61 protein-coding genes and 1 other RNA gene (1 of these 62 running past the window's edge) are annotated in these 54937 nt (G+C 63.1%); 27 read left to right on the top strand and 35 right to left on the bottom strand.

Features of this window, described 5'->3' with window-relative positions:
• Positions 1–40: 40 nt before the first annotated feature.
• The 4 genes from ompA to ssrA all read left to right on the top strand — a co-directional run bounded on the left by ompA (position 41) and on the right by ssrA (position 2791).
• Entirely contained in the window at positions 41–751 is a 711-nt protein-coding gene (gene ompA, locus O0881_RS24725) for an outer membrane protein OmpA (protein ID WP_034782001.1), read from the top strand.
• Positions 752–878: 127 nt separating this feature from the next.
• Positions 879–1574, top strand: a complete 696-nt coding sequence (gene ubiG, locus O0881_RS24720; protein WP_077400739.1) for a bifunctional 2-polyprenyl-6-hydroxyphenol methylase/3-demethylubiquinol 3-O-methyltransferase UbiG — start codon at positions 879–881, stop codon at positions 1572–1574.
• Positions 1575–1642: 68 nt separating this feature from the next.
• Positions 1643–2347: an HAD-IA family hydrolase gene (locus O0881_RS24715; protein WP_289913448.1), complete on the top strand. Its 705-nt coding sequence runs from the start codon at positions 1643–1645 to the stop codon at positions 2345–2347.
• Positions 2348–2430: 83 nt separating this feature from the next.
• Positions 2431–2791: a transfer-messenger RNA gene (gene ssrA / locus O0881_RS24710) on the top strand.
• A 381-nt stretch (positions 2792–3172) separates the two neighbouring features.
• On the opposite strand, the gene O0881_RS24705 is transcribed toward ssrA, so the two are convergent.
• Positions 3173–3982 carry an AbiJ-NTD4 domain-containing protein gene (locus O0881_RS24705; protein ID WP_289913447.1) on the bottom strand — a complete coding sequence of 270 codons (810 nt, stop codon included), beginning with the start codon at positions 3980–3982 and terminating at the stop codon, positions 3173–3175.
• A gap of 525 nt (positions 3983–4507) precedes the next feature.
• Between O0881_RS24705 and O0881_RS24700 the strand changes: the two genes are divergently transcribed.
• Positions 4508–4927, top strand: coding sequence for a hypothetical protein (locus O0881_RS24700; RefSeq protein ID WP_289913446.1), 420 nt, complete (start codon positions 4508–4510; stop codon positions 4925–4927).
• Positions 4928–4940: 13 nt separating this feature from the next.
• Here O0881_RS24700 and O0881_RS24695 read toward each other — a convergent pair whose 3' ends face one another.
• The 5 genes from O0881_RS24695 to O0881_RS24675 form a co-directional block, all read right to left on the bottom strand.
• On the bottom strand, positions 4941–5327 hold the full coding sequence (locus tag O0881_RS24695; protein WP_289913445.1) for a hypothetical protein: 387 nt from the start codon (positions 5325–5327) through the stop codon (positions 4941–4943).
• Positions 5321–5689: a hypothetical protein gene (locus O0881_RS24690; protein WP_289913444.1), complete on the bottom strand. Its 369-nt coding sequence runs from the start codon at positions 5687–5689 to the stop codon at positions 5321–5323. Before O0881_RS24690 ends, O0881_RS24695 begins: the two co-directional genes overlap by 7 nt.
• Positions 5690–6068: 379 nt before the next feature.
• On the bottom strand, positions 6069–6521 hold the full coding sequence (locus O0881_RS24685; protein ID WP_289913443.1) for a GTP pyrophosphokinase: 453 nt from the start codon (positions 6519–6521) through the stop codon (positions 6069–6071).
• Positions 6522–6534: 13 nt separating this feature from the next.
• Complete coding sequence (locus O0881_RS24680; protein WP_289913442.1) at positions 6535–7371, bottom strand: hypothetical protein; 837 nt, start codon at positions 7369–7371, stop codon at positions 6535–6537.
• Between the two features lie 109 nt (positions 7372–7480).
• Positions 7481–9082, bottom strand: coding sequence for a sensor domain-containing diguanylate cyclase (locus tag O0881_RS24675; RefSeq protein ID WP_289913441.1), 1602 nt, complete (start codon positions 9080–9082; stop codon positions 7481–7483).
• Between the two features lie 230 nt (positions 9083–9312).
• Between O0881_RS24675 and O0881_RS24670 the strand changes: the two genes are divergently transcribed.
• From O0881_RS24670 to O0881_RS24660, 3 genes are all read left to right on the top strand, one after another.
• Complete coding sequence (locus O0881_RS24670; protein WP_289913440.1) at positions 9313–9825, top strand: penicillin-insensitive murein endopeptidase; 513 nt, start codon at positions 9313–9315, stop codon at positions 9823–9825.
• A complete protein-coding gene (locus O0881_RS24665) occupies positions 9822–10205 on the top strand; it encodes a hypothetical protein (protein ID WP_289913439.1) in 384 nt (127 codons plus the stop codon). Before O0881_RS24670 ends, O0881_RS24665 begins: the two co-directional genes overlap by 4 nt.
• Before the next feature lie 226 nt (positions 10206–10431).
• Positions 10432–11586, top strand: a complete 1155-nt coding sequence (locus O0881_RS24660) for a HAMP domain-containing sensor histidine kinase (protein ID WP_289913438.1) — start codon at positions 10432–10434, stop codon at positions 11584–11586.
• 44 nt (positions 11587–11630) lie between these two features.
• Here the strand turns inward: O0881_RS24660 and O0881_RS24655 are convergent, their stop codons facing one another.
• Positions 11631–11873 carry a hypothetical protein gene (locus tag O0881_RS24655; RefSeq protein WP_099665161.1) on the bottom strand — a complete coding sequence of 81 codons (243 nt, stop codon included), beginning with the start codon at positions 11871–11873 and terminating at the stop codon, positions 11631–11633.
• A 272-nt stretch (positions 11874–12145) separates the two neighbouring features.
• On the opposite strand from O0881_RS24655, the gene O0881_RS24650 reads away from it, so the two are divergent.
• The 3 genes from O0881_RS24650 to O0881_RS24640 all read left to right on the top strand — a co-directional run bounded on the left by O0881_RS24650 (position 12146) and on the right by O0881_RS24640 (position 14227).
• On the top strand, positions 12146–12904 hold the full coding sequence (locus tag O0881_RS24650) for a hypothetical protein (RefSeq protein ID WP_099665162.1): 759 nt from the start codon (positions 12146–12148) through the stop codon (positions 12902–12904).
• Positions 12901–13143 carry a hypothetical protein gene (locus O0881_RS24645; RefSeq protein WP_289913437.1) on the top strand — a complete coding sequence of 81 codons (243 nt, stop codon included), beginning with the start codon at positions 12901–12903 and terminating at the stop codon, positions 13141–13143. The genes O0881_RS24650 and O0881_RS24645 overlap by 4 nt, the downstream gene beginning before the upstream one ends.
• A gap of 76 nt (positions 13144–13219) precedes the next feature.
• Positions 13220–14227 carry an SMP-30/gluconolactonase/LRE family protein gene (locus O0881_RS24640; protein ID WP_289913436.1) on the top strand — a complete coding sequence of 336 codons (1008 nt, stop codon included), beginning with the start codon at positions 13220–13222 and terminating at the stop codon, positions 14225–14227.
• Here the strand turns inward: O0881_RS24640 and O0881_RS24635 are convergent.
• Positions 14214–15281 (bottom strand): SDR family oxidoreductase, encoded by a 1068-nt coding sequence (locus O0881_RS24635; protein ID WP_289913435.1) that lies wholly within the window; start codon positions 15279–15281, stop codon positions 14214–14216. The two genes, O0881_RS24640 and O0881_RS24635, sit on opposite strands and share 14 nt — an antisense overlap.
• A gap of 97 nt (positions 15282–15378) precedes the next feature.
• On the opposite strand from O0881_RS24635, the gene O0881_RS24630 reads away from it, so the two are divergent.
• From O0881_RS24630 to O0881_RS24620, 3 genes are all read left to right on the top strand, one after another.
• Positions 15379–16293, top strand: coding sequence for a LysR family transcriptional regulator (locus O0881_RS24630; RefSeq protein ID WP_289913434.1), 915 nt, complete (start codon positions 15379–15381; stop codon positions 16291–16293).
• 78 nt (positions 16294–16371) lie between these two features.
• Positions 16372–17406, top strand: coding sequence for a MerR family transcriptional regulator (locus O0881_RS24625; RefSeq protein ID WP_289913433.1), 1035 nt, complete (start codon positions 16372–16374; stop codon positions 17404–17406).
• Between the two features lie 67 nt (positions 17407–17473).
• Positions 17474–18553: a hypothetical protein gene (locus O0881_RS24620; RefSeq protein ID WP_289913432.1), complete on the top strand. Its 1080-nt coding sequence runs from the start codon at positions 17474–17476 to the stop codon at positions 18551–18553.
• Here O0881_RS24620 and O0881_RS24615 read toward each other — a convergent pair.
• Together O0881_RS24615 and O0881_RS24610 are read right to left on the bottom strand one after the other, a co-directional pair.
• Positions 18528–19751, bottom strand: a complete 1224-nt coding sequence (locus O0881_RS24615; protein WP_289913431.1) for a D-amino acid dehydrogenase — start codon at positions 19749–19751, stop codon at positions 18528–18530. The two genes, O0881_RS24620 and O0881_RS24615, sit on opposite strands and share 26 nt — an antisense overlap.
• Positions 19748–20200, bottom strand: coding sequence for a helix-turn-helix domain-containing protein (locus tag O0881_RS24610; RefSeq protein ID WP_289913430.1), 453 nt, complete (start codon positions 20198–20200; stop codon positions 19748–19750). The genes O0881_RS24615 and O0881_RS24610 overlap by 4 nt, the downstream gene beginning before the upstream one ends.
• 91 nt (positions 20201–20291) lie before the next feature.
• Here O0881_RS24610 and O0881_RS24605 point away from each other — a divergent pair, with 91 nt between their 5' ends.
• A complete protein-coding gene (locus tag O0881_RS24605; protein ID WP_289913429.1) occupies positions 20292–21482 on the top strand; it encodes an MFS transporter in 1191 nt (396 codons plus the stop codon).
• Here the strand turns inward: O0881_RS24605 and O0881_RS24600 are convergent.
• From O0881_RS24600 to O0881_RS24585, 4 genes are all read right to left on the bottom strand, one after another.
• Positions 21479–22174, bottom strand: a complete 696-nt coding sequence (locus tag O0881_RS24600; protein WP_034781930.1) for a Crp/Fnr family transcriptional regulator — start codon at positions 22172–22174, stop codon at positions 21479–21481. The two genes, O0881_RS24605 and O0881_RS24600, sit on opposite strands and share 4 nt — an antisense overlap.
• 155 nt (positions 22175–22329) lie before the next feature.
• Positions 22330–23007: a response regulator gene (locus O0881_RS24595; RefSeq protein ID WP_170846465.1), complete on the bottom strand. Its 678-nt coding sequence runs from the start codon at positions 23005–23007 to the stop codon at positions 22330–22332.
• A gap of 3 nt (positions 23008–23010) precedes the next feature.
• Positions 23011–24243 carry a GAF domain-containing protein gene (locus O0881_RS24590; protein WP_289913428.1) on the bottom strand — a complete coding sequence of 411 codons (1233 nt, stop codon included), beginning with the start codon at positions 24241–24243 and terminating at the stop codon, positions 23011–23013.
• Between the two features lie 64 nt (positions 24244–24307).
• Positions 24308–24889 (bottom strand): DJ-1/PfpI family protein, encoded by a 582-nt coding sequence (locus O0881_RS24585; RefSeq protein WP_289913427.1) that lies wholly within the window; start codon positions 24887–24889, stop codon positions 24308–24310.
• A 231-nt stretch (positions 24890–25120) separates the two neighbouring features.
• Between O0881_RS24585 and O0881_RS24580 the strand changes: the two genes are divergently transcribed.
• Together O0881_RS24580 and O0881_RS24575 are read left to right on the top strand one after the other, a co-directional pair.
• A complete protein-coding gene (locus O0881_RS24580) occupies positions 25121–25459 on the top strand; it encodes a hypothetical protein (protein WP_289913426.1) in 339 nt (112 codons plus the stop codon).
• A 68-nt stretch (positions 25460–25527) separates the two neighbouring features.
• Positions 25528–25827: an antibiotic biosynthesis monooxygenase family protein gene (locus O0881_RS24575; protein WP_034781921.1), complete on the top strand. Its 300-nt coding sequence runs from the start codon at positions 25528–25530 to the stop codon at positions 25825–25827.
• 42 nt (positions 25828–25869) lie between these two features.
• On the opposite strand, the gene pncB is transcribed toward O0881_RS24575, so the two are convergent.
• The 3 genes from pncB to O0881_RS24560 form a co-directional block, all read right to left on the bottom strand.
• Positions 25870–27060, bottom strand: coding sequence for a nicotinate phosphoribosyltransferase (gene pncB, locus O0881_RS24570; RefSeq protein ID WP_099665174.1), 1191 nt, complete (start codon positions 27058–27060; stop codon positions 25870–25872).
• Positions 27061–27137: 77 nt separating this feature from the next.
• On the bottom strand, positions 27138–28001 hold the full coding sequence (locus O0881_RS24565) for a cysteine hydrolase (protein ID WP_289913425.1): 864 nt from the start codon (positions 27999–28001) through the stop codon (positions 27138–27140).
• 123 nt (positions 28002–28124) lie between these two features.
• The gene (locus O0881_RS24560; protein WP_099665176.1) at positions 28125–28379 is read right to left on the bottom strand and encodes a hypothetical protein; all 255 of its coding nucleotides are present in this window, start codon (positions 28377–28379) and stop codon (positions 28125–28127) included.
• 139 nt (positions 28380–28518) lie between these two features.
• On the opposite strand from O0881_RS24560, the gene O0881_RS24555 reads away from it, so the two are divergent.
• Positions 28519–28818, top strand: a complete 300-nt coding sequence (locus O0881_RS24555) for a hypothetical protein (protein ID WP_099665177.1) — start codon at positions 28519–28521, stop codon at positions 28816–28818.
• An 18-nt stretch (positions 28819–28836) separates the two neighbouring features.
• On the opposite strand, the gene O0881_RS24550 is transcribed toward O0881_RS24555, so the two are convergent.
• Both O0881_RS24550 and O0881_RS24545 read right to left on the bottom strand, forming a co-directional pair.
• Positions 28837–29343 carry a nuclear transport factor 2 family protein gene (locus O0881_RS24550; protein WP_289906236.1) on the bottom strand — a complete coding sequence of 169 codons (507 nt, stop codon included), beginning with the start codon at positions 29341–29343 and terminating at the stop codon, positions 28837–28839.
• 153 nt (positions 29344–29496) lie between these two features.
• Complete coding sequence (locus O0881_RS24545) at positions 29497–30102, bottom strand: FMN-dependent NADH-azoreductase (RefSeq protein ID WP_289913424.1); 606 nt, start codon at positions 30100–30102, stop codon at positions 29497–29499.
• A gap of 134 nt (positions 30103–30236) precedes the next feature.
• Here O0881_RS24545 and O0881_RS24540 point away from each other — a divergent pair, with 134 nt between their 5' ends.
• Both O0881_RS24540 and O0881_RS24535 read left to right on the top strand, forming a co-directional pair.
• Positions 30237–31151, top strand: a complete 915-nt coding sequence (locus tag O0881_RS24540; RefSeq protein ID WP_289913423.1) for a LysR family transcriptional regulator — start codon at positions 30237–30239, stop codon at positions 31149–31151.
• A gap of 174 nt (positions 31152–31325) precedes the next feature.
• Entirely contained in the window at positions 31326–31553 is a 228-nt protein-coding gene (locus tag O0881_RS24535; protein ID WP_099665181.1) for a hypothetical protein, read from the top strand.
• A 3-nt stretch (positions 31554–31556) separates the two neighbouring features.
• On the opposite strand, the gene O0881_RS24530 is transcribed toward O0881_RS24535, so the two are convergent.
• From O0881_RS24530 to O0881_RS24510, 5 genes are all read right to left on the bottom strand, one after another.
• Entirely contained in the window at positions 31557–31868 is a 312-nt protein-coding gene (locus O0881_RS24530) for a MerR family transcriptional regulator (RefSeq protein WP_099665182.1), read from the bottom strand.
• A 3-nt stretch (positions 31869–31871) separates the two neighbouring features.
• The gene (locus O0881_RS24525; RefSeq protein WP_099665183.1) at positions 31872–32798 is read right to left on the bottom strand and encodes a DnaJ C-terminal domain-containing protein; all 927 of its coding nucleotides are present in this window, start codon (positions 32796–32798) and stop codon (positions 31872–31874) included.
• A 130-nt stretch (positions 32799–32928) separates the two neighbouring features.
• The gene (locus O0881_RS24520; protein WP_289913422.1) at positions 32929–33606 is read right to left on the bottom strand and encodes a beta/gamma crystallin-related protein; all 678 of its coding nucleotides are present in this window, start codon (positions 33604–33606) and stop codon (positions 32929–32931) included.
• Between the two features lie 159 nt (positions 33607–33765).
• A complete protein-coding gene (locus O0881_RS24515; protein WP_289913421.1) occupies positions 33766–34761 on the bottom strand; it encodes a beta/gamma crystallin-related protein in 996 nt (331 codons plus the stop codon).
• A 264-nt stretch (positions 34762–35025) separates the two neighbouring features.
• Positions 35026–35691, bottom strand: coding sequence for a beta/gamma crystallin family protein (locus O0881_RS24510; RefSeq protein WP_099665187.1), 666 nt, complete (start codon positions 35689–35691; stop codon positions 35026–35028).
• 189 nt (positions 35692–35880) lie between these two features.
• Between O0881_RS24510 and O0881_RS24505 the strand changes: the two genes are divergently transcribed.
• Positions 35881–37275: an MATE family efflux transporter gene (locus tag O0881_RS24505; RefSeq protein ID WP_289913420.1), complete on the top strand. Its 1395-nt coding sequence runs from the start codon at positions 35881–35883 to the stop codon at positions 37273–37275.
• 213 nt (positions 37276–37488) lie between these two features.
• A complete protein-coding gene (locus tag O0881_RS24500; protein WP_289913419.1) occupies positions 37489–39699 on the top strand; it encodes a S9 family peptidase in 2211 nt (736 codons plus the stop codon).
• 73 nt (positions 39700–39772) lie between these two features.
• On the opposite strand, the gene O0881_RS24495 is transcribed toward O0881_RS24500, so the two are convergent.
• From O0881_RS24495 to O0881_RS24485, 3 genes are all read right to left on the bottom strand, one after another.
• Positions 39773–39958 (bottom strand): CsbD family protein, encoded by a 186-nt coding sequence (locus tag O0881_RS24495; protein WP_077400637.1) that lies wholly within the window; start codon positions 39956–39958, stop codon positions 39773–39775.
• Between the two features lie 174 nt (positions 39959–40132).
• The gene (locus O0881_RS24490) at positions 40133–40768 is read right to left on the bottom strand and encodes a class I SAM-dependent methyltransferase (protein WP_289913418.1); all 636 of its coding nucleotides are present in this window, start codon (positions 40766–40768) and stop codon (positions 40133–40135) included.
• Between the two features lie 70 nt (positions 40769–40838).
• A complete protein-coding gene (locus O0881_RS24485; RefSeq protein WP_289913417.1) occupies positions 40839–42908 on the bottom strand; it encodes a M13 family metallopeptidase in 2070 nt (689 codons plus the stop codon).
• A 138-nt stretch (positions 42909–43046) separates the two neighbouring features.
• Here O0881_RS24485 and O0881_RS24480 point away from each other — a divergent pair, with 138 nt between their 5' ends.
• Both O0881_RS24480 and O0881_RS24475 read left to right on the top strand, forming a co-directional pair.
• Positions 43047–43874, top strand: a complete 828-nt coding sequence (locus O0881_RS24480) for an HDOD domain-containing protein (protein ID WP_289913416.1) — start codon at positions 43047–43049, stop codon at positions 43872–43874.
• 223 nt (positions 43875–44097) lie between these two features.
• A complete protein-coding gene (locus O0881_RS24475; protein ID WP_289913415.1) occupies positions 44098–44349 on the top strand; it encodes a flagellar protein FliT in 252 nt (83 codons plus the stop codon).
• Positions 44350–44780: 431 nt separating this feature from the next.
• On the opposite strand, the gene O0881_RS24470 is transcribed toward O0881_RS24475, so the two are convergent.
• A complete protein-coding gene (locus tag O0881_RS24470) occupies positions 44781–45944 on the bottom strand; it encodes a hypothetical protein (protein WP_289913414.1) in 1164 nt (387 codons plus the stop codon).
• A gap of 171 nt (positions 45945–46115) precedes the next feature.
• On the opposite strand from O0881_RS24470, the gene fumC reads away from it, so the two are divergent.
• The 3 genes from fumC to O0881_RS24455 all read left to right on the top strand — a co-directional run bounded on the left by fumC (position 46116) and on the right by O0881_RS24455 (position 48237).
• On the top strand, positions 46116–47510 hold the full coding sequence (gene fumC, locus O0881_RS24465) for a class II fumarate hydratase (RefSeq protein WP_289913413.1): 1395 nt from the start codon (positions 46116–46118) through the stop codon (positions 47508–47510).
• Positions 47511–47606: 96 nt separating this feature from the next.
• Entirely contained in the window at positions 47607–47828 is a 222-nt protein-coding gene (locus O0881_RS24460; RefSeq protein ID WP_071079051.1) for an RNA-binding S4 domain-containing protein, read from the top strand.
• Positions 47829–47952: 124 nt separating this feature from the next.
• Positions 47953–48237 (top strand): hypothetical protein, encoded by a 285-nt coding sequence (locus O0881_RS24455; RefSeq protein ID WP_034759786.1) that lies wholly within the window; start codon positions 47953–47955, stop codon positions 48235–48237.
• Positions 48238–48241: 4 nt separating this feature from the next.
• Here O0881_RS24455 and O0881_RS24450 read toward each other — a convergent pair whose 3' ends face one another.
• From O0881_RS24450 to O0881_RS24420, 7 genes are all read right to left on the bottom strand, one after another.
• Positions 48242–49864 (bottom strand): DUF692 family multinuclear iron-containing protein, encoded by a 1623-nt coding sequence (locus O0881_RS24450; protein ID WP_289913412.1) that lies wholly within the window; start codon positions 49862–49864, stop codon positions 48242–48244.
• 17 nt (positions 49865–49881) lie between these two features.
• Positions 49882–50184 carry a DUF2282 domain-containing protein gene (locus O0881_RS24445; RefSeq protein ID WP_077400619.1) on the bottom strand — a complete coding sequence of 101 codons (303 nt, stop codon included), beginning with the start codon at positions 50182–50184 and terminating at the stop codon, positions 49882–49884.
• A 253-nt stretch (positions 50185–50437) separates the two neighbouring features.
• Positions 50438–50638, bottom strand: coding sequence for a YjfB family protein (locus O0881_RS24440; protein WP_034781856.1), 201 nt, complete (start codon positions 50636–50638; stop codon positions 50438–50440).
• A 57-nt stretch (positions 50639–50695) separates the two neighbouring features.
• Positions 50696–51232, bottom strand: a complete 537-nt coding sequence (gene mobB, locus O0881_RS24435; RefSeq protein ID WP_289913411.1) for a molybdopterin-guanine dinucleotide biosynthesis protein B — start codon at positions 51230–51232, stop codon at positions 50696–50698.
• Between the two features lie 120 nt (positions 51233–51352).
• Positions 51353–52810: an alkaline phosphatase family protein gene (locus O0881_RS24430; protein ID WP_289913410.1), complete on the bottom strand. Its 1458-nt coding sequence runs from the start codon at positions 52808–52810 to the stop codon at positions 51353–51355.
• A 130-nt stretch (positions 52811–52940) separates the two neighbouring features.
• Positions 52941–53636, bottom strand: coding sequence for a general secretion pathway protein GspB (locus tag O0881_RS24425; RefSeq protein ID WP_289913409.1), 696 nt, complete (start codon positions 53634–53636; stop codon positions 52941–52943).
• 1 nt (position 53637) lies between these two features.
• Positions 53638–54937: the 3' portion of an AAA family ATPase gene (locus O0881_RS24420; protein ID WP_289913408.1), read on the bottom strand. The gene runs 335 nt beyond the window's last position; the window shows 1300 of its 1635 coding nt (coding positions 336–1635); the start codon falls outside the window, past its right edge — the gene reads right to left on this strand; its stop codon occupies positions 53638–53640.

Raw genomic sequence — 54937 nt, 5'->3', positions numbered from 1 at the left:
GTGTTGTTCTGCGGATATCACCCCCCGAAAGGAAAAAAGAATGAATAAATTTGTAACGCTGTTTTTCGCTGCATCCGCAGTGATTGCTGGCTCGGCTTCGGCCCAAACCCCAACCTCCCCACCATTCGCGCCAGTTACCACTGACATCAAAGCACCAAGCCCAAAAAGCGCTTACGTGCAAGATGCCCGCGGCGTGATCGTGCGTGACCCATTCGGCCTGTGCTGGCGTACCGGCTACTGGACACCTGCTGACGCAGTGCCAGGTTGCGACGTGCCACTGTGCGTAGAGCCAGAAACCCTGCAAGACGGCAAATGCGTGGCTCCTCCAGCACCAGTCGTACCAGCACCGGCACCAGTCGTTGTCGTACCAGTACCAGTCGTAGTTGCTCCTACCTCGGAAAAAGTCAGCTTCGCTGCTGATGCATTCTTCGATTTCGACAAAGCTACGCTGAAGCCAGAAGGCAAAGCCAAGCTGGACGAGCTGTCCGCACAACTGGGCGGCATCAACCTGGAAGTCATCATCGCTGTGGGTCACACCGACTCCGTCGGCACCGATGCTTACAACCAAAAACTGTCGGTACGTCGTGCTGATGCTGTCAAAGCCTACCTGGTCACCAAAGGCGTTGAAAGCAACCGCGTGTACACCGAAGGCAAAGGCGAGAAACAACCTGTTGCTGATAACAAAACTGCCGAAGGCCGTGCGAAAAACCGTCGCGTGGAAATCGAAGTTGTTGGTACCCGCAACAAGTAATAGCTGAACCCCTGGACTTGCCGCAAGTCATCGCGCAAGTCAAGAACAGCATGAAAAACCCCGCCACGGCGGGGTTTTTTTTCGTCCGTGGCTGCCCAATTGTAAAATTGCCGCTATTATTCGACCTATGAACGCCGACCCTCTCGAAATCCAAAAATTCAGTGAGCTGGCCCACCGCTGGTGGGACCCCACTTCCGAGTTTCGTCCCCTGCACGAAATTAACCCCCTGCGCCTGGAATGGATCAACGCGAAAGTGCCGCTGGCCGGCAAGCGCGTGATCGACATCGGCTGCGGCGGCGGTATCCTGGCCGAATCGATGGCCCGCAAGGGTGCCGACGTGACGGGCATCGACCTGTCCGACAAGGCCCTGAAAGTGGCCGACCTGCACAGCCTGGAATCGGGCGCCAAGGTGCGCTACAAGCTGATCGCCGCCGAAGCCATGGCCGAGGAAGAGGCAGGCCAGTACGACGTCGTGACCTGCATGGAAATGCTCGAGCACGTGCCGGACCCCGCCGCCATCGTCAAGGCTTGCGCCGCGCTGGTGAAACCGGGCGGCCACGTCTTCCTGTCTACCCTGAACCGCAACCCGAAAGCGTACCTGTTCGCCATCCTGGGCGCCGAATACCTGCTGCGCCTGCTGCCGAAAGGCACGCATGACTATGACAAATTCATCACCCCGTCCGAGCTGTCGCAATACGTGCGCAGCGCCGGCCTGGACGTCAACAGCATGCGCGGCATGGGCTACAATCCGCTGACCAAGATTTACTCACTTAATAGCGATACCAGCGTCAATTATCTGGTGGCCTGCACCCGGCCGCTGTAACCATCACGCACAATACAAGGCGGCTGCGGCCGCCATTTTTCATTCCTACTTGACACACTTTGTCCGCCATGATCACTGACCATCTGCCAGCCCCGCGCGCCATCCTGTTCGACCTCGACGGCACCCTGGCCGACACCGCGCCCGACCTGGCGGCGGCCATCAACCTGCTGCGCGCGCGCGCCGGCCTGGCGCCGACCCCGTATGACATCCTGCGCCCCACGGCCTCGGCCGGCGCGCGCGGCATGATCGGTGCGTCCTACGGCATCGGCCCCGGCGAAAGCGGCTACGAAGCCCTGAAAGACGGATTCCTGAACAATTACGAAGCGGCCCTGGCCGTGGAAAGCCGCCTGTTCGACGGCATCCCCGCCCTGCTGGAAGGCCTGCAAGCCCTGGGCCTGGCCTGGGGCGTGGTCACCAACAAGGCCGCCCGCTTCACCGACCCGCTGGTCGGCCAGATCGGCCTGGGCGCCGCCGGCTGCGTGATCTCGGGCGATACCATGCCCCACCCGAAGCCGCACCCCGCCCCCCTGCTGGAAGCGGCGCGCCGCCTGGATCTGGCGCCGGAAGACTGCTGGTACGTGGGCGACGACCTGCGCGACATCCAGGCCGGCCGCGCCGCCGGCATGCGCACGGTGGCCTGCGCCTGGGGCTACTGCGGCCCCGTCGAACCGCAACACTGGAACGCCGACCACCTGCTGGATACCCCGCATGCGCTGCTCGAGCTGGTCAGCGCGGTGGTGAAGGCGGCGCAGGCGCGGCAATTGGCGGCATAAATCGGCCCGCGCTTGATCTGGCACGCCAGCAAGCGAATGCACCATGCAAGAGTGGGCAGATTGCGCTACAATGAAGGTTCTGTGGGGACGACCTGGTTTCGACGTGGGTTGCAAAGCAGCGCAGGGCATACCGAGGGCGGGCTACCTCGTAAATACAACCTGAAAAAACTTAACTGCAAACGATAACTCGTACGCACTGGCAGCTTAATCGCTGTTAGCTCTAGAACACCTCGTCCCTGGGGTGGGCCGTCAAAAGCTCTAGAGTCATTTACAGGGACTCGTCGTATGCTGGGTTACTTAGCGTCCGACTAAATAATAGGTAACTCGCTTGTCCATAACGTGCACATCCGTGCTGGCTGAGTTAAATTAAATGATAGTGCTAAGTATGTAGAACTGTCTGTGGAGTGCTTGCGGACGCGGGTTCGATTCCCGCCGTCTCCACCACTGAATAAATAAAAAGGGCTTCCCCGTTTTGGCGGGGAGGCCCTTTTTATTTATTCCATGCATGCAGAGCGCGGGCGTCGAATCCGCGTCCGGTACGGGCGCGGGGGTTTTGCGGGGCTTCGGCGAGCGCAGCTCGGCGCCGCAAAACCGGGTTGCGCTTGCAAGCGCAACCCCCTCCGATTCGTCTGGTTAGGTTTTGCGCCGCAGGCGGTTTTTCCTAACGACAACATCAACTTCTCAGGCCGTGTACGAATGACGGACCTGACCCTGGTCCTGAAGACTGGACGATGATTGCGCGCGTCTACGGCCGGTGGATGCCGGATGCAGAGCGCATAGCAGGCTCAAAAGCTGAAGCCATATTCGGAAATGTCGAAAAAAGGACTATTTAATAGATACTGCCTCCAAATAGTTGGAAAATGCACTACACAGGATCAAATAAAACTTTGCGTCTTCACGATCAATCTGCTGCGGACTATCACTCATTGCATGCCGAATACCGCTCGGCCCATTTGTCCAGCCATAGATCGCACCAAACCCTTTTTTTAGAGTTGCATCCACACGTCCTTGCTTTTCAAGAATAGCAAGCGCATCGCCAAGGGTTACGTTATCCTTCCTTGCGACAACTTTTGCGGTTGCTTCAAGTGCGGTTATTGATTCTTTTATCACATTTCTCAGGTCAGGATTTTCTCGATTTGACAGATGTGAAAGTGCTGTCTGGAAGTGCTCCGCAGTAGCTTGAAATTTTTCTCTCGGCTTTATTGCACTCTCGATAGCCGCTATTTCCCCTGCACTTGTGATAGCACAGATTTGGCCGTCAATGACTCTGTACGCCGCACCTTCATCGGCCAAAATACTATTGATGAAATCCGCCTTAACCGGTCCGACCTGCAAAAAAAATTCGACATGATCATAGACCTGAGCCCAGTTAGCCTTAAAGTATCGGGTGCGAATTTCATGCCAGCATGGGGTGTAGTCCGAGGCACCATTCCACACGGGTCGACTAGGGCGACTATCCAGGGGAAGCTTATAGAACTTGTGCCACATCTTTTGGGAAATGAGATCATATTTCTCCCAAGAGACTGACGTATCAATTGCATTCCAAAGCATGTTCCTAAGAGGATCTGACATTGTTTCAAGACGCATTTCTGCTGGCACATCAGCATATCCGTTACGCTCACTAAACCGACGCATGTCAAACCCTTAAAATGAAGATAGTCAATTCTACGTCAAGCACAGCGGCGAACATGAAAATACCTATGGAATGACAGCTTTATGACTACATACCCATTCAAAGCCGCATAAAACCTAACTATGCGGCGGGTTCGATTCCCGCCGCCTCCACCACTGAATAAATAAAAGGGCTTCCCCGTTTTGACGGGGAGGCCCTTTTTATTTATTCCATGCATGCAGAACGCGGGCATGGAATCCGCGTCCGGTACGGACGCGGGGATTTTGCGCCGCAGGCGGTTTTTCCTAACGACAAAATCAACTGCTCAGGCCGTGTACGAATGGCGAACCTGCCCCTCGCCCTTTAGCCGGTAAAATCATACGCAAAGGTGGTCTGGCAAGCCACGCCGGCGGCGAGAAAAATAACGAGCAAAACTACAAACACGGCCAGCGAGCCATATTCAGCAAAAACAGGACTATCCAAGTAACAAAACAGAAGCTCCACCTAATCGGGCGTAATATCAAGGCCTTGGCAGAGAAACCCCAACCATGAAAATTGCTCGCCTGCTTTCCTCCAGTTTCCTCGTGCTAGCCGTAGCCCTCGTCGCCTATGGTCTTTTCGGCTTCTCCCGTTTTACCTGGTACACGGGCGCATACTACGATGAGCGCATGATCTTGTTCGACCACGGCTTCTATCCCTTTGCGTGGGGTATCGCGCTGCTGCTGATGGGACAAATCGCCCGCTTGCACCATCGTCGACCGGCCATGCTGCTCGCCGCTGGCACCGCCCTGGTGCCCCTTCTCTGGAAACGAGCAACCGTGCCCGGTGCCATCGCCAATCAGCAACTTTTCCCCGATCCAGCTTTACTGGAGGGACTGATTGTTACCGCTGTCGTAGTCATCGTTTTGGCGCTGATAGACCGCCCCGTCGAACAAGCCATCCGCAAAGCTCTTGCTCGCACCCGGTGACCGGCCGCCCCCATTACTCCCCACACACCGCCCCACCCACCGCTCCCCCGATACTCAAGCCCGTCGACAAATCGAAACCAAAATCATAGCGATAGCCATCTTTCGGACGGTGCCGACACAGCAGCATGTCACGATTGCGAATGCGTATTTGCGGGTCAGGGCAGCCATCGCGCATATCCGGCCCGATGGCGTCGAACATGTCCTTTGCAGCGGCTCCCGTCAAACGAAACGCGACTTTGGTATCCCCCGCAACCGGTGCCACGGCATCGTCGAGATATGCGCCATAGATCGCGTACGCCCCTGAAACATCCTTTTGCACGAATTCCCATACGGCCCTGGCCTGGTGCGCCAACAGCAAGCACAGCAGCGCGACGAATAGCTGGCTAGCGCGCCTCAGCATACGGAGCCGCCGATACTGCGTCCGCTCAGAAGGTCAAAACCGAAGTCGCAATGGTGCCCATCACGGGGATGATAGGAGCAACGCACTTCCGCCCGCTGGCGCAGGCGATATTCGCCGTCCGCGCCGCACACGTTGCGCAAGTCCGGCCCCATCGCATCGAATAGCTGCTTTGCCGCCTTGCCATCGATCCAGAACGCGATGCGCTTGTCTTTACTGGTCGACGGCTGCGGATCGCTCAGGCCTCCGCTATAGATGGCATAGCGGCCTTTGAATGACTGGTAAGAAAATAACCATTTGGGAGCGGACTGAGCCATGACCATAGCAACAACAAGGAGCGGAAAAACAGCGAGAAGGCGTTTCATGTCATCCGTCCCGCTATTTACTCGTGATGTGAAAATGGTCGTCGTGATGTATGAGTGGTCTTATCCGGGGGATAGCAGGGCCATTAAAATAAATAACTTGGACAAAACTGAATTCAAAAAATATGCGGATTAGCTTTGCATTGCATCGCGATGCATACTGCCTGTCAAACCTTGTAACGCATTTTATTGACGATGTCTCGCGCCGCAGTAATTGGCGAGAATCCTCGCATGATCGCCAAGAGATGCACGCTCGACAATTTTTGCCGTTATACATCTTCTGAGCATTGCGAAGGATCAAATCCCTGTACGTTAATGGCGTTATCGCTAATTGCAGCCATGACATTGAACAAGCGCAAGATCGCGCAGTGCCACGTTGAGACTAAAGAACCTCCCCCAGCAAATATCCCATCGCCCTCCGATACTTCTCCACCCTCTCCAAGTCCTTCTGCGTCGGCGCCCCTATCCTCGACAAATCGCTATTCTCGGCCAGATCCGCCAGCTTGACGGCCTTGCCGACCGGATTCAGGGCTGCGCGGGCGATGAAATCCTCGTACGATTCGCCCGCGATCTTGGTCACGGCGCGCACGCCGTCGATGACTTCCCGGGAAAATCCTTCGCGCGCCAGGTCGTCGAAGGTGATTTTTCCATCGCTGTCTTCCACCACATCATGCAATACGGCGACAATTTGCTGGGCGCCAGGGGCGATGCGCAGCATGACGCGCAAGGGGTGGAGTATGTATGGCGCGCCGCCCTTGTCCGTCTGGCCGGCATGGGTGGCGGCGGCGATTTCAATCGCGCGTTCCAGGGTGCCGCGTCTTGCGTGTTCACTCATGTTTATTCCTTGTTCACTCCACGTTGGTTGCTGACCCCGTTGCACGCCAGCCGCGGCGCTGCAAATGGCAAACGCTGCTGCACAGCAAGGCTGGCACCAGTAAATTGAGGACCGGTATCAGCATCAGCAAGCACAGCAGCAGACCCAGGGCAGCAATCGCCGGGCGCTGCGCGCGGCGCAACGCCGCTTGCTGTTCTGCGCCGAGCACGTCTTCGGCCGCCGCGCCGTAGATCCTCCGGACATTCCAGGCCAGCAGGTACGAGACCAGCACGCACATGGCCCATACGGGGATCAGCAGGGAAAGCAGCAGCAACAGGCGCCGCCAGACGGGGCGCGGGGCGGGCAGCTCCAGGCCGGCCGGCGCTTGCCACGGGGCATAGCGGCGTGCCGCCACAGCCTTGGCCCGTTCCAGCAACAGCCAGCGCAGCGGCAAGCGCGCCGTGCCGATGGCGCCGACGATAAAGACCATGACATAGAACAAGGTGGCCAGCGCCAGCAAGACCAGAGTGATCTGGCCGATCGACAGCAGGGCCTTGGCGGCGCTGCCCAGGCCGCCGGCGATATTGCCCATCTGCGAGAGCGTGGCAGGCCCGTTGGCCAGTGTCCCGACGCCATCCATCACGCCCAGGCCCAGCAGGCCGGTAACCGACACCAGCGCCAGCATGGCGCTCAGCTCGACAAAAAAACGGCCGAAGCAACCATACAGCCCCAGCCACAGGGCCACGACCGCCATGCACCACAGCGCGGAGCGCCACCACAGCCCCGCATGACGCGCATCGCGCAATCCCAGGCCGATGCACGTGAAGGCTTCCCGCCAGGCCAGCAGCCAGGTTTGCAATGTTTGTGTCACGCTCAGGCGTACTCCGCAATGAAGGGGCGGATACGTCGATCCGGATGTTGCCGATTGTACATGGACAAGGCTGGCGCACGCGCGCCCCTTACTCCGCCGTCAGCAATCGCTATCGAAACGCAAAAGCAGTCGCGGCCTGCTCGGCCGGCTCGCAAGGCGAGGCATAACAGACTTGATTTCTGCCGGATGCCTTGGCCTTGTACAGTGCCGTATCAGCGAGTTCAACCAGTTCGACTGCCTGGTTTTCCAGGTGCGTCGGCATGAAAGCCGCCACGCCGACGCTGACCGTCACCACGCCAAGGGGATTGCCCCGATGCTCGACGCCCAGCGATTGCGCTGCCTGACGAACGCCTTCCGCCACCGCCAGGGCGCCCGGCAAATCCGTTCCAGGCAATAAAATGACCATTTCCTCGCCACCATAGCGTGCCGCCAGGTCGCCCGGCCGGCGCATGCTGTAGCCGACCACTTTGCCGATTTTTCTCAGGCACTCATCGCCGGCCACATGGCCATAGATATCGTTGTATTGCTTGAAGAAGTCGACATCGATCAACACCAGCGCAAGCGAGCCGTCTTCACGCTGCGCACGGCTGAACTCGGCAAGCAGCGACTGGTCGAAGTGGCGCCGGTTCGCCAGCCCCGTCAATCCATCCTGGTTGGCAAGGCGAGCCAGGGTTTCATTGATCAATTCCAGTTCATTGCGCGCCTCGAGCAATCCAGCCTCGCTCTTGACCCGCAAATCGATTTGCCGCACCACGCGGTATCCGATGAAGGCAATCAGCAGCACCAGCACGCCACCCACCGCGTTCTGCAAAATCGTGTCGAGACGCCACGAAGCGAGGACTTCATCCTGTGACAGTGCGGCAGAGACAACCAGCGGGTATTCCTCGACCCTTCGATAGCTATTGATACGCGTCACGCCATCGACGCCCGACTTGATCACGGCCGTGCCAACGGGACTTTTGGGCAAATAATCGTGGAACACGGGGAATTGCGAAATATCGCGTCCCAACAGGCTTTCATCGAAAGGCCTTCGCAATAAAAGAATGCCTTTTCCATTCGCAATGAAAATGGCGCCTTTTTTCCCTATCGAAAAGCGTTCATAAAACAGCCTGAAATAATTCATGTCGATGGTCGCCAGCGCCACGCCGCCGAAACTTCCGTCGGGCATATTGATTCGCCGCGATACCGTGACTATCCATTGCCCCGTTGATTTGCTGCGCACGGGAGGTCCGACATAGGGCCCCCGCTCCTCATGCGTTCGATGGTAGTTGAAATAATCCCGATCAGAATTATTCAGATTGCTCAACAGCGTTTTCTGCGAATTCACGAGCCAGCTGCCATCCCTGGCATAGATGAAGATGCCGTGCAACTGGCGCAGCTCGGCGACACGGGCGACCAGCAATTTGTGCATGCGGGCCAATTCGCTATCGGAAACACCGTCTGTTTCCACCCGTTCCACCAGTCCGACCAGCACCGTATCGGCTTCCTTGATGGTGTCATAGGCATGCTGCGCAACAGATTGCGCCAGATTGGCGCTTTCGCGGGCCGCCTCACTCAGCTGTACTTCCCGTGCGCGCAAGGTCATCCAGAACTGGATCGCCAGGAGCGACAGGCACACCAGCACGACAAATGAGATGGCCAGCGGCAGCAAGGAAAAACCACGGAAACCTGCTCCCAACAAGCGTGGCGGCAAGCTGCGTGACCTGATCATGGCGACACTCCCGGATTGACATGCCGCAAAGTGTGCACCAAATAGGCAACAACATATTCACATATTGTCACAAGCCATGAAGAACTCATTTGCCGGGTAACAGGTCTTCGCCGTCATGGCATCGAAGAATCCGGTTCCAGCTCGCCATAGTTTGTGATACCGCAATTCCAGAAGGAAAGAAATGCGAAACAATGCCAGCTCCCCCACCGTTGCGCATAGCGGAGTTGACCATGCTCGAAGTTCAGCCTAGGGATAAGCGCGGGTTTTTCATCTTGCCGCAAGCTCCCGAAGGAGCAGGCTACTACGTCTATGGCAATCTCCACCGGATGCCAAGTTCCGGCCATATGGCCCAATATGCGCACCCCAGCTTGCTATCCCTGATCTTTTACATCGAACGTGAATGGCAGGCAATTGATGATAGGAAATTTGGCATCGGCAATATCAGCATCGCGGAAGGATTAGCGTACGACAAGCATGTCAGTCACAGAAAAGGCATTGAAATGGATCTACGTCCCTTACGGAGGGACAAGTTGGAAGGCCAGTCAGCACGTGTATCGCGCTTTGATGACGTGTATGACCGGAGCGCCACCATCAAATTGATACGCCTGTTTTTGCAGCATCCGATGGTCACCAAGGTCTTCTTTAACGATGAGGAGGTGCAAAAGACGATCGCCGGTGGGCGCGTCCGGTCTCTGAAAGGGCACGACGACCATCTTCATATTGAAATCAGGGAGCATCGATGAAACCTCACTTTGCCCGCTGCGCCATGGCGCTTGCGCTCTTTTCAACGGCGCAAGCCGCCGACAAGCAGAGGGAATGGACTGGCGAACCACGGCCCTTGCGAGGTGATTACCAGATCTATGGCGGAACACTGTCCGAAATGCTGCCACCCACGCAAGGCGACCGGAAAGTGGCAATCATGGTCAAAGGGGAATTGGCAAGGGAATTGTTTTCTCAGATCGGACCCGATGTGAGGCAGGAACAGGCCTGCAGTTCCTCAGCCGATTACAGGGAGCGGCGCAGGGGCGATATTACCTGCGTTTATACAAAAGAGGCGGGATACGAATGCTATTTCGGACTCGACCTGCGCACGGGAAAAGGAACATATGGAGCGATTTGCTGACGTGGCCGCTGCCCGGCACTGCTAACATCAGGGCTCGCCTCATGGCACCGGAGCACAGCCGATCGGATCCTTCTGCTTGAGCGACTCAAGCGGCAGAAGCAGCGCATCCATCTGTGCAAGAAACTGCCTTGTCGTACCTATTGACACCCTCGGCCGGAACGCAATCCCCCACCCCTCGCCGCAACGGCGTACACTGGCCCCTCTTCCATCAACGCATTGGTCCACCGTGAAACTGTCGCGCTTTATTACCGGCCATCTGGAGCCGATCCTGGAAGAGTGGGAACTCTTCGCCAGGTCGCTGCCCATTCCCGGAGCCGCCATCTCGAAAGCGGAATTGCGCGATCATGCAAAGCAGATGCTGCAAACCATCGTGCGCGACATGGACGTCATCGAGAACGCGGCGCAGCGCAAGAAGAAATCGACCACGGGCGTATCGGAAATAACGGGCAAGGAAACGGCAGCGGCCACGCACGGTTCCCTGCGCCAGCAGATTGGCTTCACCCTGCCGCAGCTGACGGCGGAATTTCGCGCCATGCGGGCCAGCGTTCTGCGATTGTGGATGGCGCAGGTGTCGGTGGCGTCGAAAACGGCAACGGACGACATCCTGCGCTTCAATGAAGCGATAGACCAGGCGCTGCAGGAATCGGCCATCCGCTATTCGCAGCAGAGCGACCGCACCCGCAATACCTTTCTCGCCATCCTCAGCCACGATCTGCGCAGCCCGCTGAACACGATGACGATGGCAGGCGCGCTGCTGAGCCGGCCGAGCGCGAGCGCCTCTTCCTCGGTGCAGATCGGCGCACGGGTTGCCCGCAGCGCGGCCACCATGACCACCATGGTGAACGACTTGCTGGAATTTGCCAGGACGCAGCTGGGAGGACACATGCCCGTTTCGCCCACCTTGGGCGACCTGGGGGAAATCTGCAGGACAGCCGTCGAGGATGCCTCGGCCGCCCACCCGCAATGCAAGTTTGAACTGAGCACCACGGGCGAGATGATCGGCGACTTCGATGCGCCCCGTCTGGCCCAGCTATTTTCGAATTTGCTCAACAATGCCGCGCAATATCGCACCGACGACCAGCCCGTCACCATCACGGCCAGCGGCGATGCCGATACGGCCGTGGTACAGGTCAAGAATTTCGGCCGCCAGATCCCGGAAGCCTCGCTGAAGAGCATATTCGACCCCCTGGTGCAGCTGGCCGTTTCCGACGATCACAAGGCACCGAATGCCACCAGCATCGGACTGGGGCTGTTTATCGCGCGTGAAATCGCCAGCGCGCACGGCGGCACCATCGGCGCCGAATCGAGCCTGGAATGCGGCACGGTGTTTACCGTGCGCCTGCCCAGGGTCTCGCTGAACGAGGGCGCGAAAGGCGGCTAGGCGCGCGCTCCGTAGAAGACGCCCCCTGCCGTTACCGGCCCGCCCTACCTGCGGCTGAGCGGCACGTATTCCCCCGGCAAGCTGGCCACCTCCAGCGCATCGGCAAACGCCAGCAAGAACTTCGCCGGGCCATGGTCCGACACCAGCAGGGAGGCGCCCTTGTGGCGCAGCAGTTTCAATACTTCCTGCTGGTGCGCCTGGTATTCGCTGGAGTGGCCGTAAAACGTTTGATACATCTCAAGGGTTTCCATGGCCTTGGCGGCCAGGATGAATTCGGGTTTGTCCATGATGTCTCCTCGTTGTCAGTACTGCCAAAACCACGAAAAAAACCTGCAAGACGTGCGGCCCATGCCGGTCGCACTGCATTGCGGCAACCACATCCGTATTTCCATCATACGCCTCAACCCGGCCATTGCGCCGTCCTGTCGCGCATCTTTTTCCATTCCACCCGTCCTGCTACGTCACCGTGCATCCAGACCTGCGCCATTCCTCGCGTGCGCGCTAGCCGCACGCTCCCGCACATGGCATCATGCGCGTTACCCATTCACTCTGGCGACACATGGACCAATATCACTTCCTGGTAGGCGAATTCAAGAAAAATACCCCCTTCATTGCCGCCGCGGCCAGCGCGCAGCTGTTCGCCTGGTTCGCGCACATCGGCGAACCCGTCGAGCGCTACGGCAACAAGCGCGGCAAGATCGTCAAGTTCTCACAGCGAAATTACGAGAAGATGCTGTTCGCGCCAGAGACCGACGGCATCGGACTGCTTTCGCCGCGTCTCGTGCCGCCCGACGAAGCTGACGAGGCCGTCAACTGCGACGCGCAGGCCATGTATTCATCGGGCTCGGAGCTGGTTCTGTCCATACGCGCCAGCAAGCTTGCGCTGATGCCGTTGTTCGACGGTGCCCGGGCCATACCCGGCCTGTTTGAGCATTGCGAATATGTGTACTGCTACGCTGAAACGCAGGGCTATGGCACCGGCTACGCACTCGGCTACCGGCAGATCGATGAAGCCCATCCGATGACCTTTGGCACTCCTTGCCCCGCAAATAACTGGGCCGCCATCAAGCGGCGCGGGCTGCAAGATTCGCACCTGCGCGATGTATATCCGATCAATGGTTTCACGCAAGCCAGACTGGATGCGCTGCCGCCAGAGCGCCGGCAAGCGCTGCGCGACGCGATGCAGGCGTATGGCCGCTGCGAAGAGCATGCCGGCCTCACCTTCTGGTACCTGCCGCCCGAGGAACTGGACGCCGCCCGCACCGCCCTGAACGCACACGCCATGCTGGGCGCCTATATCAGCCACCGACACCCATGAGCACACATTTATCGCTGCACTGCTATCTGCAGGAAGCCGCCGCCGAGCGGCCCCTGCCCTGCTCCGACGTGACCATCCAGGCCGACCCGGCCACCCTGCGCGCCATCGCCCGCTTCCTGCTGGCCAGCGCCGACACCTTTGATCAGGCGCAAGACCGGGCCGGCATGCATGCCCATCTGCAAGACGAATGGGACGGCTGGCAGGACGACTTCCCCGACCTCGTCGTGGTGGCGGCCTAGGTGGCAGCCTAGCCCGGCGCCTGTGTCGGCGCGCGTCGGGTAACATACGCCACCTTTGCCATACAGAGAACACCCGATGCCCCATTCCCGATACGCCCTGCCGTCGCTGCGCACGGCCGTGCTGGCCGCCGCGCTGGCCAACCTGTCCGCCTGCGCCAGCCCGCCCGCGCACGAAACGCTGTTCCTCGCCACCACCCTCACGCCCGCGCACTCCTTTACCAAGGGCGTCGAAGGCCCGGCCGTGGATGCGGATGGCAATATCTATGCCGTCAACTTTGCGCGCCAGCAAACCATCGGCAAGGTCAGCCCGGGCGGCATGGGCGAGGTGTACCTGACCCTGCCTGGCACCAGCATCGCCAACGGCATCCGCTTCGGCAGCCGTGGGCAGATGTATTTGGCCGACTACATGGAACACACGATTTACCTGGTCGACCCGGCCACGCGCGCGCTCACCATCCACGCGCGCGAACCGCGCATGACGCAGCCGAACGACATCGCCATCACGGCCGACGACGTGCTGTATGCGAGCGACCCGAACTGGAAGGAAAACACGGGCCGCGTGTGGCGCATCGCGCAAGACGGCACGGTGACCCTCGCGCTCGACACCATGGGCACGGCCAATGGCATCGAGGTCAGCCCCGACGGCAAGATCTTGTATGTGAATGAAAGCGTGCAGCGCAATATCTGGATGTATGACATCGCCGCGGACGGCAGCCTGAGCGGCAAGCGATTGCTGATCAAGTTCGACGATTTCGGCATGGACGGCATGCGCGTGGACGTCGACGGCAACCTGTACGTGACGCGCTTCGGCAAGGGCAGCGTGGTCAAACTATCGCCGCAGGGCCGCATCTTGCGCGAGATCAGCGTGCCCGGCGCCAAGCCGAGTAACATCACCTTCGGCGGCCCCGATGGCCGCACGGCGTACGTGACGGAAGTGGTGCAGGGACGGCTGCTGCAATTTCGCGTCGACCGCCCGGGCCTGGAATGGCAGCGGGCGCAGCAGCATAAAGTAAATGCGGCAAATGCGGCGGCAGCGGCGGCAGCCACGCCACCGGCTGCCGCGGAGTCCGTCAACGCGGAATGACGCGCTCCGCCTTCAACTTCTCGAACAGCTTGAAGAAGGCGTCTTGCGTATCCTGGTAATCGGGGAAGCCGGCCTTGCGACTCTTGCCCATGTCCGTCATCACTTCCATCAGCCGGCCCAGGTCGGCATCCGTATGCCACCAGGAAGCAAGGCGGCCGACATCCAGCTCGGCCAGATCATGCTGCTGCGCGATGGCGCGCCACTGGGCGGGGGCATCCTGCATGCGCTCGGCCAGCGGCGCCATCACCTGGGGCAGGTCGGCCGCCGCGACGCCGAAATAGGCGGCCAGGCGCGGCCACAGCCACTTCCAGCGGAAGACGTCGCCATTGACGATATTGAAATCCTCGTTGCGCGCGGCCGGGCTGTCGGCCGCCCACGCCAGGTGGCGCGCGATCTGGCCCGCGTCCGTCATGTCGGACAAGCCGTGCCATTGCGCGGGCGAACCGGGAAACACGAAGGGCTGGCCGCCGGCCTTGCACAAATTCGCATACACGGCCAGGGTCAGGCCCATGTTCATGGCATTGCCCAGCGCGTAGCCGATGATGGTGTGCGGGCGGTGCACGCTCCACGTAAAACCGTACTGCGCGGCCGCTTCAAACAGCCGGTCTTCCTGTTCATAGTAGAAATTGTCCACGTCCTGGCGGCCCTGCTCTTCGCGGAACGGCGTGACGGGCACGCTGCCCTTGCCATACGCATCGAACGGCCCCAGGTAATGCTTGAGGCCAGTGACCAGCGCCGCATGGCGCAAGTGGCCGGCCGGTCCCAGCGCGGCCAGCACATTGGCCACCATGGCGCCATTGACGCGGATGTTTTCCTGCTCGTTTGCCTGGCGTGCCCAGGCCGTGAAAAAGACGTGGCTGGCGTCCAGGCCCGCCAGGGCGGCGTTTACTGCCGCGCCATCCGTGGCATCCAATTGCAGGGAAGTGCAGCCTGCCGGCACGGGCGTGCGGCCGCGCGAGACGCCCGTCACCTGCCAGCCCTGCGCCAGCAAGTGCGTGGCCAGGTTGCTGCCGATGATGCCGCTGGCGCCGATGATGAGAGCGTGTTTTTGCATGAGAGAAAACCTCCAAAATAAAAAAACATCATATCCGCGACACCAATTCTTATCCGCGATACTATTTCCCCCTATTCATGAATAAAATTCGCGGATCATGTTTTCATCGGAACATCTCAAGGGCCTCACGCCATTTCTCGCCACGGCCGACGCGGGCAGTTTTACCAGGGCGGCCGAGCGCCTGCACCTGAGCAGCTCGGCCGTCAGCAAGAGCGTGGCGCGGCTGGAAGAGCGGTTGGGCGTGCTGCTGTTCGAGCGCAGCACGCGCCGGCTGAAACTGAGCGACGCGGGCCGCGCCTACTACGCCACCTGCAAGCGCGTGCTGCAGGAACTGATGGATGCGGAAGACGTGCTGGCCGAACACGCGGCGGAACTGGCGGGCCAGGTGCGCATCGGCGTACCCGCCTCGTACGGGCGCCTGCGCGTGATGCCGGCGCTGCTGGAACTGTGCGCTCAGTATCCCCGCTTGCAGCCGTCGATCGCCTTCAGCGACCGCTTTGTCGACCTGTTCGAGGAGCGCATCGACATCGCCGTGCGCATCGGCGCCCCCTCGCACTGGCCGGCCGCGCTGGGCCAGATGCACCTGGGCGACGAACAGCTGATCCTGTGCGCGGCGCCCAGCTACCTGGCGCGGCGCGGCACGCCCGCGTCCATAGCGGATCTGGATGGCCACGACTGCATCGCCTACGGACGCGGCGACGGTTCGCCCATGCCGTGGGTCTTCCCTGACGTCGCCACGGGCGGGCAGGTCGAGCACCGCCTGGCATCTCCCCGCATGACGGTGGGCGACGCGGAAGCGCGCACGGCCGCCGTACTGGCAGGCCTGGGCGTGGCGCAGCTGGCTACGTGGCTGGTGCACGAACACCTGGCCACGGGCGCCATCGTGGCGGTGCTGCCGGCATTGGCCACGCAAGGCTTGCCCCTGTACCTGGCGTGGCCGCTGGCGCGCCAGCTGACGCCGAAAACAGGCACCCTGCTGCAGGAACTGCGGCAGCGGCTGACGATCAGTTGATTCAGTTGAAAATTCCGCTTGACCCTGACGTTACGTCAGGTGCGATTCTGCTTGCACGCACCCGGAAAGGAGTACCCCATGCTGTTGAGAATCGGTGAACTGGCCAAGATGACAGGCTTGAGCATCCGCACCCTGCACCACTACGACAGCATCGGTCTGCTCTCGCCCTCGGCGCGCACGCAAGCTGGCTACCGCCTGTACCAGCACAGCGACATGGACCGGCTGCACCGGATCATGGCGCTGCGCAAGTTCGGGCTGTCGCTGGCCGATATCGCCAACGCCCTCGCCGGCCCGGACCTGCCTTTGCATTCCATCGTGGCGCAGCAGATCGCCATGCTGGAACGCCAGATCGCGCAAGCTTCCACCCTGCGCGAACGCCTGCGCACCCTGCAGGCGCAACTGGCGCAGGGGCAGGCGCCGGAACTGGCCGAGTGGCTTACCACTATGGAGTTAATGACCATGTACGACAAATACTTTAGTCCCGAAGAACTGCAACAGCTGCCGCTGCTGACAGATAGCGCCGTGGAACAGGAATGGAAAGCACTGGTAGCGAGGGTGCGCGCCGTCAAGGAGGCGGGCGCCGGCCCCGGCGATGCGCAAGCACAAGCGCTGGCCACGGAATGGATGGTCAAGCTGGTGCGCGACACGGGCGCCCACCCGGGCCTGTTCGCGCGCCTGAACAGCATGCACGAGCAGGAACCATCGATGCAAGCGACGACCAGCGTCGATGCGGACGTGATGCAATTCATCATCGCCGCCTTCAATGCCTCGCGCATTGCGCTGTATCGACCTTTCCTCGATGAGCAGGAATATGCGTATCTACTCGCCAACTACGGCAGGCGTTCGGGCGAGTGGCCGGCCCTGATCGCCGCCGTGCGCGCCGCCATGGATGCGCGCACGCCGCCCACCGACCCGGCCGTGCTGCAGCTGGCGCGGCAGTGGCTGGAACTGTTCCGCTCGTATGCGGGCACGAACCCGGCCACGCAGCTGAAATTCCGCCAGGCGCACCAGCAGGAACCGCGTCTGATGGAAGGCAGCTTCGTCGACGGGGCCATGCTGCAATACCTGGGCGCGGCGATGGCCGTGGTGGCGCAGGAGCGTCCCGGCAAATAAGTTGACGTGTGGCATCTCGTGGGCGGGGCCATGTAGAATCGGCCTTCGCCCACGAGAGGAACAACCGATGCGCCGCTTTCTGTTTGCCTGCCTGACCCTGCCCGCCCTGCACGCCGCCATGGCGGCCGAGCCGCCCGTGCAAGGGGTATGGCAGGGCACCGTGGGCAAGGCCAATATCGTGGCTTGCTTCAACCAGCCCAGCCCCACGCAAGGCGCGGACCGCAGCGGCAACTATTACTACACGCGCTACAAGACGCCGATCATGCTGACCAAGCCGAACGGTAAAGTCCTGTGGCAGGAACTCGACGCCAAGGGCGACACGACGGGCACCTGGTCCCTGGATGCGCCGCAAGATGGCAAAGTCACCGGCACCTGGGCGGACCCGAAAAGCGGCAAGACCCTGCCCCTGGCCCTGACCCTGCTGGAAGCGGCGGGCGACCGCGAGCATCCATCCTGCGCCAGCGATGCCTACAACCTGGCGCTGGAAGATTTTCCCAGCACCAAGACGAGCAAGCCGATCGCCTTCGAAGGCAAGCAATACCGCAACCTGCAAGTGGGCGACACCATCACCGTGGAATTGATCGCGCCCGGCGATGGCGTGACAAAAATCAATGCGCAGTTGCGCGCCGTGCTGGCAAAAAGTAAAAAAGACCTGGCCGACTTCTATGCCACGCGGCGCGAATACCTGGGCCGCAACGGTTTCACGACGGAAGACGAAGTGTATGCGGAGCCGACCTACTGGTCGCCGCGCTGGGTGACGGTCAAGTTCTACCGCTGGGCGGCAGGCTATGGCGCCAGCGGCATCTCCATCAAATTCCGTACCTGGGACGTCAAAACGGGCCAGGAAACGGACGTGTGGAACTGGTTTGGCGCCAGCGCCAGCGATGGCGACGACAAGGCCGAATTGCCGGACCGCCTGCGCCAGGCCCTGTTCAAGGACGTGAAAATCGATGCCGAATGCAAGGGCACGGATTACGACGGCCGCGGCCGCTTCCACCTGTCCCTGAAGCCGGAAGGCGTGTCCTTCTGGGAAGACTCGAACGGCAGCGGCTGCGAAAACGACTTTTTACTGCCGTACAGCAAGGTCGGCCCCTTCCTCACCGTCAAGGGCCGCGCCGCGCTCAGCGATTTGCTGCCGAAGAACTAAGCAGCACCTCTGCCACCATCTCCGCCGTGGCGGCCGCCAGGGTCCAGCCCAGGTGGCCGTGGCCCGTGTTGTAATACACGCCAGGCGCCTTGCCCGGCCCCACTTTCGGCAGCATGTCGGGCAGCATGGGGCGCAAGCCCGCCCACGGGATCACCTTGCGCGTATTGACGCCCGGAAAACACTGCTCCACCCAGCGCACCAGCGGGCGGATGCGGTCGGCGCGGATGTCGTCATTGAAACCATTGAACTCCGCCGTGCCCGCCACTCTGAGCCGGTCTTCGCCCAGGCGGCTGCTGACCAGCTTGGTCGCGTCGTCGAGCAGGCTGACCTTCGGCGCCGCCGCGCGACTGGCTGCGTCGTCGAGCTGCACCGTGATCGAATAGCCTTTCACGGGATACACATTCACGTGGTCGCCCAGCATTGCCGCCATGGCGCGGCTGGCCGTGCCCGCGCAGATGACGACGGCGTCGAACAGGGTGCTGTCCTCGCCCGCGCCCACGCTGATGCGCACCTTGCCGTGTTCGCGCGCCAGCGCCGTCACCTGCGTGCCATAGCGGCACGCCACGCCCAGGCGGGCGCAGGCGTCGGCCAGGCCGCTGGTGAACTTGTGGATGTCGCCCGTGGAATCGCTGTCCGTGTAGTAGCCGCCGTAAAAGTCGCCCTGCAAGGCCGGCTCGATGGCGCGCATTTCCTGCCGCGTGACGGCGCGCCGCTCCAGTCCGCCCTGTGCCAGCAAACGCGACACGCCGGCCGCCCGCTCGAAGCCGCGCCGGTCACGGTAGACGTGCAGGATGCCGGCGCGACGATGATCGAAATCAATATGCTCTTCCTGCGCCCAGGCAAACAAGTGTGCGCGCGCGGCGATCGCCAGGCGCGCCGTGGCGATGGTATTGCGCTCGTAGGCGGGCATGGCGGCGAGAAATTCCGCAAACCAGCTCAGCTTGTGCCAGCTGGGCCAGGGATGCAGCAGCAGGGGCGCATCGCGTCGCGCCATCCATTTCAGGGCGTTCAAGATCGTTGCCTTGTGGTTCCACACTTCCGCGTGCGAGGCCGACAATTGCCCGCCGTTCGCATACGACGTTTCCATGGCGGCGTAGCGGTGGCGCTCGATCAGGGTGACATTGACGCCCCGTTTCGCCAGCGCATACGCCGTCGTCACGCCCGTGATGCCCCCACCGAGCACGGCCACGCGGCTCATTGCGGCAACACCTTGTGCACGACCGTGTCGCCCGCCTGCAACACGCGCCCATCCTCGCCCAGCACGTCCATGCGGCGCACGGGCAAGCCCGAACCGCGCTGCAGCAAGGTCGAATGCGCCTCGCCCGCTTCGAACAATTGCGCCTCGCTCCACTGGCGCAAGCCGACGATGACGGGAAACAGGGCCAGCCCCTTGGGCGTCAGCACGTATTCCTGGTAGGCCGTGCCGTCCGAAGCGGGCGCAACCGTAAAGATGCCCTCTTCCACCAGCGTGTGCAGGCGGTCGGCCAGGATGTTCTTCGCCACGCCCAGGCTTTTCTGGAACTCGCCGAACCGGCGCATGCCGTCGAAGGCGTCGCGCACGATCATAAGCGACCAGCGCTCGCCGATCGCGTCGAGCGCGCGCGCCACGGGACAGGGGTCGGTTTTCAGGCTCTTGCGCTTGGCCACGGGCTTTCTCCAGGATTGAGTGGTTGCATTTTAAAACTTCCCGGCGTAGACTCCAACTGGTTTTAATTTGAAACCACTTACATACAGACCCATGCGCGATACCAACCCATCCATCACGACAGCACTTCCCCCCTCCCTCGTCTGGCTGTTTGCCACGGCGGCCGGCCTCAGCGTGGCCAATGTGTATTACGCCCAGCCCTTGCTCGCCACCCTGGCGCAGGAATTCGGCATGATGGAAGCGGCCAGCGGCATGGTCATCACGGCCACGCAGCTCGGCTGCGCGCTGGCCCTGCTGCTGCTGGTTCCCCTGGGCGACATGCTGAACCGGCGCCGTTTGACCCTGTTCCAGCTGGGTTTGCTGGCCATCTCCCTGGCGGCGCTGGGCTGCGCCCGCTCCACGGCCGCCTTGCTGGGCGGCATGCTCCTGGTCGGCTTGCTGGGGACGGCCATGACGCAGGGCTTGATCGCCTATGCGGCCAGCGCGGCGGCCAGCCACGAGCGGGGCCGCGTGGTCGGCATGGCGCAGGGCGGCGTGGTGATCGGCTTGCTGCTGGCGCGCACCCTGTCCGGCGTGGTGGCCGATGTGGCCGACTGGCGCGCCGTATACTTTGTGTCGGCGGCCATCGCCTGCGCCCTGCTGTTGCTGCTGTGGCGCAAGCTGCCGCCGGCGCAGCCGGCCAGCCGACAGCTGGCGTATGGCGCCCTGCTCGCCTCGATGGTGGAGATGTTGATGCACAACAAAGTCTTGCGCGTGCGGGGCACGCTGGCCCTGCTGATGTTTGCCGTGTTCAATATTTTCTGGAGCGCCCTGGTGCTGCCCCTGACGGCGCAAGGCTATAGCCATGCGGCCATCGGCGCGTTTGGCCTCGTGGGCGTGGTGGGGGCGCTGGGCGCGGCGCGCGCCGGGGCGCTGGCCGATAATGGCCGCGCGCAGTGGACGACGGGCGCAGCCCTGTTGCTGCTGCTGGCCGCGTGGCTGCCGCTCAGCTTTGCGGGCGCGTCCCTGTGGCCCTTGATCGTCGGCATCATCGCGCTGGACCTGGCGGGCCAGGCCATCCACGTGACGAACCAGAGCCTGATTTTCAAGCAGGACAGCGACGCGCACAGCCGCCTGGTGGCGTGCTACATGCTGTTTTATGCGGTGGGAAGCGGACTCGGTGCGATTGCCGCCACCAGCGTGTATGCGCTGGCGGGCTGGCATGGGGTATGCGCGCTGGGCGCGGCGGTCAGCTTGCTCGCCCTGCTGTTCTGGCGACTGACCTTGCCTGCTGAAAAAGCTTAGTTCAGCATGGCCGCGGTAGAACCATGGCGATACGTCTTCAAGGCGTCCGGCTGGATCTGGATCAACGAACCGCTGACTTTAATCAAATGCAAGTCCGTCAACTGGTGCAGCACGCGCGACAGGGTGGCGGGCGCCAGGTTCAGGAACGATGCCAACAGGCTTTTCTTCAAGTCCAGCTTGACCTCGTTCGAACGCTGCTGGTCCGACGCTTGCAGCAGGTACTCGACCACGCGCTGGGTGGCGTTCTGCACGGAGCAGCGCTCCACGTTGCGGATAAAACCCATCAGGTGATGCGACAGGCTGTTCATCATCTGGCGCGCGATACGGGGCGACTGGTCCAGCAGGCGCAGCAGCGCATGCGGCGGAATGCGCAGCAGCAGGCAGTGCTCGAGCGCTTCGGCGCAGAACGGATACGGTTCATCGAGGAAAATCATGGCTTCGCCGAAACTCTGGCCCGGGCGGATCAGTTCCAGTACCTTATCGGTACCTTCCATGGAAAACACGCTCAGCTTGACGAGGCCGAAGACCACCACATAGGCGCCTTCCGCCACTTCGCCCTTGCGGAACAGCACTTTGCCTTTTTCCACTTCGACGCGCACGACATCCTGGCGCAATTGCTCTAATTGCGAAGGGGAAATATGGCGAAACAGAGCCTGGCTCGATAGCAAGCCATCGACGTTGACCTTATGCATGACACTCTCTTATTAGATTAGCGAATGACTAAGAGTGTAATGCGCAGGCACGGTCAAGGCCATACGTCAAAGGAACTAGGGTTGTCTAGGCCGGAACGCCATGCAGATCAAACAATCGCGCATTCCTTGCGCACTATTTGCACTTTGTTTGATCTTTATTTGCTCAACTCGCGCTCGACGGCATACACGGCGATCTGCACGCGGCTGCTGAGCTTAAGCTTTTTGAGGATGTTTTGCACGTGGATTTTCACCGTGCTTTCGGCCACATCGAGCTGGCGCGCGATTTCCTTGTTGCTCAATCCTTGCGCCAGGCAAGCCATGGCTTCGCGTTCGCGCGGCGTCAGTTTGTCATAGTCGGCCTGGGGCGCGTTCTGCCCCGCGCGGAACTGCGACACGAGCTTGGCCGTCATGGCGTCGGCGATCACGGATTCGCCGGCGGCGGCGCGGCAAATGGCCTGGCCCAGCTGCTCGGCTTCGATATTCTTCAGCAGGTAGCCACGCGCGCCCGCACGCAGGGCCGCGCCCAGGTCGGCCGCGTTTTCCGACACGGTCAGCATCAGCACGACCATCTGCGGCAAGTCCTGCAAGATCAGCTGCAGCGCCTCGACGCCGGACACGCCGGGCATGTTCAAGTCCATCAGCACCACGTCGGGCCGCAGTTCGGCCGTCAGGCGCACGCCGTCCAGCCCGTTCGATGCCTCGCCCACCACCTGGAATTGAGGATTGCGCTGTAGCAGCAGCTTGACGCCGCTGCGCAGCAAGGTGTGGTCGTCGACCAGCAGGATTTTGATTGGTGCGTTCACTATGTTTGTGGCCTGATAGGGATAAGTCATCTGTTACGCGGCCTGGCGCCGGGCTGCCGGCAAGGCCAGCGAGATCGTCGTGCCGCCGCCGGGCGTACTGTCGATGGCAAATTGCGCACCGAGCCGCTCGGCTCTTTCCTGCATGATACGCAAGCCGATCTGCAATTCCGTTTTCTTGTCGCGTAGGTTGGCGGCGAAGCCTTCGCCATCGTCGCGCACCTGCAGCGCGAAATCGCGCCCGTTGACCACGCGCAGCGCCACGTTGCTCGCTTGCGCGTGCTTGCGGATATTCGACAGCGCTTCCTGCACGATGAACAGGATCTGCAACTGTTGCTCGGGCGCCAGCGGCGCGCCATTGCCGCTCATGTCCAGCGTGCCGACGACGCCCGTCTGCAGCTCGAACTTGGCCAGCACTTCCGACAGCTTGCTTTCCAGGTCGCTGCCATGCCAGCGGGTGCGGAAATTGACCAGCAATTCGCGCACGTCCTGGTAGCTTTGCTCGACGCCCATGCGCATCAGCGGCAACACTTCAGCCGCTTCGTCGAGCTGGCCCCGGCGCACGGAATCGTCGAGCATCTGCACTTGCAGGCTGATGAAGTTGAGGCTTTGCGCGATGCTGTCATGCAAGCCTTCAGCCAGCAGGCTGCGTTCGCGCGCCACGGCGAATTCCTTTTCGCGCGCGATCAGGCGCTGGTTTTCGATGGCGATGCCCAGGCTCTGGCCCAGCGTTTCCAGCCAGCCCTGCTGCTGCGCATGCACAGCTTGCGGGCGCGCAAAGTGCAGCGAAAAACTGCCCACCACCTGGTCGCGCGCGAGGATGGGAAAGACGGCGATGGCGATAAATCCTTCATCCTGGCAACGGTAGCGCTGCATGGCATCGACCTGGCGGAAATCGCGGATCTGGATCACGCCCTGGGCCACGGCCGCGCCGCACAGGCAATCGTTGTTGCGGATGCAGTGTTCCTCTTCCACCATGGCATCGGAAATGCCTTCGTGCACGATGATGTGCACGGTATCGTGCTGCGGATCGAGGATGCGCACGGTGCCCCCTTCCGCTTGCGCGAACTGCATCACGTGGCGCAGGAAGCCGCGGCACAGTGCATCGATGGCGTGCTGTCCCGCCAGCAAGGTGGAAATCTCATGCAGGGTGGCCAGCTGGCGTTCCTGCGCGGCGCTCAGGCCCGACTCGGCTTGCGCCAGGCGGCGCTGGCGCCAGCGTGACGCTGGAAGTTGTTTGCGGGAAGATTGACTGCGCGGCGCATGCATGAAGAACTCGAATCTGAAAAGTAGTGCGCCCGGCAAGCGCTGCGGCCTGCCGGGCTGGTAAAGGTTACAAACGGATCTCGGTACCGAGCAGCTTGACGAACTGCGCCAGCCAGGCCGGATGCGCGGGCCACGCGGGCGCCGTGACGAACTGGCCATCCGTGACGGCGTCCGTGACGGCGATGTCGGCATACGTGCCGCCCGCCAGCTTCACTTCCGGCGCGCAGGCGGGATAGGCGGAAATGCGCTTGCCGCGGATGACGTCGGCGGCGGCCAGCAACTGCGCGCCGTGGCAGACGGCCGCGACAGGCTTGCCCGCTTCGGCGAAATGGCGCACGGCGGCGATGACCTTGTCGTTCAGGCGCAGGTATTCGGGAGCGCGGCCGCCGGCGATCATCACGGCGTCATACTGGGCCGGGTCGATGTCGTCGAAGCTGGCGTTCAGGGTGAACAAATGGCCCGGCTTTTCCGTGTAGGTCTGGTCGCCCTCGAAATCGTGGATGGCCGTCTTGATCGTCTCGCCGCTCTTCTTGCCGGGACACACGGCATGCACGGTATGACCGAGCATCAGCAGGGCCTGGAACGGCACCATCGTTTCATAATCTTCTGCAAAATCGCCGGTCAAAAACAGAATTTTCTTCGCTGCCATTTAGTTCTCCTATGAAAGATTGATCCCGCATCCCTGCCAGCAAGACGCACCGCAAGGCGTATCTTAGCGCGACTTGGCAACCATACTGGATATTTATCAAACTTTTGCGCCTTGATCGAGGATTTTACAGGCTGAGGCAGAATTTTTTACAGGCTGGCAGGTCAAACTCGGACGCCCCCACTCGAAAGGCTGGCAGGTCAAACTCGGACGCCCCCACTCGAAAGCCTGGCCATGCACACCGCCACCAGCCCCCTTGTTGCGCCCGCCCTGATCCGCATCTTCGACCATTTTGCCGATGCGCAACAGGCCCGCAGCGCCCTGCTCGACGATGGTTTCCCCGCGCACGCCGTGCAGCTCGACACGGTCGACGACGAGGCCGTCCCCACCGTCCCCATACAGGGCAAGGCCGCGTGGCGCGGCATGTTCCGCCTCGTCGTAGCCATCGGCAATGCGCAGGAACGGGAACGGGCGCACGCCATCGTGCAGGCGCATCACGGCTGCGATATCGACCAGCGCACGGCCAGCCACGCGGGCGGCCGGCGCGCAGGCGTCGCTACGCTCGCTGGCTGAGGCGCTCTCCCCCGCGCGGTCAAATTATGGCAAGATCAAGCTTCCTTCATTCCTCAGTGGAACTTGCCATGATTTTTGAAATTGCCCACATCCAGATCAAATCGGCCACGCACGCTGCCTTCGAAGCGGCCGTGACGAAAGCCATCCCCCTGTTCCAGCGCGCGCGCGGCTGCGAGTCGATGCGCCTGGAGCGCTCGATCGAAAACGGCGACGCCTACCGCCTCGTCGTGGGCTGGACGACCCTGGAAGACCATACCGTGCATTTCCGCGGCAGCGACGACTTCCAGGCGTGGCGCGGCCTGGTGGGCGAATTCTTTGCCGCCCCGCCCCAGGTCGAGCACATGAACACGGTGGTGACCGGGTTTTAATATCGGCAGGCGGCACGGGCTGTAAATGTCCGTGCCGGCGCCTTAAACGGCAGGGTGGTGAAACACTTGCCGCAAGTAAGCGAGGAAAGTTTCATCCTTGCACAGGGTCTTGCCCGGCGAATCCGACAGTTTCGCCACGGACTGGCCATTGCAGCGCACCAGTTTCATGACGATGTTGAGCGGCGTCAAACCGACGTCGTTGGTGAGATTGGTGCCGATGCCGAAGCCCGTCATGATGCGGTCGGCGAAGTGCTGGTACAGGGCAAACGCCTTGTCCAGGTCCAGGCCGTCGGAAAACACGAGGCGCTTGGTATTGGCGTCGATGCGCAGGGCCGCGTAGTGGGCCAGCGCCTTCTCGCCCCACTCGACGGGGTCGCCCGAATCGTGGCGCAAGCCGTCGAACAGCTTGGCGAAATACAGGTCGAAGTCGGCCAAAAACGCATCCATTCCCACCACGTCCGTCAGGGCGATGCCCAGGTCGCCCCGGTATTCCTGCACCCAGTCTTCCAGTGCCGCCTTTTGAAAGTCGCGCAGGCGCACGCCGAACGACTGGAACGATTGCATGTATTCATGCGCCATGGTGCCGATCGGCACGATGCCCAGCTTTTTCGCCAGGTAGACATTCGACGTGCCCTTGAAATACTCGGGCACTTCGCGCGCCAGGCGCTGCACCACCTCATCATGCCAGGCGCCGGAAAAGCGCCGGCGCACGCCGAAATCGGAAAATTCGAATGGATGCTTGCGCCTTGGCAGCTTGCCGAATTCCTTCACGGCCGCCACTTTCAAGCCCAGGCGGTGGCGCCCTTCGCGCATGGCCGCGTCCAGGTCGAAACGGCGGAAATACAGTTCGTTGATGATGTACAACACGAAAATCTCGAAGCCCATCACGTGCACTTGCGGCCCGGCCGCGTGCACGAGCAAGGTGTCGCCATCCGTGCTCACTTCGATGAACTTGCGCTGGAAGCGGAACACCGTCAAAAAGTCGACGAAATCGCTCTTCATGAAGCGCAGGGTGCGCAAATAGGCCAGCTCGTCGTCGGCAAACGACATCGAGCATAAATGGTCGAGCTGCTCTTCCAGCTCGCCCTTCAGTTCGGCCAGGGGAAAGGCGGTGGCGTTGCGGCAGACAAATTCGTATTCGGTATGGGTATTCGGATGACCGTGCAGCAATGCTTGCCACATTGTAAATTTATACAGATCGGTTTCCAGCAAACTGCGCACTATCGGGGTCATGTGTGTTTTCTCCAACTTCCTGAAGCCAGAATAGTACGCCACTGCAAGCATTTCAGCAGGACACAATCGACAATGGCTCAGGCAATCGCGTTCGCCTGCAGTTCGGGCAAGACGTCGGCAGACGTGGCCAGCCGCGCGCCGCGCGCCTGCATGGCGGCAAGGAAGTCGCGCTGCTGCGCTTCAAAGCCCGTGACAGGGCTCATGCAGTCCGTCAGCAAGACCAAGCGCGACAGGGCCTGCCGTCCCTGCTGCGCTTGCAGGTAGTCGGCGATGTGCTCGGTGCTGGCTTTCACGCAATGGCTGCCCGCTTCGCCGGTGACATAAATCTGCTGCGCCGGCAGCAAGGTATCGAGGAAGGCGCGGTTGAGCTGGGTGGCCGCATCCTGCGGATCGGGCACTTCCGCCATGACGGCCGAGTAATGCTCGGTCCATGGGTTCGAACCCTTGCTCAGCTTGGCCACCACTTGCAGCCGCTCCACTTCCCACGCGTTGTAGGCGGCGCGTACGGCCGCATGGACATTCTGCCCCCAGCTGCCGATCTCGCAATGCACGGGCCACACCATCAATTGATAGCGCCCCGCTTGCTGCAAGGCATCCAGATAAGCCAGCGCGCGCGGCAAGGCGCCGCTGGCGGCGGGCAGGAACAGGCGGTCGCGCACCTGCTGCGCGCTGATCTGCGTAAATGGCGGCACGGCGCCGCCATCGCCCGTGCGCCAGAAGGCGGGGTGGGCGATGTCGTAGCGGTGGTGCGCGTCGAGCGTGATGCTGATCTGCGTCAAACCGCCTCCCCCTTCGCGGATCAATTGCGCCACGCGCAGCATATCCTGGTGGGCGCCGGGCACGGCCAGCGCCGGTGCGGCATCTGGCGGCAGCCATGCGGCGGGCAAGTCGCAAAAATCGTTTTGCGGATCGATGACGAGCAGGTGCAACTGGCGTTTCATGGCGGTCCTCTGGCGTGGCAATAGTTCGCATGATACGGGCAACTGCGCCGGCGCGCCTGCACCGGCTACGCCCGGACTGTGCTCACTCGCAATAACTTGCGCCGAAACAAGCCACGCGACGCTTCAGGGATGGAAGACATAGCGGCGCTGGCGCCGCTCGACAAGCTTGACGGCCACCTCGCCCGCTTCCGCCACGGCGTCCGCTTCCGTTGTAAACTGGTGGTCGGCCGATACCCGGCGCTTTTTCACCAGGTTGACCCGGTGCATGGGGTTGCGCGACGGGGCATAGATGGCGACGTAGGCGCCCCATAGCTTGCAGCCCCGCAAGGGTTCCGCCGTGTAATTCACCTCATAAAAATCAACATACTTTATCGGCACGATGTTCGCTCCAAAAATGACATGGCCGGACAGCTTGTCTCTACGGACTGACGCGGTAAAAAGGTAAAACCATGCGTTCACGCCTGCTCGGGATACCCGATGCGGCTTTGTTTTTATAACGCGGCATAGGAGAAAATGGATGAATGACTACCTCATCTTCATGCACGACGACACGGAAACACCGGTGGACGTCGCCACGCCGGCCTGGGAAGATTACTTCGCCATGCTCAGGGCCAGCGGCCGCTTCTGCGGCGGCAGTTCCATCGGTCCCGGTATCTGCGTGCACCGGTCCGGCCAGGCCAAACCGGTGACGCCACACTTGTCAGGTTATATACGTGTACAAGCTGAAAGTATAGACGATGCAAAAAAATTGTTAATCGGAAACCCCGTACTGAACGCAGGGGGGACGGTGGAAATCCGCGAGCTGCCGCGCGACTGACACGGCGTCGCCGGCCCCCTACTTTCCGGCCTCGGCCGCGGAATGCATGGACCACACGACGCTGAGGATTTTCCATTCGCCATCGCGCTTGACCATTTGCCACGCTTCCACGCCATAGTTGGACAATTTATTGCCGACGAGGAATTCGTAGTCGAAGTTGACCCACGCGACATGGCGGTCCTGGGTGATCTTGACGTTGTAGAATTTTTCTTCCGTGCGCTGCGGTTCGCGCTTGATGAAGTTGGCGAAACCGACATAGCCGGCCGCCCCGACGCCGTCGAAGTGGACGTCCGTCGTGTCGCGCATTTTCTTGATGAAATCGTCGTCGGCAGGCGAGGCAAACAGGATGTTCGTATGCAGCAGCAGCGACGACAGCAGCTTGACATCCTTGGCGATCAGGGCCGCCTGGAAGTCGGCGACGACTTTTTCGATGGCGCGGATATCTTCGGGCGTGGAAGCGTGGCGCCCCACGTGGGGCGGCGCCACGGGCGCAGTTTGCGCCAGCGCAATGCCTGCTGAAAACAAAGAACATCCGAACAATATTGCGCTTGCCAACTTGTGCATGAGGGACTTTCATGGCGAACCGCTCGCCGGGCCGGCACGGGGCGTGCCGCCGGCAAGCTTATGTCAACCATGGCAGATTGGCAATCCCCCTTTGGAACTAGAGGCGAGCCTGATTCAGGCAGCCAGAGCTTCGATCGACGCGCGGCCCTTGGCAATCGCGCTGCTGACGGCTTCCTCGCCCATGGCCACGCCTTCGGCTTGCACGAACTCGATCTCGGTGATGCCGATGAAGCCCAGCGCCGTGCGCAGATAAGTGCTCAGGTAGTCATACGCGGCGCCGGGGCCTTCGCTGTAGACGCCGCCGCTGGCCGTGAAAATGACCGCTTTCTTGCCCGTGGCCAGGCCGACCGGGCCCGTCGCCGTGTACTGGAACGTGCGGCCCGCGCGCGCCACGTGGTCGATCCACGCCTTCAGGGTCGAGGGCACGGAAAAGTTGTACATGGGCGCGGCCAGCACCAGCACGTCGGCCGCCAGCAATTCGTCGACCAGGGTATCGGACAATTGCACGGCCGCTGCCGCGTGCGCGCTGCGCTGGTCGGCCGGCGTGAAGAAGGCGCCCATCACCTCTTCCGTCAAGTGCGGCACGGGCTGCGCCGCCAGGTCGCGTTCGACCACGCTGGCGCCTTGCGCGGCCAGTTTGGCGACGAATTCGCCGGACAATTGACGAGAAAGGGAACCGCTGTTGCGCACGCTGCTATTAATGTATAAGACCTTGCTCATGAAGTGCTCCTGTGAAAACGGGTGACGGGAATGGCCGCATCGCAGCCCTTGTACACAGCATAGTTCGGGTCTACCATCGAGAAAACCGTGTAAATATAAATGATTAGCATCGAATTTCTAGATATGGAGTCAGCATGAGAGAACCGGGCCAACCTTCGCTCGACCAGTTGCGCGTGTTTGTCGCCGTCATCGACGCGGGCGGTTTCGCCCACGCGGCGCGCCAGTTGCACCGCACGCAGTCGGTGATCAGCTACACCATCGCCAACCTGGAAGAACAACTGAACGTGGTGCTGCTCGACCGCGGCAAGCGCAAGCCCACCCTGACGGACGCGGGCAAGGCCCTGCTGGCCGACGCGCGCGCCGTGGCCCTGAAGGTCGACGGCATGCGTGCGCGTGCCAAGGCCTTGGCCGGCGGGCTGGAGGCGGAAGTGTCGGTGGTGGTCGACGTGATGTTTCCCACCTGCGTGCTGGTGCGCGTGCTCGAAGCGTTCCAGGCGCAGTTCCCCACCGTCGCCCTGCGCCTGCGCATCGAGGCGATGGGCGCCGTGGCGCAACTGGTGATGGATGGCAGCTGCCACATCGGCCTCGGTGGCTGGATGACGGCCACGGCCAGCGTCTTCGAGCGCCTGGCCGTGGGCCACGTGCGCCTGATTCCCGTGGCAGCGCCCAGCCACGCGCTGGCGCAGCTGGCAGGCCCGATTCCCTCCAACGTGGCGCGCGAACACGTGCAGCTGGTACTCAGCGACCGCAGCGTGCTGACGGAAGGCCAGGATTTCGGCGTGCTGGGATTGCGCAACTGGCGCCTGGGCGACCTCGGTTCCAAGCACGCGCTGCTGCGCGCGGGCCTGGGCTGGGGCAACATGCCCGAAGCGATGGTGCGCGACGACCTGGCGGAAGGCCGCCTGGCGCACCTGCCGCTGGCCGTCGACAATGGCGAAAATTACCCGATTTACCTGATCCAGCGCGCCGACACGCCGCCGGGCCAGGCGGGCAAGTGGCTGACGGAGCGGTTCGCGGAACAGTTGCCGCTGCTGGCCCAAGGGTTTTAAACGCCAAACAAAACCTACTGCGCGTCGCGCTTTGCGGCCTGCGATGCTCACCGTACTAAAGTACGGTTGCGCTTCTTAGCCACAAATCGCTGCCGCTCGCTACGGTTTTGTTAGGCGTTGTGAGTTCACAATTGACACAGGTATGATGCGGGTAACACTTTAATAAGGAACCACATGGCCGGCATCGACGACTTCGTCAACAAACAAAAACCTGGCGCGCGCTTCGTCATCACGGCGCAGATGCTGCGCATGACGCCGCAGCAATTCGATTCGCTGGCGCAGGAATGGATGGAAGACGGCGGCCCCGGCTTCGACGTGGCCGGCATCCCGCACCGGGTGGTCGTCGACGGGCAGTTCTATATTGCCCGGCTCACCGTGCAGCGGCACGGCGAGCCGGCATAAGGCCTAATCGACGCCCAGCACGTGCAGGCGGCGCCGCAGGCGCGCCACTTCTTCCGACAAGTCGACCACCAGCGCGGCCAGTTCGGCGTTCGCGTCGAACACGGATTCGATTTCGTGCAGGCGGCGCGCGCGCACCAGGTCCAGGCTGGTGAAGCGCCAGGCCGTGAGTTGCCCCGCCGGCGGGCCATTTTGCAGCAGCACGCCCGTCTGCACGTGCTGCACCACCCAGTCCGGCTCCACGGCGCAGGCGCGCGCCAGTTCTTCCAGGCTCAGGGCACGGTCTTCGAGCAATTCGCCAATTACCTTGTTTGTCATGATTTACCCTCCCAGCTTCTGGCGCGGATTGAAAGCCATCTCGCGCGCCATGGTTGCATACAGTTCGCGCGCCTTGTCATCGTTCGCTGGCGGCAGCACCACTTCCAGCAGCAGATACAGGTCGCCCGGCTGGGCGGCGGGGATGCCCCGTCCCTTCAGGCGCAGCTTGCGCCCCGTCTGCGAATTGGGCGGTACGCTGACGGACACCGTGCCCGATGGCGTGGGCACGTCGATCTCGCCGCCCAGCGCCGCTTCCCACGGCGTGACGGGCACCGTCTCGAAGACGTCGCGCCCTTCCACCTTGTAGCGCGCATCGGGCCGGAAGCGGATTTCCAGGTACAGGTCGCCGGCGGGCGCGCCGCCGCTGCCCGGATTGCCCTGCCCCTTCATGCGCAGCTGCTGGCCCTCCGTGACGCCTTTCGGTATCGTCACTTCCAGCGTGCGTTCGCGCGTCACCACGTGGCCTTGCGCATCCGCCTCGGGCACGCGCATGACGATATGGCGCTTGGCGCCCTGGTAGCTGTCCTGCAAATCGATGGTGATGGCGGCGTGGCTGTCCTCGCCCTGCATCTGGAACGTGCTGTTGGCGCGGCGCCGCCCGCCCACGTGGGCGAACAGGTCGGCAAAGAAGTCGCTGTCGTCGGCGCCCGACGATTCGTAGCCCGCACCCCAGTCCGGCGGCGGTCGGAAAGGTTCTCCCTTGGGATGGCCCTGCGCGCTGCGCCCCAGTTCATCGTAGGCGGCGCGCTTTTCCGCGTCGCCCAGCACGCCGTAGGCTTCGTTGAGGGCCTTGGTGCGCTTGTCGGCGTCCGGCTCCTTGCTCACGTCGGGATGGTATTTGCGTACCAGCTTGCGGTACGCCTTCTTGATCTCGGCCTCGGTCGCCGTCTTTTCGACGCCAAGTTCCTTGTAATAATCCTTGTATTCCACCGTGCCTGCTCCCCATGGTTGAAGTGCCTATGGGAAGAGTACACGAATTGGCGCCGATGGCGCGTGCGCACAATACAACACCGCCCGCGGGACTGGGGTCGCGCGGGCGGCAGCAGGGAAGCGGAAACGCCTAGCGCACGCGGCGCAGCGAGGAAATGCGGCGGTCCAGGCCATGGTGCAGGCGGCCGTAGCTGCCTGGCCCCATCACCACGCAGCGGCCGCGGAAGTTGGCGTCGACGCAGAATTCCCAGCGGCCGTAATTGACGACGATCGATTCGGCGCGGTCGTTGAAGCCGTAGCGGCTCAAGTCATGCACTTCGCGGTCCAGGCGCACGGGTCGGCCGCGCATGCCCGCATCGGGGAACATCAGCACGGCGCCATTCATGTCGGGACGGTGGCCGCCGCCATGGCCGTGGCCAGGGTATGGGCGTTCCGGCTCCGGACGCGGAGGACGCGGCGGGTAGGGACGGTGATCGCCGCCGCCATGGCCCGGACGGCCCACTTCGCGCACGGAGGAAACGGCGTCGTTCATGCCCGGCATGGTGTCGTAGCGGCCCGGCCCCAGGGTGCGGCAGTTGCCACGGTAATTGGCGTCCTTGCACACTTCCCAGGTGCCCGAGCGCACGATGATGCTGGAGGTCTTGTCGTTAAAGCCCATGCGCGACAGGTCGCCCATATCGGAACGCAGGGTGACCGGGCGGCCGCGGAAACCGGCATCCTCGAACAGGGTGATTTCGCCCGCCGATGCGGCAAGGGGGGCGAGGAAGGTGGCGGCGCACAGCAGCGCGGGCCGGAAAGATCGAACCATGACAACTCCAATACTGAGACATTTTCGCCAGTGTAGTCCAGGCGACAGGCGGCGAGTGTAACAAAGGGCAAGCAAATGTCAGCACACGGCAGGGAATGTAAAAACCGCCTGGCGGGATCAACCCGGCAGGCGGCCTGTCAGTACCGCGTCAAGACGCGATCAGCGCACGCGGCGCAGCGAGGAAATCTGGTTTTCCATGCTGTTCAGGCGGCCGTATTCTCCCGGCCCGATCACTTCGCAGCGGCCGCGGAAGTTCGAATCGCTGCACACTTCCCACTGGCCCTCGTTGACGACGATGGACGAGGCGCGGTCATTGAAGTTGTAGCGCACCAGGTCTTCCGCATTGCGGTCCAGCGCCAGCGGTTCGCCGCGCATGCCCGCTTCGGGGAACAGCAGGACGGCGCCGCGCTGCTGGTACTGCTGTTGCGGATATTGCTGTTGCGGATACTGCTGCTCGTATTGCGGCCGCTGATACTGCTGCTCATACTGCTGCTGGCGGCGCGCTTCGCGCTCGTCCACCATGCGCGCCGACGAGACGCGCCCATCGAGGCCGCGCCCCAGGTCGTCGTGGCGGCCGGGGCCGAAGATGCGGCACACGCCGTTGTAGTTCGCATCGCTGCACAGCTGCCAGTAGCCGTTGTAGATGACGATGCTCGTGGTGCGGTCGTTGAAGCCGATACTGACGAAATCGTCCGTATCGCGGTTCAGGCGCGCCGAGCCGCCATTCTGCCCCGCGCCCGAATACACTTCCAGGGTGCCGCCACGGCCATAGCCGCCATGGCCGCGGTCCGGATCGCGCCCGGGACGTCCCGGATTGTAGCCGTCGCCGCGCCCCGATTCGCGCACCGAACTGATGGCGTCGTTCATGCCCGGCATCGAGCGGTACTCGCCCGGCCCCAGGGTCTTGCAATTGCCGCGGAAGCCGGCATCGGTACACACATCCCAGGTCCCTGAACGCACCAGGATGCTCGACACCTTGTCATTGAAGCCAAAGCGCGACAAGTCGTCCGTCGTCTCGCGCAGGTTCACGGCGCGGCCACGGAAATCAACGTCTTCGAACAAGGTGATATCGCCCGCATGGGCGCTTGCATGCGCCCCCAGCGAGAGCAGCAAGGTCGCCGCGCATGCCAGCGCGTGTTTGAAAGGGCCCGTCATGATTAACTCCATTCTTCATTCTTTGGTGATGATTCGCCTGGCCAAAACGCCAGGATGCCATTGTAACAAGTGCCCGCCCGCCCACGCGGAAAGCCGCCGGCGTTAGCCAGGGTCTGTCAAGGCAAGTGATCGACATGACAACTGATACCAGTGTAACCATCCGCAGAAAAAACGGTGTAACAAAGTATGGGAAAAGCACAATAAATTGTTACCAAAAGCAATAGCCGGCCCCGGCAGGGACCGGCCACTCGTGCCAGCCCCGCGTCAGCGCACTTCGCGCACCGACGAGATGCGGTTGCTCAGGCGCTCCAGGCTCGCGTATTCACCGGGTTCCAGGGTGCGGCAGCGGCCGCGGAAATCCACGTCCTCGCACACTTCCCAATAGCCGGAGCGCACGCGCACGCTTTGCACCGTGTCGTTGAAATCACGCTCGCGCAAATCGGCCGAGGCATTGCGCACGGTCAAGCTGCGGCCGGCGAAATCATCGCGCGTATAGAAGGTCAGTTCGCCGCCCAGCGAGCGCCCCGGCAAATGGCCGCGCTCGCGGTCGCGGTCACGGCGGCCGTCCCAGTCGCGCCCCCGGTCGCGGTCGCGGCCCGGATAACCATCCCAGCCGCCGCGCACTTCGCGCAGCGAGGTGATCTTGTTGGCATGGCCGTCCAGCGATGGATACTCGCCCGCCTCGAGCAGGAAGCAGGCGCCGCGGAAATCGGCTTCCTCGCACGCTTCCCAGCGGCCCGAGCGCACGCGGATGCTTTGCGTCGTGTCGTTGAAACGGACCTCTTCCAGGTCGGCGACGGCGTCGCGCACGGTGTGCGAGCGGCCGTGATAATCGTCGCGCGAATACAGCGTCAGTTCGCCGGCGCCGGCCAGTTCGGCCGTCATGGCGGCGCCCAGCAGCAGGGCGCAGTTCAAAGCTTTCTTCAACATGGTCTTACTCCATAGTCAGGGTACTGCGGTTGACTATTTGGTCATTTTGCCAAATAGAGCGCGCAGTCTATCCGCGACTGGCCCACTTAGCTGTAACAAATGATTACCGCGCGCCGCCCCCGGGGGCGGCACGGCGGACAAGCACGGCGAATGCCGGTAGAATCTTGTGTTTAGTCAAGCTTGCCGACCATGCCGCACACTACCTCGTTCACCCTGCCCGCCGTCCGTACTGAAATTTCTTCGCTGTGGAAGCTGGCATGGCCCATCCTGATCGGCCAGCTGGCCACCGTCGGCATGGGCGCGGCCGACGTGGCGATGACGGGCCATACGAATCCCGAGGAACTGGCCGCCGTCTCGCTGGGCGCGGCCATCTGGTCCATCGTGCTCGTTACCGTGAGCGGCATCATGATGGCGATCAATACGCTGGTGGCGCATGAAATCGGCGCCGCGCGCCACGACCGGGTGCCGCACATCGTGCGCCAGTCGCTGTGGAAGGCGCTGCTCGTGGGCCTCGTGGCTTGCCTGCTGACGAACATGGCGGCGCTGGTATTCGACCACCTGATGCTCGAACCCCATGTCGCGGCCAAGGCCAAGCTGTTCGTGCATATCATCAGCTGCGCGCTGCCGCCGTTCGCCGCCTACCGCGCGCTGTACGGCTACAGCACCAGCATCAACCAGACCAAGCCCGTGATGGTCATCGCGCTGGCCGCGCTGGGCCTCAATATCCTCGTCAACTACCTGCTGATCTACGGCCACTGGGGCATGCCGAAGATGGGCGGCGTGGGCTGCGCCGTGGCCACCACCTGCTGCGTGTGGATGATGTTGCTGGCCATGCTGGCCTGGATCAAGATCGCGCCCGCCTACCGCGCCACGTATCCGTTCACGCACTGGGAAGGGCCGCAGCTGTCGTCCATCGGCCCCATGCTGCGCCTGGGCCTGCCCATCGGCGTGACCTACTTTGCCGAAGTGAGCGCGTTTGGCGTCATCAGCCTGCTGGTGGCGCGCTTCGGCGTGATCCAGGTGTCCGCGCACCAGATCGCCCTGAATTTCTCGTCCGTCGTCTTCATGGTGCCGCTCACGTTCGGCATCGCGCTGGTCACGCGCGTGGGCCACGCCGTGGGCGAAGCCAATCTGCGCCGCGCGCGCTTCATTTCGTGGGTGGGCGTGGCCATGTCGCTGACGGCGGCCATCATCTCGGCCACCGTCATCACCGTCTTCCGCCACCAGATCGCGCAAGCCTACACGTCCGACCCGCAAGTGCAGGCCCTGTGCGCGCAGCTGCTGCTGTTCGCCGCCCTGTTCCAGCTGTCCGACGCGACGCAAGTGGCCACGTCCTGCGCCATCCGGGGCTACAAGGTGACACGCCAGCCGATGCTGATCCAGCTGCTGGCCTTCTGGGGCTTCTCGCTGCCGATCGGCTACGTGCTGGGCCTCGCGCCAGCCGGCTTCCCCTGGTCGCCAGCCGAGCCGATGGGCGCCGCCGGTTTCTGGATCGGCCTCGTCACGGGCTTGACGGTCGCCGCCGTGCTGCTGACCTGGTACTTGAACCGGCTGTCGCTGCAGCGCCTGCGCGCGGCGCATTGAAACAATGCATGGAACACAGGGCGGCGCGCAATTTATGCGTGCCGCCCTCCTGCTTCGCCATACAAAGCCCCAGCGCCGCACTCTTTCCGCCAAAGTAAAGAAGGCAATTGCCGGATTATTCCGTGGCTGGCCCTATCGCATTAAACGCCGTGCTCTGGTATCGTTTGCTGTCAAGCATCTTCTTGACATCCCTTTACAATCACCGAGACATCCATGCGTTTTATTCTTTGTTTTCTGGCCGCGATGGCCAGCGTTCCCGCATCGGCTGAAAAGCTGACCCTGGAACGCATCCACGCCGATCCGGCGCTGGCCGGCCCCGGCGTGCGCAACCTGAAGGTCTCGCCCGACGGCGAGCGCGTCACGTTCCTGCGCGGCCGCGCGGACAACCAGTTCCAGCTCGACCTGTGGGAATTCAAGCTGAAGGACAAGAGCACGCACCGCCTGGTCGACTCGAAGGCGCTGGTGCCGAATGAAACGATTTCGCCCGAAGAGCAGGCGCGCCGCGAACGCGAGCGCACGGCCAGCCTGAACGGCATTCTCAGCTACAGCTGGTCGCCGGACGGCAAGCAGCTGCTGGTGCCGCTGGCCGGCAATCTGTACCTGGTCGACGCGGCCCACCCGGACAAGGCGCGCCTGGTCGCCAAGGGCAATGTGCTCGATCCGAAAATCTCGCCGAAAGGCCGCTACGTATCGTTTGTGCGCGATCAAAACATCTATGTGATCGACCTCAAGACGAACAAGGAACGCCAGCTGACCACCGATGGCAAGGGCACGATACGCAACGGCGAAGCCGAATTCGTGGCGCAGGAAGAAATGGGCCAGCGCACCGGCTACTACTGGGCTCCCGACGATTCCGCCATCGCCTATAAACGCTATGACGAAGCGCCCGTGCCCGTCGTGCGCCGCTTCGAAATCTTCGCCGACCGCACCGACGTCGTCGAGCAGCGCTACCCGGCCGCGGGCGACCCGAACGTGCTGGTGCAGCTGCTGATCGTCTCGCCGGAAACGGGCGCGCAGCGCCAGGTGGACCTGGGCACGAACCCGGACATCTACCTGGTGCGCGCCGACTGGAGCGCGGACGGCAAGTCGCTCGTGTACCAGCGCCAGTCGCGCGACCAGAAGACCCTCGACCTGGTCGCCGTCGATGCGGCCACCCTGGCGCAGCGCACCCTGCTGACGGAAACGTCGAAAACCTGGGTCAGCATCCATGACGACCTGCGCTTCCTGCCGAACGGCCAGTTCCTGTGGTCGTCCGAGCGCACGGGCCGCAACCACCTGTACCTGTACGACATGGGCGGCAAGCTGCTGCACCCGGTCACTTCCGGCGAGTGGGGCATCGACAGCGTGCTGGCCGTGAACCAGAAGACGGGCAAGGTCTACGTATCGTCGAACCGCGACGCCGTCATCGACAAGCAGACCTACGCCCTTGCGCTGGACGGCAGCACGGCCGACAAGCCGCAGCGCGTCACCAAAGCCGATGGCTGGCACGACACGACGTTCTCGCGCAATGGCGAAGTCTTCGTCGACACGTACTCGGACCCGGCCACGCCGCCGCAAGTGAGCATCCGCCGTCCGGACGGCGCCATGGTGGGCTGGCTGGAAGAAAACGCGCTGAACGCCAGCCACCCGTACTACAAGTACAAGGCGGACCACCTGCCGACGGAATACGGCACCCTGAAGGCCAACGATGGCCAGACCTTGCACTATTCGATCGTCAAGCCGTCGAACTTCGACGCCGGCAAGCGCTATCCCGTCTACCTGTCGACGTATGGCGGCCCGCACTCGCAGCACGTGGCTCGCCGCTGGGGCAACAACTTCGACCAATACATGGCGCAGCAGGGCTTTGTCGTCTTCCGCCTCGATAACCGCGGCTCGTCGCGCCGCGAGCGCGCGTTCACGGACGCCATCTATCACAACCTGGGCGCGGCGGAAGTGGCCGACCAGCTGGTCGGCATCGACTGGCTGGGCAAGCAAAGCTTCGTCGATGCAAAACGCATCGGCGTGTTCGGCTGGAGCTACGGCGGCTTCATGACCCTGCGCTTGCTGTCGGCAGCGTCCGACAAGATCGCCATGGGCGTTTCGGTGGCGCCCGTGACCGACTGGTCGCTGTACGACACCCACTACACGGAGCAATTCCTCGGCATGCCGAAGGAAAACGTCGATGGCTACAAGGCCAGCACCGTGTTCGCCCATCTGGACGGCCTGAAGTCGCCGCTGCTGCTGGTGCACGGCATGGCCGACGATAACGTCTTGTTCAGCAACAGCACGCGCCTGATCGACGCGCTGGTGAACCGCGGCGTGCAATTCGACCTGATGACGTATCCTGGCGCCAAGCACGGCATCTCGTCGCGCGCGGGCCAGCGCCACGTGTACAAGAAAATCGAGATGTTCTTCAAGCAGAACCTGGCCAATCCAGTGAAATAAGTTTGACCGGCATCAAATAAAAAACCGCCGCCTGTCTCGCGACAGGCGGCGGTTTTTTTATGCGTGCGTCAGATTACGGTTTGCGCGTGACGGTTTCCACCGCGTCCTTGACGTCGCCGACTTTCTTCTGCACTTTGCCTTCGACCTGGTTTGCCAGGCCCTTGGCTTGCTGTTCTTCGCTGCCGACGATCTTGCCAGCGGCTTCCTGGATTTTACCGCCGACTTCCTTCAGTTTACCTTCGACTTGATCTTTGTTCATGATGGATCCTCACTGTAGTTGGTACATCTGTTGTCCGGCCCCGAAGGGCCGGTACTGCGGCTCACACGCTGTTGCAAACTGCTTGCTGCGTGTCGATGTGTCCATACTACGGGGCGGGGAATCAATGCTCTGTACGGTTCCTAACACATGCTCAATTTGCGCCAATATCGGCGATCACGCGGGCTTGCGCCACACGGTGGCCAGCCACGGCTGCTGGTCGCGCGGCAAGCCCGGCGGGCGGTAGTACTGGTCGAGCAGGCTGAAACCGGCCGCCTGCACGTAGGCGGCCCACGTTTCCTCGTCGTGATAGCTGCCGTAGCGGGCGCCATTCCAGCCTTCCTGGTTCTGCCCGCGCGGATTCGAGCTGAACAGCACGCCACCGGGCTTCAGGCAAGCGTGCAGGGCGCGCAGCACGCCGGGCAAGACGGCGCTGGGCACGTGGAACAGCACGGCATTGGCGAACACGCCGTCGAAGTGCGCGGCCGGCAAATCGAGGTCGACGAAATCCTGCTGCCACACGGTGCAGCGGCTGTAGGCGCGCGCCATCTCGACGAAGCGGGGGCAGCCATCGACGCCCGTGGCGTGATGCCCCATGGCCGTGAACGCCTTCAGGTCGCGGCCCGGGCCGCAACCGAGGTCGAGGATGGCCAGCGGCGCCGGCTTGCCGATGGCGTCCAGCAGCGCGGCGATGTTCTGGCTGACGTCGTGGTCGCGCGTGCCTTCGAAAAACTGCTCGGCGCTGGCGTCGTAATGGGCCAGGGTGCGGCCCGTAATGGCGTGAATGGGGTCTTGCGGTGGGCTTGGCTGCATGGCGGTCCTGTCGATATGTTCCGCCATTTTACGCTGCCGACCAGTTCCCCGGCCGGCAGCGTCAGCACTCTTACCAGACGCGCACGCGCTGCTCCGGCGCCAGGTACAGCTGCTGGCCCGGCAGGACGTCGAAGGCCGGGTACCAGGCGTCGAGATTGCGCACGGTGGCGGCGCGGTATTGCGCCGGCGCATGGCCATCCGTGAGTATCTGCTGGCGCGCCGCCGCTTCGCGCGCCTTGCTGCGCCAGCTGACGCCATAGCCCGTGAAGAAATCGCGGTCGGCGCCCGCCTGCACCGGCTTGCCCTGCTGCGACAGGGTGAACGCATCATGCGCGGCCGCCACGCCGGCCAGGTCGGCCAGGTTTTCGCTCAGGGTCAGCTGGCCATTCACGGCCAGGTCGGGGAATGGTTTGTAGGCCGCGAACTGCGCCACTAATTGCTTGGATGCCGTCTGGAAATGCGCCAGGTCGGCCGGCGTCCACCAGTCGCGCAGCTTGCCCTGGGCGTCGAACTGCGCGCCCTGGTCATCGAAGCTGTGGCTGATCTCGTGGCCGATGGTGGCGCCGATGCCGCCATAGTTGGCTGCATCGGATGCCTGCGGGTCGAAGAATGGCGGCTGCAGGATGGCGGCAGGGAAATTCAACGCATTTTGCAGCGGCAGGTTGACGGCGTTGACCAGCTGCGCCGGCATGGCCCAGGCCTTGCGGTCGGGCGACTGGCCCAGCTTGGCCAGCTCCTGGCGATAGTGGAACTGTTCCGCCCGCTGCACATTGCCCAGCGCATCGCCGCGCACCACGCGCAAGCCAGCGTAACTGTCCCAGCGTTCCGGATAGCCCACGCCCACGTACAGGGTTTGCAGTTTTTCCTGCGCCTGCGCCTTGGTGGCCGGCGCCATCCAGTCCAGCTTGTCGATGCGGCGCGAGAAGGCGGCGACGATATTCGTCACCATCTCCTGCACGCGGGCTTTCGATTCCGGCGGGAAATAGCGTTCCACGTACAGCTTGCCGACGGCGTCGCTGAGGGCCGCATTCGTCGCGGCCAGCGCGCGCTTGCTGCGCGGCGACTGCTGCGGCGTACCGCTCAGGGCGCTGCCATAGAAGGCAAAGCGCTGGTCGGCGGCCGCCTTCGGCAAGGTGGTGCTGAAATGGTTGATGGCGTGGAAGGCCAGGAAATCCTTCCACGTGGCCAGTGGCACACTCGCCACCAGCGCGGCACTGCCCGTCATGGCCGACGGATGCCAGACGATGAAATCCGTCTGCTTGCCCAGGCCCGCCGCCTGGAAGAAAGCTTGCCAGTCCAGGCCCGGCGCCTTGCTGGCGAAGTCGGCGGCGCGCCACGCGTTGTTGCCCTTGGCGACATCGGCCGAATCCTCGCGGCTGGCGTGGCTGGCGGCAATTTTCTGTTCCAGCGCAAACACGCGCGCGGCGCGGGCCGGCGCATCGCCGTAGCCGGCCTGCTTGAGCATGGCGGCGATATGCGCCTGGTAGCCCGCGCGCAAGCCCTGCATGCGGGCGCTGTCGTCCTGGTAAAAGGCGCGGTCAGGCAAGCCCAGCCCGCCCTGCAGCAGGTAGGCGACATTGCGCGTGGTGTCGTTCAAGTCTTGCGCCACCCACAGGCCGAACAGGTTTTCCGTATAAAAATTGGTGGAATTGAGCGGGTCGACATCGGCGCGCAAGCTCTCGCCCAGCGCCCGGGCCAGCCCTGCCTGGTCGCGTATGCCATTGATCTTGCTCAACAAGGGCTTGATCGGGGCCCAGCCTTTCGCTTCGATAGCCGATTCATCCATCCAGGAACGGTAAAAATCGCTGACCTGGCGCGCGGAGGCATCGGCCTGCGGCGCCGCCGCCAGGCCTTCGACGAGGGCGATGATGCGCTCGTTGGTGGCATTGGCGAGGATGGCGAACGAACCCCAGCTGCTGCGGTCGGCGGGAATCTCCGTGCCGCGCAGCCAGTCGCCATTCACGTAGTCATAGAAGTCGTCGCCGGGCAAGGCAGCGGGGACGGCGGCGCCAGCGACATCGGCGGCGGCCGGCTGGCCGTGCGCCCGGGCGGGCAAGCCGGTCAGCGAAACGCCGGCCAGGGCGAGGACGATGGCGGCCTGGACTGGCGTCCGGGACCAGGAAAAACGCAAACCGTGCATGGCGATCCTTTCGATGGAATAGTCAAAATCATAGCCTGTTTCCCATGCAAAAAGCATCCCGGAACTTTTTTGCATGCGGACAAAAAATCGGCCTATAGTTTTACGACCCCGTGCCGCGTGTACGCCAAGGAGATTGCCATGCAACTGGAAGCGCTGTTCCAGCAACCCCACGCCCTGCCTGCCGCCCCGAAGATCGTCGATGAACTGGTGCGCAGTTTCGACAACCCCGCCATCGCCACCGAAGACATCGCGCGCCAGCTGGGAGCGGACCCGGCCTTGAGCGCCAAGCTGCTGCGGCTGGCCAATTCAGCCTATTACCACGTCTCGCGCAGCATCGGCACGGTGGAAGACGCCGTGCTGATGCTCGGTTTTGTTACCGTGCGTACCCTCGTCATCAGCTCGGGCCTGGTCAGCGGCTTCAAGGCCGTGCCCGGCCTGAACCTGCCGCAATTCTGGCGCTACAGCCTGCACAGCGCCGTGTCGGCCCGCTGGATCGCCAGGCAGACGGGCGACAACCAGGACCTGGCGTTCACCATCGGCATGATGCATGCGATCGGACAACTGGTGATCCATGCCGCCATGCCCGAGCAAGCCATGCAGCTCGACAAGATCGCGCCACCGCTCGATGCGCGCCGGCTCGACGCGGAGCGGGTCTCGCTGGGCTATAACTATGCGCAGGTGGGCGCCGAACTGGCGCGCCGCTGGAAGTTCCCCGGCGCCTTTGCCGACGCCATCGCCGCCTTTCCCGACCCGCTGGCCAAGGCGCCGCTGAACCGCCTGGCCGCCATCATCCACCTGGCCGCCTGGCGCGCCCGCATCGATGAAAACGCCCTGAGCAATGAAGAAATCATCGCCTGCTACCCCGGCAACGTGGCCGAAGCACTCGGTTTGCCGCCCTCGGTACTGGTCGACAAGATGCCGCCGCCAGCCGAACTGAGCGCGGGATTGGAAGAACTCGTCAAATAAATCCCCCACCGCCGGCATCGCCGACCCTGCATCCATGCGGGTTTACGGGCGATTCCGGCGGATCGCCAAAATTATCCAAATTATTTTCACTTTTTTTTCAAAAACACCCTCAAGTTCCCGTTAAGCACGCCGTTAATCTAGACAAGCGGTAATCCATTCACTAGTTACGGGTGTGCTCATGACCTCCAACGACGTTCTTTCGATGTATGAAAATATTGCAGGAATGACCAATAAAATGGTCGTGGCCGCACGTTCGAGCGACTGGAATGACTTGGATGCCCTGGAAAACCAGTGCGCCAGCGCCGCCAGCACGGTCATGACGGGCAAGGTGCCCGCCCAGGCCGGCGCCTCGCGTCTGCGCAAGATCGACTTGCTCAAGCAAATCCTGGCAAACGACCGCGAAATCCGCACCATCACGGAACCGTGGATGACGCAACTGCCGAACGCCATGCAAGGTTCGCGCGTCCGCATGTAAGCCATATTGCAGCACCAGAAACGACAAAAGCACCCGCGGGTGCTTTTTTTACGTCTGCCGCCTTGCCGGGGAGCGCGCCATCTGTGGCGCTCGGGAAACAAGGAGGGGGAATTTGGAAGGCGAGCCCCAGGTATCTCCTGGCGTCGCCTCGCTGCCGGTTGCATCCGGCGTTCGCGAGCACATCGTCGGCATCGCGAACCGCTTCCAGACCCAGGCGTTTATGCAACGCTACACCTGTTTGCCGCGCCACACTATCGTTGGTGACTGCGCCAGGCTGGGGCTGTTTTGTCGTAGAGCAAGTCCACTGAATTAATCATATCACCATATTTAAGAAACAGGCAACACGCGATACAAGCATTTTTCTGTCTTTTTTCAATATCTTTTTTTATATCAAATTCCGGCACCGCCTTGTCGCAGCCATTGCAACATCATCAACGCGAGAACGGCTCCGGTTCCGGCTCGTCCGCCGCCCCCTCCTCCACCGCCTCCGTCAGCACGGGCGCCTCCTTCTTCTTGCGGCCGAATGGCTTGCGCAGCAAGACCCAGTATTTCGACGGCGCGCCCGGCCCCGCCGCCTGCTTGCGCTTGCGCACGACATACACGATGAGGGCCGTCAACAGCAGGAAGGCCAGGCTGCCGATACCCAGCCACAGCAAACCGTTGCCGCCCGCCTTCTTCTCGGCTGCGGGTGCCGCGTGCAGGGGCTTGGGCTTGGCATGCGGCGCCTGCGCCGCGGCCGGCGCAGCAGCCGGCGCAGCGGCGGCGACAGCGGTGGCAGGCTGAGCCAGCGCCTGTTGCAAGGCGCCGATCTTGCCTTCCAATTCGCCGAGCTTGTCATTCAGGGCCGCGTTTTTCTCATCCAGCGCCACGCACGCTTGCGCCTGCTCAATATTGGCTTGCGGCGCGCAAGCGGCGACGGGCGCCGTGGCGCGGCGCAACGGCGCCGGACGCAGTGCGGTAGCGGCCTGCGTGGGCGGCGTGGGCGCGGCGGGCGGCGGCACGAACATGCGCGCCGGGCGCACCAGACCCTCGGCGCGCGCGCGGGCCGCCAAGGCGGCGGCATCGGGCGACGGTGCGGCGGACACGGCGCGCGGCAATGGCAACGGTTGCGGCACCGGCACCGGCACAGGCGCGGGCGCGGGCGTCGGAACGGCGGGCCTGGTTGGCGCGCTGACAGGGGCGACGGCGGCGGGCGGGGCCGGCGTCAGCCACAAGGTGCCCAGGCGCACGACGGCGCCATTGCCACTGCCCAGCAATAAATACAAATGCACGTGGCCTGCCTGGATCGCTTGCCGCGTTGTCACGCGCACATAGTGGCGCCCACCGCGTTCCAGCGGGCTGATGGTCAAGGTTTGCAGGGCCGGATCCATGCCGATGCCGCCGCCGCGGTACACATCGGACGAGGCCAGGCGCACGGCCACGCCGCTCGCTTCCTCGGGCGCCAGGGCCGTCAGTTCTATCTCGGCCAGCAAGGGCTGGCCCACGTGCGACAGCACGGCCATGTCACCCAGTTCGGCCGCCATGACGGGCGGCAAGGCCAGGCTGGCGGCGGCGCACGCGATCAGGGACCAACGGGGAAAGATGCTGCTCTGCATGGACTGATCGCTTTGATAACAGGATAGGAAGGGGAACTCGCCTGTCTTTAACGGCAGGAAATCGCAAAAATATAGATGGGTCAGGGCAAAAATGATGCAATACAGCATCATCCTGTGCTTTTTTGACGCCTGGAGTACACTCGATCCACTTCCATCGATGAAAGGGATGCCATGAGTAGCAGAATCGAACGCGACAGTTTCGGCCCGATCGACGTACCCGCCGACCGGCTGTGGGGAGCGCAAACGCAGCGCTCGCTCGAGCACTTCCATATCTCCACGGAAAAGATGCCGCCCGAACTGATCGCCGCCCTGGCCACCGTCAAGCGCGCGGCCGCCCACGTCAACCTGGACCTGGGTCTGTTGGATGGAAAGAAAGCCATCGCCATCACGCAGGCGGCCGACGAAGTACTGGCCGGCAAGCACGAAGCGGAATTCCCGCTGGCCGTCTGGCAGACGGGTTCTGGCACGCAAAGCAATATGAACATGAATGAAGTGCTGGCCAACCGCGGCTCCGAGCTGATCGGCGGCTTGCGGGGCGAGGGACGCCTGCTGCACCCGAACGACGACGTCAACCTGGGCCAGTCCTCGAACGACATCTTCCCCACCGCCATCCACGTGGCCGCCGCCCTAGCCGTCGCCAACACGGTCTTGCCGCCGCTGCGCCAGCTGCGCGCCACGCTGGACGCGAAGGCCACGGAATTTGCCGACATCGTCAAGATCGGCCGCACCCACTTGCAGGATGCGACGCCGCTGACCCTGGGCCAGGAATTTTCCGGCTACGTGGCGCAGCTGGACTTTGCCGAGCACATCATCACGGCATCGTTGCCGCCGCTGCTGCAGCTGGCCGCCGGCGGCACGGCCGTGGGCACGGGATTGAATGCCCACGTGGAATTTGCCGGCCGCATCGCGACGGAACTGGCGCGCCTGACGGGCCAGCCGTTCGAGACGGCCAGCAACAAGTTTGCCGCGCTGGCCGCCCACGACGCGCTGGTGGCCGCCCATGGCGCGCTGAAAACCCTGGCCACGGCTCTGATGAAAATCGCCAACGACGTGCGCTGGATGGCATCCGGCCCCCGTTCCGGCCTCGGTGAAATCACCATCCCCGAAAACGAGCCGGGCAGCTCCATCATGCCGGGCAAGGTCAACCCCACGCAGTGCGAAGCGCTGACCATGCTGTGCTGCCAGGTATTCGGCAACGATGTCGCCATCACGGTGGGCGGCGCCTCGGGCAATTTCGAGCTGAACGTCTTCAAGCCCTTGATTGCGCACAACTTCCTGCAAAGCGCGCGCCTGCTGGGCGACGGCATGCGCAGCTTCGACGAGCATTGCGCGCACGGCATCGCGCCGAACCGCGAGCGCATCGCCGAACTGATGGAGCGCTCCCTGATGCTGGTCACGGCGCTGGCGCCGCACATCGGCTACGACAAGGCGGCGCAAATCGCCAAGCAGGCCCAGCATGAAGGCACGACCCTGAAGGAAGCGGCGCTGGCCCTGGGCTTTGTGACGGAAGAGCAATTCAGTGCGTGGATCGTGCCCCTGGACATGACGCGGCCCAACAAAAGTTAAGGCTCAGCCTGCATTCCTCCTGGCTTCATGTAAACTATGACCTTAGTTGACACCGTCATTAAGTGTTTAAAACACATCGTTGCAATAAGGGATACAATGCAAAAAGTAAGCTTTGATTTAACATCCGAGTTCGTCGAGCTGAACCAGCTGCTGAAGCTGGTCGGCCTGTGCGACAGCGGTGGCGCAGGCAAGGTCATGGTCGATAGCGGCGTGGTGAAGGTCGATGGCAAGAAGGAATTGCGCAAGACCGCCAAGATCCGCGCCGGCCAGGTCGTCAGCGTGGGCGATATCCGTATCACGGTCGTCGCTCCCGCCTGACCCCGGCATGGGGCGCGAAAGCAGCCCCATGCGTCCAGCCGGCGCCCTGCCAGCCGGCTGCCTGGATCAAGCTGCAAACACGTCGTTATTGTCAGATAAATATCGATTGCAGAAGGGAAGCGCCATGGACCATCCCGAACAAGGTACGCGCAGCCAGGAACGCCTGATCGGCGACTTGCGCCAGGTAATAGAAAACGCGGAAGAATTGCTGCGTAACACAGACAAATACACCAGCAGCCTGTACCAGAGCGCGCGCGCCAGGCTGGAACTGGCCCTCGTCGCGGCCACGGCCGAACTCGCCCGCTTCGAAGAAGAGCAAGTCACGCGCATGATGGATGCCACCCTGGCCGCGAATGCCCTGTACCGCGATCAGACGGGCGAAGCGCGCCTGCTGCGGGCCTTCGAATAACCCCTCACGCCGTCAACACCGCATGCGCCAGCCACTGGCGCAAGTGCGCGGCCAGGTCGAATGCCGGGTCCAGCTCGAACGCCGCATCGAGCGCGGCGCCAAACGTCTGCCCCTGCCTTAACGCCAGCAAGGCGGCATGCGCAGCCGCATCCTGTAGCAGCACCTGCGCCTTCCAGCCCGGCCGGCATACCAGCGCGCAGCTCGCCACCCGTATATCCTGCGGAAACATCCCCTGCCCCTCTCCCTCCTGATGCGCCTGCCACAGGGCCGCCACTTGCCAATCCGATTCCAGCAAGGCGCAGGCGGGATGCAAGCTGAAACGCCGCGCTTCCAGCTGGTCGGGATGCAAGGCGGCCAGCGACTCGGGCGCCAGGCCCTGCGCATCGGGCGCGTAATGGGCCAGGTGCACGGCCCATTCCAGGCGCGCCATGTCCGGCAGATAGGGCAAATCGGCGACATGCGGGAAAGTGGCCAGAAAATCGGCGAAACGGGCGCCAAACTGGTTCAAATCGGCGCTATCGGATGGCATCTGCCGCCCATACGCGCGCGCCAGGCCGCCCAGGAATTCCTCGCCCACCAGCGCCAGCACGACGGGATAGGCGTGCCCCAGGGTGCGGCGCCAGGTGGCGCTCATATTGCCACGGTACAGTGCAAAACACTGCGGCACCTGCTCACCCGCGAACGGTGGCAATGCTGCCTCGGCATCCAGCAAGGCCGTGGCAAACGCTTGCTGGCCGGCCGCCAGCGCATCAAGCGACGCGGGCGGCGGCGGGGACGGCAGCGTGACTCCCTGCCATGGCGTTGGCGGCGCATGGCGCGCCAGCATGGCTTGCGCCTTGTCCGCCTCGCCCAGCAAGACATCGATGGTGGGCAAGTCCGTATCCCATTCGACCAGCGTGGGCACGGCGCCGAAATGCTGCAAGGCGGCCGCATACAGGTCCCAGACGGGATCGGCCACGGCGGCGCCGTGATGGTCGATCACGGCATGCGGCGTTATCAGATGGCCGCCCAGGTGCAGCTCGCCCACGCTGCCCGGCGCGATGGACTGCATGGCCGTCATAGCGTCTTCGCCGTGGTTGCACTGATTCACATACAGATTATTGATATCGAGCAGCAGCCCGCAACCGCTGCGGCGCGCCAGCTCCGCCAGGAATTGCGCCTCGCTCATGGCATCGTCGGCAAAACGCAGGTAAGTGGAGACATTCTCCAGCAAGATCGGCCTTTTCAGCATATCCTGCACGCGCCCCACCCTGGCGCAGAGCAAATCGAGGGCGGCGCCATTCAAGGCCAGCGGCAACAGATCATTGAGTTGCTGCTGCGCCACGGCGCCCCAGCTCAGGTGTTCCGACACGAGGACCGGCTCGATGCGCTCGACCACGGCGCGCACCTGCTGCAAGTGGCTCTCGGAAAAACCGCGCGCGGATCCCAGGCCCAGGCCCACGCCATGCAGGCTGATGGGGTAATCCTGGCGCAGGGTGTCCAATACATGGTTATCCCAGCCCGACGGCTGCAGATAATTTTCGGCGTGTACTTCCAGCCAGCCCACCCTGGGGCGGCGCGCCAGGAAGTCGCGGTAGTGCGCGGCGCGCAAGCCGACGCCGGCAAGCGCTTGAACTGACGGCGGCATGGGCAGGCGGCGGATGCTTACGGCTGCGTGGCTGGTTTTGCCGCCTTGCCGGCCTTGATGGGCTTGACGGAACCGCCCGCCTGTTCGCACGTGCCCTTGGCAACATACGTCCATTCCGTCGGCAGATTGTCCGCCTCCGCCTGGCCCGCGCAGGAGTGCGCGCCGTCGGACGAGGCGCAATCGTTCTGCCCTGCCTTGGCCACGCCATAACACTTTTCCTTGTCGCCAGGGGCGGGACCATCGTGCGCGGCCGCGTTGAGGGTGGTGCCGGCACAGATGCCCGCGAGGGCGGCGGCGATGAGAGCTTGACGTTTGTTCATGGGGAATCCTCTTGCATGGGTCAAAGTAATGGCACGCCCCGGGCTGCGCTGATGGGCAACGCGAGGTGATGGACGTCATTCTACTGAATCGGCCGTGCCATGGCGAACCATGGTCAATTAATCAACTTGACAGAGGCGGGGAGAAAAACGGAAGGAAGGCAGGCTGCAGACAAAAACGCCCACGCGCCACCGTCGATGACGGTGGTGTGGCCGTAAGTAATGCAAGCGCCAGACGGGCGCCGCGGGACTGCGCTCAGGCGGTCGTGTTGATGCGGTTGCCGAGGTGAGCCGGCAGACTTGGCGCCGACTGTACCGGTGGCAGCGCTGCCAGCAAGGCCGTGGCGGTCGAGCTTTGGATATCCTGGGCTTTTTTCAGGACAGTCAAGCCGACGGCTTGCCGCGTGCCTGTCTCCGCCATCGTGGTTGACAGTTGAGCAATGCTTCCGACGTCCATACGTTTCTCCAATGAGGTTCTACCCTTGTTAACGGATGCCGCCGGCAAACCTTTAGCTTATTTTTCCAGCTTATTTTCCAACTGCAGCAGCAGCCAGGCCAGCACGTGTTCGCGCGCATTCAAGTCCAGCCATTGCACGCCCTCGCGCAAATCGGTCGGCGCCGGGCTGTCCGACGCGACGGCGATCACATGCGGGTCATGCGGATACAGGGGTGCCTGCCCCACTTCCGGACGGAATACTTCCAGCTTGGGAATCGGGTCCGTCTTGAAGCCTTCGACCAGGGTCAGGTCTGCCGGCCCCATGCGGGCCAATTGCTGCGCCAGGCTGGGTTCCGGCGCGCCGCGCAGTTCATGCACGATGGCAAAACGGTACGGCGACGCCACCAGCACTTCCGCCGCACCGGCCAGGCGCAGGCGGGCGCTGTCCTTCTGCGGCGGCTCCAGCGCCAGGTCATGGTGGCTGTGCTTGACCAGGTTGACGCGCAAGCCGCGCGCCGCCATTTCCTTCACTACAAATTCCAGCAGGGTCGTCTTGCCGCTACCGGAACGGCCGATCACACCGAGTACCGGGTGTGCGGGCATCGCATCGTGCATGGTCACTCCTTGATTGAGAAGGAATGATTATACGCAGCCCACCGGCGCCGCCGCCTGACGCAGGCGCCGCGCATCGCCCGACTCATCGCGCAACTCATCGCGCAAAACTCATCGCACAACTCAAGCGCCGCCGGATTTCCCGCCATTCCTGGCACTGGCGGGCCCCGGCTTGCCGCCCTGCCGCCGGCGCCTGCCAACCGGCTTCGGCGCTGTCGTTCCCGCCGCTTGACTCGCCGTTTTACTCGCCGTTCTACCATCCACCGCCTGCGCATTCCTCGCCCTGCGCGCCAATTGCCGGTGGGCGGCGATCGCGCCCGCCTCCGCATCGGACTGGAAGGGAACGGCGACAGCGGCGGCCAGCGCGCCATCCGGCGGGGAGGCAGGTGCCAGCGGGGCGAAATCCTGCGCCCGCACATCCGCTTCCCATGCGGCCCGCTGCGCCTGCACGGCTGCGGGCACGGCAGGCACCGCGCGCGGCTGCGCCAGGGTCAGCACGGCGCCCAGGCCGCTGGCGGCCGCCACGCGCGCACCCATCTGGGGCAAGACGCCGTCGGCGGCGCGGCAAAAGCGCTGCAGGATGGTCTTGATAATCGACGCGTGATCGTAAACCTCGTGGCTGACGCTGCCAGGCACGATCAGCGGCGACACGAGCAGCATGGGCACGCGCACGCCGTAGCGGCGAAACGCAGGGTCGTCGTCCACGGCGACGGGCGGCGGCACATGGTCGAAAAAGCCCCCGTGCTCGTCATAACTGAGGATCAGCAAGGTGCGCGCCCAGGCGGGACCGCGCGACAGGGCCTGGTAGACCTGCGCCACCAGCGCCTGGCCGGCGCGGATATCGGCCGGCGGGTGGTCGTCATTGTCGAAGAAATGGGGATCGATCCAGCTGACCGAGGGCAAGGCGCCCGCCAGCGCATCGCCGATGAAGCCATAGCGGCGGGCGCTGGAGCCGAACGGTTCGTACATGTCGGACGAGCGGTAATGGTCGTCCGTCAGCGCCAGGCTCCAGGGCTTCCAGGCGGAATAGAACTTCCAGCTGACCTGGGCCCGCTCGAGATGGCGCACGAAGGATTTGTTCGCATACAGGGGCACGCGCTTGCTGTCCTTGCTGCCGGCCGCCTTGCCGCTGACCGCATACAGGCGGTTGGGCCAGGTGGCGCCCGGCACGGAACTGTAGCAGCGGTCGCAGACGCAGAACTGCTGCGCCAGGAAATCGTACATGGGCAAGTCGGCCCCATTGTAGTAGCCCATGACCAGGTCGATGTCGGGGTCGCCCGGATGCGTTTGCGCATAATCGTCGACAAAGCCACCGTTATTGTTTTGCAATTGCTGCGCCACCGACATACCCGTATGCGACGGGTCTTGCTGCGGGCCAAAGGCCGTGCGCAGCAAATGGTGCACGGGGTAGCGCACGCCCGCATGCACGTTGGCATGGCTTGCCTGCAAGCCATCGATATCGGTGCGCCCGCCTTCCAGGCTCAGGTAGCCAAGCATGTGGTCGAACGAGCGGTTTTCCATCATCAGCACGACGATATGGTCGATGCGCGCCAGGTTTCCCAGGCCCTGTGCATCAAGCATACCCTCGCCAGCAGTTGCGGCAGCAATCATCGGACCTCCCCGGCCGCGCTCACGGTCGCAGCGACCCTGGTTCGACCAGGCCTGGCCAGTATGGTTCAGCTATGGCGGCCCGGCCTTGATGCACAACAACTCAATATGGCACGCGGTAGCGGTAGCCCTTGAAACTGAAGATGGCCGCCTTCGGCTGCAACTTTTCCAGCACCAGGCCGGGCGCCAGCTCCTCGCCCTCGTGGCGCAAAACCTTGTCGATCAGCAACAGGCGGTCGGCCGGATTCTTCGAATAGATATAGCCGCCGATGGCGATGGCGGGGATTTGCCGCTGTATCGGCTCGGGCAAGTCGCGCATGCCGGGCACGGTCTCTTCGGCCGACGGCGCGGGCATGGCCGGAGCGGGAGCCGGAGCGGGGACAGGCGCAGCGGCCTGGCCTGGCGTCTCCTGCTTCGGTTCCGGCACGGGCCTCGCATGGTGCACGGGCGCGGCGGTGGCCGCTGGCGGCACGGGTACGGGTACGGGCACAGCCACAGGCGCGGGCGCGGGGACAGCAGGCGGCGGCGCTGCCGGCAGCGGCGCGGGCACGGCCTGGGCCAGCAAGGCAGGGGCGACGGCCGCAGGCGCTGCCGCGCCCGCCTGCCACGGCTGCCACAGCAGCAGCGCGGCTGCCACGGCCACCGTCATGCCGCCCAGCGCCAGCCACACGGGCGCGCGCCGCGCGGCGCCGGATGCGGCGGCATCGTGCAGCTGCACTTGCGGTGCGTGGATCGACGGCAACTCGCCCAATTGGCGCTCGGCCTGCGATTTTTTCAGTGCTTCAAGTATGTAGGACATCTTATTTCCCCGCCACCATCGCCGTCGCAGCGGGCGCTGCGACGGCAGGAGCCGCGCTGCTCAGGCGCGGCTCCGAATTGTCACCCAGCTGCATCAGGCGTATGAATGTTTTCGGGCCCGCCAGGCCATCGGCCCGCAAGTTCTGGCGCTGCTGGAAAGTGCGCAGCAGACCTTGCATCTCGGCATCGAGCGGCAGATTGGCGGCCGGCGCAGGCAAACCCTGCTGCTGTGCCAGGCGCTGCGCCAGCCAGTCCACGTCGGCGCCGCGGGCGCCCAGCGGCACTTCGTCGCGCCAGCTGCGCGGAGCGCGCCAGAAGGTGGTGAAACTGCCATCGCTGCGCTGCGCCAGCTGGGCCAGCGGCACGCTTTGTGGCTTGCCATCGAGCAGCACGGTGGCGTTCTCGTCCTGCACGCGCGTCAGCAGCGCCAGCTGCTCCGCCCCCTCCCCGTCGTGCAAGGCCAGCAGGGCGGGACGGTCAAGCACGCGCAGCTCGGCGATGCCGCCCCGGCTATGCAGGCAGCGCAGGCCGGCGCGGGCGCCCGCCTGGCAAGCGTCACCGGCCGGCAACTGCTCGCCCCACAGGCTGGCCAGCTGGCGCAGCACGGCGTTGCGGTCCGGCACGCTGGCCGGTGCGGGCACGGATGCGGCGGCAACCGCCACGGCGGAAGCGGCCGGCACAGAAGCAGCCACGGCAGGTGCAGGGGGCACGGCGGACGGGCGCGGCATGAAATGCCAGGCCAGCGCGGCCGTGACCACGGCGCCGGCCAGCACGCCACCGGCCACGTGCGGCCAGCGCAGACCCCGTCCGGCAGCCGACTTCCCCTCTTCCGCAAACACTTCCTCGGCGGCGCGGCGCAATATCTGGCGCGTCACCTGCGGCTGGTTTTCCACGTAGGCGCCCAGCAGCGCGCGGTCGCAAAGCAGGTTGATGCGGCGCGGCACTCCCTTGCTCAAGGCATGGATCTGCGCCATCAAACGCGGCGCGAACGGCGTCTGCGCCGTGCTGCCGGCCACGGCCAGGCGGTGGCGGATATAGCTGGCCGTCTCGTCCGCCGTCAGCGAACCCAGGTGATAGCGGGCGATCACGCGCTGCGCCAGTTGCTCGAGTTCAGGACGGGCCAGCATGGCGCGCAATTCCGGCTGGCCGATCAGTATGATCTGCAGCAACTTGCGCTCGCTCGTCTCCAGGTTGGTCAGCAAGCGCAGCTGCTCCAGCACGGCGGCGGACAGGTTTTGCGCTTCGTCAATGATCAGCACGTTATTCTTGCCTTGCGCATGGCTGGCCAGCAAGTGCGCATTG

The sequence above is a fragment of the Janthinobacterium sp. SUN100 genome, from assembly GCF_030397705.1.
Classification (GTDB): domain Bacteria; phylum Pseudomonadota; class Gammaproteobacteria; order Burkholderiales; family Burkholderiaceae_D; genus Janthinobacterium; species Janthinobacterium kumbetense.
Note: the sequence above shows the minus strand (reverse complement) of the source record. Positions and strands in the feature narration are given on the sequence as shown.

Excerpts from the sequence above, each read along its gene's own strand:
- ompA (WP_034782001.1), top strand. The coding sequence starts at position 41 with ATGAATAAATTTGTAACGCTGTTTTTCGCTGCATCCGCAGTGATTGCT.
- ubiG (WP_077400739.1), top strand. The coding sequence starts at position 879 with ATGAACGCCGACCCTCTCGAAATCCAAAAATTCAGTGAGCTGGCCCAC.
- O0881_RS24715 (WP_289913448.1), top strand. The coding sequence starts at position 1,643 with ATGATCACTGACCATCTGCCAGCCCCGCGCGCCATCCTGTTCGACCTC.
- O0881_RS24705 (WP_289913447.1), bottom strand. The coding sequence starts at position 3,982 with ATGCGTCGGTTTAGTGAGCGTAACGGATATGCTGATGTGCCAGCAGAA.
- O0881_RS24700 (WP_289913446.1), top strand. The coding sequence starts at position 4,508 with ATGAAAATTGCTCGCCTGCTTTCCTCCAGTTTCCTCGTGCTAGCCGTA.
- O0881_RS24695 (WP_289913445.1), bottom strand. The coding sequence starts at position 5,327 with ATGCTGAGGCGCGCTAGCCAGCTATTCGTCGCGCTGCTGTGCTTGCTG.
- O0881_RS24690 (WP_289913444.1), bottom strand. The coding sequence starts at position 5,689 with ATGAAACGCCTTCTCGCTGTTTTTCCGCTCCTTGTTGTTGCTATGGTC.
- O0881_RS24685 (WP_289913443.1), bottom strand. The coding sequence starts at position 6,521 with ATGAGTGAACACGCAAGACGCGGCACCCTGGAACGCGCGATTGAAATC.
- O0881_RS24675 (WP_289913441.1), bottom strand. The coding sequence starts at position 9,082 with ATGATCAGGTCACGCAGCTTGCCGCCACGCTTGTTGGGAGCAGGTTTC.
- O0881_RS24670 (WP_289913440.1), top strand. The coding sequence starts at position 9,313 with ATGCTCGAAGTTCAGCCTAGGGATAAGCGCGGGTTTTTCATCTTGCCG.
- O0881_RS24665 (WP_289913439.1), top strand. The coding sequence starts at position 9,822 with ATGAAACCTCACTTTGCCCGCTGCGCCATGGCGCTTGCGCTCTTTTCA.
- O0881_RS24655 (WP_099665161.1), bottom strand. The coding sequence starts at position 11,873 with ATGGACAAACCCGAATTCATCCTGGCCGCCAAGGCCATGGAAACCCTT.
- O0881_RS24650 (WP_099665162.1), top strand. The coding sequence starts at position 12,146 with ATGGACCAATATCACTTCCTGGTAGGCGAATTCAAGAAAAATACCCCC.
- O0881_RS24645 (WP_289913437.1), top strand. The coding sequence starts at position 12,901 with ATGAGCACACATTTATCGCTGCACTGCTATCTGCAGGAAGCCGCCGCC.
- O0881_RS24640 (WP_289913436.1), top strand. The coding sequence starts at position 13,220 with ATGCCCCATTCCCGATACGCCCTGCCGTCGCTGCGCACGGCCGTGCTG.
- O0881_RS24635 (WP_289913435.1), bottom strand. The coding sequence starts at position 15,281 with ATGCAAAAACACGCTCTCATCATCGGCGCCAGCGGCATCATCGGCAGC.
- O0881_RS24630 (WP_289913434.1), top strand. The coding sequence starts at position 15,379 with ATGTTTTCATCGGAACATCTCAAGGGCCTCACGCCATTTCTCGCCACG.
- O0881_RS24625 (WP_289913433.1), top strand. The coding sequence starts at position 16,372 with ATGCTGTTGAGAATCGGTGAACTGGCCAAGATGACAGGCTTGAGCATC.
- O0881_RS24620 (WP_289913432.1), top strand. The coding sequence starts at position 17,474 with ATGCGCCGCTTTCTGTTTGCCTGCCTGACCCTGCCCGCCCTGCACGCC.
- O0881_RS24615 (WP_289913431.1), bottom strand. The coding sequence starts at position 19,751 with ATGAGCCGCGTGGCCGTGCTCGGTGGGGGCATCACGGGCGTGACGACG.
- O0881_RS24605 (WP_289913429.1), top strand. The coding sequence starts at position 20,292 with ATGCGCGATACCAACCCATCCATCACGACAGCACTTCCCCCCTCCCTC.
- O0881_RS24600 (WP_034781930.1), bottom strand. The coding sequence starts at position 22,174 with ATGCATAAGGTCAACGTCGATGGCTTGCTATCGAGCCAGGCTCTGTTT.
- O0881_RS24595 (WP_170846465.1), bottom strand. The coding sequence starts at position 23,007 with ATGACTTATCCCTATCAGGCCACAAACATAGTGAACGCACCAATCAAA.
- O0881_RS24590 (WP_289913428.1), bottom strand. The coding sequence starts at position 24,243 with ATGCATGCGCCGCGCAGTCAATCTTCCCGCAAACAACTTCCAGCGTCA.
- O0881_RS24585 (WP_289913427.1), bottom strand. The coding sequence starts at position 24,889 with ATGGCAGCGAAGAAAATTCTGTTTTTGACCGGCGATTTTGCAGAAGAT.
- O0881_RS24580 (WP_289913426.1), top strand. The coding sequence starts at position 25,121 with ATGCACACCGCCACCAGCCCCCTTGTTGCGCCCGCCCTGATCCGCATC.
- O0881_RS24575 (WP_034781921.1), top strand. The coding sequence starts at position 25,528 with ATGATTTTTGAAATTGCCCACATCCAGATCAAATCGGCCACGCACGCT.
- pncB (WP_099665174.1), bottom strand. The coding sequence starts at position 27,060 with ATGACCCCGATAGTGCGCAGTTTGCTGGAAACCGATCTGTATAAATTT.
- O0881_RS24565 (WP_289913425.1), bottom strand. The coding sequence starts at position 28,001 with ATGAAACGCCAGTTGCACCTGCTCGTCATCGATCCGCAAAACGATTTT.
- O0881_RS24555 (WP_099665177.1), top strand. The coding sequence starts at position 28,519 with ATGAATGACTACCTCATCTTCATGCACGACGACACGGAAACACCGGTG.
- O0881_RS24545 (WP_289913424.1), bottom strand. The coding sequence starts at position 30,102 with ATGAGCAAGGTCTTATACATTAATAGCAGCGTGCGCAACAGCGGTTCC.
- O0881_RS24540 (WP_289913423.1), top strand. The coding sequence starts at position 30,237 with ATGAGAGAACCGGGCCAACCTTCGCTCGACCAGTTGCGCGTGTTTGTC.
- O0881_RS24535 (WP_099665181.1), top strand. The coding sequence starts at position 31,326 with ATGGCCGGCATCGACGACTTCGTCAACAAACAAAAACCTGGCGCGCGC.
- O0881_RS24530 (WP_099665182.1), bottom strand. The coding sequence starts at position 31,868 with ATGACAAACAAGGTAATTGGCGAATTGCTCGAAGACCGTGCCCTGAGC.
- O0881_RS24520 (WP_289913422.1), bottom strand. The coding sequence starts at position 33,606 with ATGGTTCGATCTTTCCGGCCCGCGCTGCTGTGCGCCGCCACCTTCCTC.
- O0881_RS24515 (WP_289913421.1), bottom strand. The coding sequence starts at position 34,761 with ATGACGGGCCCTTTCAAACACGCGCTGGCATGCGCGGCGACCTTGCTG.
- O0881_RS24510 (WP_099665187.1), bottom strand. The coding sequence starts at position 35,691 with ATGTTGAAGAAAGCTTTGAACTGCGCCCTGCTGCTGGGCGCCGCCATG.
- O0881_RS24505 (WP_289913420.1), top strand. The coding sequence starts at position 35,881 with ATGCCGCACACTACCTCGTTCACCCTGCCCGCCGTCCGTACTGAAATT.
- O0881_RS24500 (WP_289913419.1), top strand. The coding sequence starts at position 37,489 with ATGCGTTTTATTCTTTGTTTTCTGGCCGCGATGGCCAGCGTTCCCGCA.
- O0881_RS24495 (WP_077400637.1), bottom strand. The coding sequence starts at position 39,958 with ATGAACAAAGATCAAGTCGAAGGTAAACTGAAGGAAGTCGGCGGTAAA.
- O0881_RS24490 (WP_289913418.1), bottom strand. The coding sequence starts at position 40,768 with ATGCAGCCAAGCCCACCGCAAGACCCCATTCACGCCATTACGGGCCGC.
- O0881_RS24485 (WP_289913417.1), bottom strand. The coding sequence starts at position 42,908 with ATGCACGGTTTGCGTTTTTCCTGGTCCCGGACGCCAGTCCAGGCCGCC.
- O0881_RS24480 (WP_289913416.1), top strand. The coding sequence starts at position 43,047 with ATGCAACTGGAAGCGCTGTTCCAGCAACCCCACGCCCTGCCTGCCGCC.
- O0881_RS24475 (WP_289913415.1), top strand. The coding sequence starts at position 44,098 with ATGACCAATAAAATGGTCGTGGCCGCACGTTCGAGCGACTGGAATGAC.
- O0881_RS24470 (WP_289913414.1), bottom strand. The coding sequence starts at position 45,944 with ATGCAGAGCAGCATCTTTCCCCGTTGGTCCCTGATCGCGTGCGCCGCC.
- fumC (WP_289913413.1), top strand. The coding sequence starts at position 46,116 with ATGAGTAGCAGAATCGAACGCGACAGTTTCGGCCCGATCGACGTACCC.
- O0881_RS24460 (WP_071079051.1), top strand. The coding sequence starts at position 47,607 with ATGCAAAAAGTAAGCTTTGATTTAACATCCGAGTTCGTCGAGCTGAAC.
- O0881_RS24455 (WP_034759786.1), top strand. The coding sequence starts at position 47,953 with ATGGACCATCCCGAACAAGGTACGCGCAGCCAGGAACGCCTGATCGGC.
- O0881_RS24450 (WP_289913412.1), bottom strand. The coding sequence starts at position 49,864 with ATGCCGCCGTCAGTTCAAGCGCTTGCCGGCGTCGGCTTGCGCGCCGCG.
- O0881_RS24445 (WP_077400619.1), bottom strand. The coding sequence starts at position 50,184 with ATGAACAAACGTCAAGCTCTCATCGCCGCCGCCCTCGCGGGCATCTGT.
- O0881_RS24440 (WP_034781856.1), bottom strand. The coding sequence starts at position 50,638 with ATGGACGTCGGAAGCATTGCTCAACTGTCAACCACGATGGCGGAGACA.
- mobB (WP_289913411.1), bottom strand. The coding sequence starts at position 51,232 with ATGCACGATGCGATGCCCGCACACCCGGTACTCGGTGTGATCGGCCGT.
- O0881_RS24430 (WP_289913410.1), bottom strand. The coding sequence starts at position 52,810 with ATGCTTGATGCACAGGGCCTGGGAAACCTGGCGCGCATCGACCATATC.
- O0881_RS24425 (WP_289913409.1), bottom strand. The coding sequence starts at position 53,636 with ATGTCCTACATACTTGAAGCACTGAAAAAATCGCAGGCCGAGCGCCAA.